We start from the raw sequence: 56,088 nt of genomic DNA on the forward strand, positions 1-56,088 counted from the left end.
TATCCAGGCGACCGCCGCAGCCCACCGCATCGACCCGCTGTTCCTGCACGCGATCATCGGCACCGAATCGACCTATCGCGCCAGCGCGCTGTCGCATGCGGGCGCGCGCGGGCTGATGCAGATCATGCCGGGCACCGGCGCGCGCTTCGGCGTCGCGCAGGACGCACTCTATGATCCGGCCACCAATATCGAAACCGGCGCGCGGCTGCTGAAATCGCTGCAGAAGCGCTATGGCAAGGATTTCGACCTGATCCTGGCGGCCTATAATGCCGGCGAAGGCGCGGTGGCCCGCTATGGCAACCAGATTCCTCCCTATCGCGAGACGCAGGATTATGTCGTCAAGGTGATGGCGCGCTATGCCGCGCTGCGCGGCGGAGCGGCGCGCTGATGGCCGCCAGCCTGCTTTCCCGCCTGCCGCGCGGCGCGGTGCGCCCGGCCGACCTGATGCTGATCGTCGCCGTCGTGGCGATCGTCGCGCTGCTGATCCTGCCGCTGCCGACGATCATGATCGACATGCTGGTGGCGACCAATATCGCCATCGGCCTGCTGCTGCTGCTTTCCACGCTGCACATCACCAAGCCGCTCGATTTCTCCACCTTTCCCACGGTGTTGCTGCTTTCCACGCTGTTTCGCCTGTCGCTGTCGATCGCGACCACGCGCATGATCCTGACGACGGCCGAGGGCGGGCACATCATCCAGCAGTTCGGCGAGATGGTCGCCGGCGGCAATCTGATCGTCGGGCTGGTCGTCTTCCTGATCATCACGGTCGTGCAGTTCATCGTCATTTCCAAGGGCGCCGAGCGCGTCGCGGAAGTGGCGGCGCGGTTCAGCCTGGACGCGATGCCCGGCAAGCAATTGTCGATCGACAGCGACCTGCGGTCCGGGCTGATCGGCAAGGACGAGGCGCGTGAGCGGCGGCGGACGCTGGAGCTGGAAAGCAAGCTGCACGGCAGCCTGGATGGCGCGATGAAGTTCGTGAAGGGCGACGCCATCGCCTCCATCGTCATCGTGCTGATCAACCTGGTCGGGGGCCTGGCCGTCGGCGTCTTTTCCCACGGGATGGAAGCGGGCGAGGCGATGCAGGTCTTTTCGATCCTGACCATCGGCGACGGGCTTGTCGCGCAGATCCCGGCGCTGTTCAGCGCCATGGCGGCGGGCCTGCTGGTCACCCGCACGACGGACGAAAGCCGCGACGGGAGCCTGGGTCCGGCGATCGTGCAGCAGATCGGCAGCAAGCCCAAGGTGCTGGCGCCCGCCGCAATCCTGTGCCTGTTGATGGCGCTGATCCCCGGATTTCCCGCTGCGGTCTTCATCGGCATCGCCTGTGCGCTGGGCAGCGCGGCGGCGTGGCAGCATCCGGTGTCGCACGCCTGGATCATGGGCAAGGCGGCGCGTTTCGACAAAGGCGAAAAGCCGCTGCCGCAAACGCTGGCGGCGCAACCCGAAGCGCCGCGCCCGGTGCGGCCGCTGGTGCTGGAGATCGCCGCGCCCGCGCTCGACGCGGCGCAGGCCGAACGGCTGCGCGCCCGTTTCGTGCTGGTGATCGAGGCCGTGCAGGCGCGGCTGGGGCTGCCGATGCCGGCGGGCGAAGTCACGACCCGGCTGCTGCCCGAGGGCGAGCGGCCGCGCTGGACGCTGAGCGCCTATGAGGCGCCGGTCGGATCGGGCGAGGTCGACGGGCCGTCCGAGGAGGCGATCGCGCCGGCGATCGAGGCGCTGCTGCGCCGCAATGCGGCCCGTTTCCTGGGGCTGCAGGAAACCACCACCATGCTCAACCGCATGGGCGCCGACTATCCCGACCTGGTCAAGGAAGTCGTGCGCGCCGTGTCATCCCCGCGCATCGCCGAAGTGTTGCGCCTGCTTGCCGAAGAGGAGGTCTGTTTGCGGAATCTGCGCGACGTGCTGGAAGCCATCGCCGAAATCGGTCAGTCGGAACGCAATGCGGTTCCCATTGCTGACCGCACCCGGGTGGCGCTGCGCCGCTATATCGCCGCGCCCCATATGGCGGACGGTCGATTCCCCGTGCTGGTCGTGGGCGGCCGGCTGGAGCGTTTCTTCCGCGACAATCTGCAGACGGTGGAAGGCGTCGCCCACCTCGCCATGCCGCCCGACCAGGCGCGCACGCTGATCGGCATGATCCGCAGCGAAACCGCCAAATGCGGCGCCCGGGCGATCGTCACCGCCTATGATCTGCGCCGGCCGCTGCGGCAGTTGACCGCCGGCGACCTCTTCGGCCTGCCAATCCTGTGCTACAATGAGCTGACGCCCGCGCTGCCGCTGGACGTGGTCGGCACGCTCGACCGGACGCCCAACGCGATCGAGGAACAGGCGCCGATGGAGGCCGCGGCATGAGGCGGATGCTGCGCCTGTCCTGTGCGCTGGCGCTGGCCTGCGCCACGCCCGCGCTGCAGGCCGCCGAGCCGCCCTTTGGCGACAATAAGGTCAACATCACCGCGCGCGACCAGCCGGCGGTCGATTTCCTGAACCAGTTCTTCGCCGCGTCAGGCCTGCGGGTCGCGGTGAACGGCACGGTGTCGGGCAAGATCAACGGCCACTTTTCGGGCATGCCCGCCGACATCTGGCGGCAGGTGGCGAGCGCGTTTAACCTGATCGCCTATTATGACGGGTCGGTCGTCACCGTCTACAGCGCCAATGACGTGCAGAGCCGCACGATGAGCGTAGCGGCCGGGCGCGCGGCCGACCTGTCGGGCGCGGTCACGCGCGGGCGGTTGAGCGACGGCAACAACCGGGTGCGCATCACATCGGCCGAAAGCGTGCTGGCGACCGGCGTGCCCCGTTTCCTGGACCAGGTGCAGCAGATCGCCAGCGCCCTGCCCCGCACCGCCGTGCGCGAGCGGCCGCCGGTCGCCGCGATCGCGCCCGGCCGCGCCCAGCCGCTGACGCCCGGCGGCATCGATCCCTATGAACTGCGCGTCTTCTACCTGCGCTACGCCCGCGCCGACGACACGACACTGCGCACGGGCGATCGCGACGTGCGCGTGCCCGGCGTCGCCACCATCGTCGCGCGCGTGATGGGCGACGGGCTGCCGATCGGCACCGTCGGCGGCAGCTATGGCGCGCAGCAGGTGCGCCAGTCGGTACCGCGCCTGATGGGCAAGGGGCTGGACAGCGTCTCCCCCGACGCGTCGCGCTCCACCCCCTATGACAATGACGAGGAGGATTATCTGGGCCTGCCCGGCCAGGAACCAATCGTGGTCCAGGCCCAGCCCGTGCCGCAGGTCGGCCCGCGCATCACCGTCGATCCTTCGCTCAACGCCGTCATCGTGCGCGACCGGCCCGAAAACATGCCCGCCTATGAAGGGCTGGTGCGGTCGCTGGACGTCGCGCCGCAGATCGTGGAGCTGGAAGCCACGATCATCGACATCAATGTCGACCGGCTGCGCGAGCTTGGCATCAACTGGCGCTTCCAGAGCGGCGACTGGAGCGCGCTGTTCGGCGGCGACATCGTCCGGCGCACGGGTAATCCGCTGACCGACGCGCTGAACACCGGCAGCGTCAATCGCGGCCTGTCGCTTTCGGGCATCATCGGCGCCAACAACGAGTTCATCGCCCGCATTAGCGCGCTGGAGGAAAAGGGCGCGGCCAAGGTGGTGTCGCGGCCGCAGCTCGTCACCCTGTCCAATGTCGAGGCGGTGTTCGACCGCACCCGCACCTTCTATGTCCGCGTCGCGGGCGACCGGCAGGTCGACCTGTTCAACGTGACCGCGGGCACGGTGCTGCGGGTCAACCCGCATGTGCTGGTCGACAATGGCCAGCCGCGCATCCGCATGGTCGTCAATGTCGAGGATGGCGCGCTGCTCGACGGCACGGTCGACCGCATCCCGGTGGTGGAGCGCGCCAGCGTCAACACCCAGGCGCTGATCGCCGAAGGCGAAAGCCTGTTGCTGGGCGGCCTGACCGTCAATTCCGACATGGACGCGGAAACCGCCATTCCGGTGCTGGGGCAGATCCCGGTGCTGGGCGAATTGTTCAAGTCGCGATCGAAGCGCCGCCAGCATGTGGAGCGGCTCTTCCTGATTTCGCCCCGCATCACCCGGCTGGACACGCCGACGATGACCGCGCCGATGCCGACCAGGTTCGGCGTCGCGCCCGCGTCCCCGCCCCCGCCCCGCCTGCAGATGGAGAGCCTGCAATGACCGCTGCAACGATCCGTGGGATCGACATGCCGCGCGGCGCCGCTGTCGCGCACCGCGTGCTCAAACTCCTGTCGGGCCGCCTGGCCGGCAAGGCCTACCCGCTCGACGGGCGCGCGCGGGTCAGCATCGGCCATGGCCTGGCCAATGACGTGGTGCTGCGCGGCGCGGGTACGCGCGACTGCGCGATCGAGCTGGAGCTCAACCCCGACACCGCGCAGCTGCGCGTGCTGCAGGGACAGGTGGAATTGCTGGGCCGTACGCTGGCGGCGGGCGAGCAGGCGGTGCTGCCGGCCTATCTGCCCTTTCGCCTGGGCGAATATCTGGTCGCGCATGGCGCGCCGGTGTCGCCGCGCTGGGAGGATGCGAGCAAGATCGCCGATACGCCCTGCGGCGTTGCGGTCGGGCCGTTGCAGGCGCCGCGCCTCATTGATCGGGTGCTGGATATGGGCCGCGCGCAGGTCGGCCGGATCGACCGCAAGATGGCGCGGCTGGCGTTGGGCGCGGGTTGCGCCGGGCTGCTGTGCGTCGCGGCGGCCGAGCCGCTGGGGACGCTGGTCGCTGGGCAAAGCGGCGACAAGGCCGCCCTGGATCGCGCCGTGCGGCAGGCGGGCTTCAGCGGCGTCACGGTCGGCGAGGCGCCGGGCGGCGCGCTCAGCATCGGCGGCGTGGTGCGCGACGAGGAGGAGCTGGCGCGGCTGCGCGCGCTCGCGACGCAGCATGGCGACGGCGTGATCGTCGATGCGCAGACCGGGCCGCAACTCGCCAGCGCGGCGACCGACATCCTGCAGGGCAAGGGCGTCGCCGCGCGCGTCAGCCCGGCCCAGCCCGGCGCGCTGGTCGTGCGTGCGGGCTATATGCCCGCCGACCGGCAGGCGCAGGTGAGGGCCGAGCTGCGCAAGGACCTGCCCGCCGTGCGGCAGGTGGGCTTCCGCGTCGACGACAGCCTGGACGCGAGCCCGCTGCAATCCTTCTTCACCCAGAGCGGCGCGGGGCTGGCGACGATCGTCGCCGATCCCGCCCATATCGTGACCGCCGACGGGTCGCACTGGTTTCCGGGCGCCACCCTGCCCACCGGACATCATCTGGTGTCCGTCGCCCCCAATGCCGTCACCTTCGAGAAGGACGGCCGAATGGAACGCATCACCCCCTGAAGACCCACATAAGGAGATTGGACATGACCGACAGCATTTCCCGCGCCGACATGGCGACCCTCGCCAGTACGCCGCTGACCGGCGCGCGCATGCGCCAGGACGACGCGCCCGGCAACTGGTTCGAAGCCTTCGCCTCCGCCTGGGGCAAGGCGCTCGACCGCCAGGCGGCGACGATCGAACAGAAATCCGACCTGATCGCCAATGAAGGCGGCGACAATCCGTCGCAGATCACCATGCTGACCGCCGAGGCGATGAAGATGAGCTTCCTGTCGAACAGCTCGCACAGTTCGATCGACAGCGTGTCCAAGGCGCTCGAAACCATGGCGCGCAAGCAATGACGGTCGATCCCGTCACCGCGCAGTCGGCGATCCCCGCCCGGCAGGTGGAGTTGGCGCCGGCCATGCCCCAGCAGGCCGGGCAGGACGCGGCGGCCGATTTCGCGGCGTCGCTCAAGGTCGCGGCGACCGAGCATATCGGCGGCACCGACATGTCGCCGGCGGTGCGCGGCATGCTGGGCACGCTGGACAAGGTGAATGGCGAAGCCAGGTCGGTCGCCGACTATGCCCGGTCGGTGGAAGGCACGGGCGGCGAACTGACGCCGGGCGAGGTCGTCCAGCTGACGATGCGCTGCCAGGAATTCATGTTCCATTGCCAGCTGACGTCCAACATCGCCAATCGCAGCTCGGAAGGCGTGCAGCAGCTGTTCCGCCAGCAGGGCTGAAGCGGAGAGGAGAGAGACGGTGATCCCCAGAATCGGACAGTCGGGCCTCGCCCTGATCGCCGCGCTGGCGCTGGCCGGGTGCGGCAGCCAGGAAATCTACGGCCAGTTGAAGGAGGATCAGGCCAATGACATGATCGCGGCGTTGCGCGACGCGCATATCGACGCCGCCAAATCAGCGGACAAGGACGGCCAGTGGGCCGTGGCCGTCAGCCCCGACGATTTTTCCACGGCGATTCAGCTGCTGCGGGCCAAGGGCCTGCCGCGCGAGGATTTCGCCAATCTGGGGTCGCTGTTCGAGAAGAAGGGGCTCGTCTCCTCACCCGTGGAGGAACGGGCGCGGCTGATCTACGGGTTGAGCCAGGAGCTGAGCCACACGGTGAGCGAGATCGACGGCGTCGTTCAGGCGCGCGTCCATCTCGCCATGCCGGAGGCCGACCCCCTGTCTGACAAGGTCAAGCCCGCATCGGCCGCCATCTTCGTCAAATATCAGCCCGGCTATGACCTGCGCAGCCAGACCGGGGCGATCAAGTCGCTGGTGACCAACAGCATCGAAGGGCTGGCCTATGACAAGGTGTCGGTGGTGATGGTGCCGAGCCAGGCTGCGCCGCCGCCCCAACAGTCGATGCTGGTGGCGAGCTTCGACAGCTGGGCGAGCCGCATCCTGCTGGCGCTGGTCGGGCTGGGCGGGCTCGCCACCCTGTTCTGGCGTCGCCGGCGCCCCGTCGCGGTGCCGGCGCGGGTCGAGAGCGAGCAGGCATGAGCAGCGGTTCGGCGGGGCGGCGCGAACTGGCGCAGGTGGCGCGTCATGGCGGCTGGCCGATGGCGCGCGGCGCGCGCCTGGGTCGCCCAGCGCGGCCGGACTTTGCGACGCTGCGCGCGTTGCCGCGATGGCCGGCGCTGGACCCGGCGCGGCAGCAACGAGTCGCGACCGTCGCGCTGCTGATCGGCGCGCAATCGGCGCTAGGACGACTGATCGACGGCGCGCGCCTGCGCGGCTACGCCATGCTGGTGGGCGCGCCGGTGCTGGAGCGGCTGTGGACGCTGGAGGATGGCGGTCGCGATCCCCTGCCCCCGGTCGAGGCGTTGCCCCATGCGGCCGACCGCCTGTTGCGCGCGGCGGCGAGCGACGCCGAAGCACGCCAGCGCATGGGCCAGGCCGAAGCGCTTCTGAAGGAACTGGACGCATGGCCTTTCACCTGATCCACGCCGATGGCCGCAGCCTGCTGGCGAGCGACAGGCCGCTGCTGCGCAACCAGGAGCGTGCGCCGATCACCGACGCCGTCGCGCTGCTGAGCGCGGTGCGCGGCTGGCATGACGGACAGGCGCAGGCGCTGGCGGAAGCGCGCGACACTGCGGCGGCGCAGGGCCGGCGCACCGGCGAAGAGGAAGGCCGCGCCGCCTTCGCCGAGGCGATCGCCACGCTGACCGCACAGGCGCAGGCCGATGCCGTCCGCCGCGACGAGGATGTCGCCGCGCTGGCCTTGGCGGCGCTGCGCCAGATGGTCGGCGCGCTGCCCGCCGAGGACAGGATGACCGGCATCGCCCGCCGCGCCGTCGAGGCGCTGGGGTCGCGAGGGCCAATTTTGATCGAAGTGTCCCCCGCGATGCAGCCGCATGTCGCGCGCGCATTCGCCGACCGGCCCTCATCGGTCGAAGTGGCGGTGCGGGCGCGCGAAGGTCTGGCCGACGACCAGTGCCGCCTGACGGCACCCGACGGTCGGATCGTCGCCGATGTGGGCGTGCAGATACAATCCTTCGCCGCGCGTTGGGAGGTGGCCGATGCGCTCTGACACGCGCCTGTCCGCCCTGTTCGACACGCTGGAGGCAGGGCCGGGCTTCGAGCAGCGCGGCAAGGTGCGCGGCGCGATCGGCACCGCTATCCGCGTGAGCGGCGTCACCGTGCGCATCGGCGACATTTGCGAGCTGGCGAGCCCGACGGGCCGCCATTCGCTGCTGGCCGAGGTGGTCGGCCTGTCGGAACATGAAGCGATCCTGTCGCCGATGGGCGACCTGCGCGGCCTGTCGGGCGAAACCGAAGTGATGGTGCGCGTGGGCGAAGACCGGGTGCCGGTGTCGAGCGCGCTGCTGGGCCGGGTGCTGGACGCGCGGCTGCAACCGCTCGACGGGCTGCCGCCGGTCGAGACGCCGGCGAGCCAGCCCCTCTATGCCGCCGCGCCCAATCCGATGGAGCGCCAGCGGATCGACAGGCAGGTGGAAACGGGCGTGCGCGCGATCGACGGGCTGCTGCCGCTGGGGCGCGGGCAGCGGATCGGCGTGTTCGCGGCTGCGGGCGGCGGCAAGAGCACCTTGCTGGGCACACTGGCGCGGCAGGCGCAGGCCGACGTCATCGTCATCGCCCTCATCGGCGAGCGGGGCCGCGAAGTGCGCGAGTTCATCGAGGACAATCTGGGCAGCGAGGGACTGGCGCGATCGGTGGTGATCGCATCGACATCCGACCGCCCGGCGCTGGAGCGTGCGCGCGCCGCCCATGCCGCCACCGCCGTCGCCGAGGGCTTTCGGGCCGAGGGCAAGCATGTCCTGCTGCTGATGGATTCGGTGACGCGCTTCGCCCGCGCGCTGCGCGAGATCGGCCTCGCGTCGGGCGAGCCGCCGGTGCGGCGTGGCTTTCCCCCTTCGGTCTTCGCCGAACTGCCGCGCCTGTTCGAACGGGGCGGGTGCGACGCGCGCGGCGCGATCACCGGCATCTACACGGTGCTGCTGGAGGATGAGGAGGATGACCCGGTCGGCGAAGAAGTGCGATCGCTGCTCGACGGCCATGTCATCCTGTCGCGCAAACTGGCGGCGCGCGGCCATTATCCCGCGATTGACATATTGGTGAGCCAGAGCCGGCTGACGGGGCAGTTGATGGAGGAAGGCGAGCGCCGCGCCGCCCTCTCCTTCCGCGCGATGCTCGCCAAGCTCGACGAGATCGAGCTGCTGCTGCAGGTCGGCGACTATAAGCCGGGGCAGGATGCGCTGGCGGACCGCGCCATCGCGCGGCGCGACGAACTGAACGGATTCCTGCGGCAATCGACTCATGAACCGGCGCCCTTGCCGATGACACGCACCATCCTGAGAGGATTTGAATGATGAGCGACCAGATCGACCAGCTCAAGACCATCGTCCGGCTGCGCAAGCGCGACCTGGAGCGGTGCGCGCACGAGGTCGCGGCCGCGCGTCAGGCGATCGCCGCCGCACAGGCGCAGGAGGAGCAGGCGGCGCGCGCCTGCGCCGACGCGCTGGCGAGCCGGGCGGCGGCGATGATGGAGCGGCTGCGCCAGCCCTGCGACCCGCTGGTCCAGCTGCATTGCCAGGCCGTCTCCGCACGGGCCGAGGCATCGCAGCTGCTGCGGACGCAGGCCGGCGCGGCGCTGGCCGAGGCGCGCGCGCTGGCCGACCGGCTGAAGCGCGAATGGCTGCGCGCGCAGGCGCGGCATGACGCGATGCTGCAGGAACTGGAACGCGCGGTGCAGAGCTGGCAGCGGCAGATTGGCCGCCGCGCCGAGGACGAGCTGCGCCCTGCCCCCGTCCCGGCGATGCTGGCATGAGCGCGGCGATCGCTCCGGCAACGCCGCAGCCGGCGGCGCTGCGCACGGGCATAGACACAGGGACAGGCTCGCGGGCGAACACGACCGCCAAGGACGCAGCCGGGCCCGAAGCGGCAGAGAGCTTTCGCAGCCTGCTGGCGCGCAAGGCCAGGAAGGGCGGCGGCGAGGGCAAGCCGATGCGCAAGGGAAAAAGCGCGGACGAGGCGGCGCCTGCGCCGGCTACCGCCGTGCCGTTGGCCTTGTCACCGCAGATCATGGGCTGGCCAAGGCATGGCTCCACGCCGGGTTCGAGCGAGGACAAGGCGGGGCAGGCGCTCGCGCCTCAACTTCAGCGGACCGGCGAGGCGCAGGTCGCGCCGGTCGCGACATCCCATGCCGGCGCGGCCGCGCAGGAGGCGGCGAGCGCGCAGATGTGGGCGCAGCGAATGGATGCCGGTCGGCCGTCGTCCCCCTCTACCCTCCTCAGCCTGCCGGGCGACCAGTGGCGCGCCGAACATGTGCGGCTCGACGCACAGCAAGGCGGCCTGTCGGTGCTGATCGACCTTGGCGCCGACGCACAGGACAGGAATGAAGCGCTCAAGGAGCTGGAAGCGCGGTTGCGCGCCCGCGGACTGGACGCGACGATCCGCGACGGCGGAGGAGCTCTGCGCTGAACAACCTTCAGGCTTCTCCCGCCACCGGCGCCGTGTCGGGCGCGCCAAGAGACGGCTCGCGCCGATCCGACCAGACGCTGTCGCGCGGGCCGGTGCGCGCCCGGTGCCGCGCCGCCTTCGCCGACCAGAGCAGGGCCACCGCCAGCAGCAGCGCGACTCCGTCGACCAGCATCAGGGCGGGCGCGTCGTACCAGGCGGCGCCGGCGATCAGGCTGGCGAGCGGCACGCACAGCATCGCCACCGCGCCCAGCACCGACAGTTCGGCACCGGCGCGCGCCGCGCCCCGGGCCAGCGCCCAGAATGTGGCCAGCAGGAACAGCGCATAGTAAATGGCGCTGTGCATGCCATAGCTGGCATGACCGCCCAGCAGCTTGGCCGCCGCCAGCGTCACCGAAATACCGGCAACGCAGCCGAGCGGCACGCCGACCGTCAACGCGCCCAATATCCGGGTGGCGCGCGTCTGGTCGACAGCGCCGCCCTTGCGCTCCTTCCTGCGGCGGGATTCCACCCAGAGAAGATTGCCGGTGTAGAACAGGAAGGCGCCGGCCAGGCCGAGCAGGAAATAGGCCCAGCGAATCGTCGCGCCGCCGAAATTGCCGAAATGGAGCGCGAAGAAGCTGGTGATCGTCGCCGACCAGCCATCCTGCATGCCGGGCATATAATCGGTCCCGGTGATCGCGCCGGTCTGCGGATCGACGCCGGCCATGCCGTAGCTGGGCGCGCGCACACCATAGCGATCGTCGCTGCCCTGCACCCGCAGCGCCGGCAGCCCGCCGCCACCGCTTCCATAGACCAGCGTTTGCGGGGTGAAGCCGGGCGCCTGTTCGCGCACGCGCGCGACGATCTGCGCCGGGGTCAGCGCGGCGGGCGGTGGCCCTTCTGCCGGCGCGGCCATGGCTGGGCGGCCGCCGCGCTCGCCGCCGCCAAAGGCCATGCCCTGCGCACCATAGAATTGGTCGTGGAAGGCGAAGACAACGGCGGTGAGCGCCATGATGATGTGGAAAGGCAGGCTGAAAAGGCCCAGCACATTATGCAGGTCGAGCCACATGCGCTTGACGTTGCGGCCGATGCGCAGCGCGAACAGATCGCTCACCAGACTGGGGAGCAGCACCACCAGGCCGGAAACGAGAGCTATCACGTACAGCAGGGCGATGCCGCCCATGATCGGCATGGAGATTTCATGATCGAAGGGCAAGCCGACCTGCTGATGCAACACGTCGATCAGCTGCGCGACCTCCGAGGGACCCTGCGTCACCACCTGCAGCGCGCCGTCGGGCGCCAGCGCGGCATAATAAGTGGTGCCGCCATGATGATCCTCCGGATCGCGCACGGTCCAGCTCATCCGGGCGGGGTGCGCGGCGTCGGTGCGAAGATGGATTTCATAGCCTTTGGCGGCTTCGGGATGGGCGGCGATCGCCTTGGCCACCAGTCCAGGCGTGCGATCGAGCGACGGCGCGGGAGCGAGCGCCGGCGGCGGCGAGGCCCAGCGCTGCAGCGGCAGCTCGAACATGGTGAGCGCCCCCGCATAAAAGGCGATGAAGAGGCACAGGCCCGAGAGGATGCCCACCCAGCCATGGACTTCCTTGTACATTTTCACGACATCGGTCGGCAGCTTCATCATCCCAGCCCTCCCATCAGCAGCACCGGCGCCCAGACCAGCAGATTGGCGGCGGCGAGCCAGAGCCAGGCGCGCAGCGACGAGCGGAACAGGAAGCAGAAGCTGAGCGTCAGCGCCCAGATCGGGCCCATGAGCCACATGGCGAACTGCCCCTTGGTCGAGAAAAAGGCGTCCTGGATGCCAGCGGCGATGCGAAACAGCCCGGCGCAGCCCAGCGCCAGGGTGAAGCCCAGGATGAAGGCGGCGGCCGTCTTGCCGAACCAGTCGCGGCTCGACAATGGGCGGCGGAGCGCTGGGGGAGCGACCGGGGCCTTCATCTTTTCCCCTCCGGCGCGCCGCGGCGCCAGGCGATGGCGATCGGCACCACCGACCAGATCGTCATCAGGATCGTCAGCAGGATGAAGATGGCGGTGGCGGGACCAGCCCAGCCCAGCAGCAGCATCGTCCCCAGCGCCAGTAACAGCGCGCCGGCCCAGCCCAGCAGCCCGGGCCGGCAGGGCAGCGCCCCCCATTTCTGGTGGGGCGCGGCCAGGTAGAGCAGCACAGCGGCGACCGCAGCGCACAGGCCGCCCAGGATCGCGCCGATCATGCCGTCCTCTCCTTGGCCCTTGGCCCGCTCATCCTCTTCATTCGTTCCCCCTCCCCAAGGCGAGAAAATGCCGGCTTACCAGCGGAACTGCAAGCGCGCGGTGAGGCTGCGCCCCTGCCCATAATAGCAGGCGGACACGGCGGTGCAGGTCGCGACATAGCGCTTGTCGGCGATGTTGCGCGCGTTGAGCGACAGGGTCGCGCCCTCCAGGGCCGGCAGGCTGCGGCCCAGATCATAGCGGACGAACAGGTCGAACAGCGTATAATCGGGAATGGCGAGGCTGTTGGCGGTGTCGCCGAAGCTCTTGCCTGTGTAGCGCGCGCCGCCGCCGAAGCCGAGGCCAGCAAGCGCCCCGGCCTCGATCGTCTGGTTGACGAACAGCGATGCCATCCATTCGGGCACCTGCGGCAGTTCGTTGCCGACCTGCCCGGCGGTGTTGCTTTTCGTCACCTTGCTGTCGCTGCGCGTCGCGGTGGCGATGACGGCCATGCCCCAAGGCAGGGTCGCTTTGCTTTCGAATTCGATGCCGCGCACCCGGCCCTCGCCAGTTTGAACGATACAGGTCGACGTGCCGCAGAGCAGGTCGGCCTCGTCCGATCCGGCCGGCAGGTCGGCCAGGGTCGCGGGCGTCGTCATATTCTGCTGCGTGATCTGGTAAGCGCCCAGCGTCACATAGATGTTGTCGCCGCTCTGATAGCGCAGGCCCACTTCATATTGCTGGCCGGTCGTCGGCTTGAACGGCTCGCCTGTCAGGCTGGTCGACGGATCGCTGACCTGCGGCAGGAAGCTTTCGGCATAGCTGGCATAGGGCGCCAGGCCATTGTCGAACAGATAGACCGCGCCCGCGCGCCAGGTAAAGGCGTCGCTCTTGGTGATGTAGCGCAGGTCCGTGACCGGATTATAGGTGTCGTCCTTGGCCCAGTCCTGCCGTCCGCCCACGGTGACCCGCAGACGGCCGATCTTGATCTGGTCCTGAAGGTACACGCCTTTCTGACTGCTGACTGTTTCAGTATAGACTTGCGGGGACAAATTGGCAGCATAGCTGCTCGATCCGCGCGGCTGCGGATCGAATATGTCGAGCAGCGGCAGCACCCGGGAGGAGGCGACGAGGTCGCGATAATGCTCCCATTCGGTGTGGAAATAATCGAATCCGGCCAGCAGCGTATGTTCGATCGGGCCGGTTGTCACCTTCGCTTCCAATTGCGTGTCGGTGGCGATGCCGTCGCTTTCGCCCACGCCCTGCACCGCGCGGCGGCCGATCGTCTGGCCGGGGATGCAGCCGGCGATCGTCGCCGGGCAAGTGGTGAGCGTATTCCCCGACAGCACGACGACGCGATAGATGGTGTCGAGATGCGTGTAGCGGCTGTTGTTGCGCAGGGTGATCGCATCATTGAACTGATGCGAGAAGAAGGAGCCGATCAGATATTGGTTGCGATCGAACGTGTTCCAGCCCGGTTCGCCCAGATTGGCGTCATTGGCGATATAGCCGCCATTGCTCTTGTAGAGCGAGCCGAGCGCGGGCAGGAACTGAAAGGTCGATCCGCCCTCGTCGCGCTGATACTGGCCCAAGATCGTCCAGCTGGTGCGGTCGGTCGGCTTCCAGCTGATGCTGGGCGAGATATAGCGCCGGCCGATCTTCACATCCTCCACCTGTGTGTCGCCATAGCGCGACAGGCCCACCAGCCGGGCCGAGAGGGTGGAGCTGATCGGGCCGCTGATGTCGGCCGCCGCCTGATAATTCCAGTTGTTAAGGTCGGTCGTGCCGATGCCCTGCAGCATGAAATCGGCCTGAAATTCGTCGGTCGGACGCTTGGTGACGATGTTGACGACGCCGCCCGGCGCGGTCTGGCCATAGAGCGCGCCAGAGGGGCCCTTGAGCACCTCAATCTGTTGCAGCGCGTAGGAATCAAAGCCCGGCCGCGTCCACTGACCGCCCGAGGGCAGGCGCAGGCCGTCGACGAAATTATTGTTGGACGAAAAGCCGCCGGCGCCAAAGCCGCGTACCGACACTTCATCGACGCGGCTGTCGATGCCGAAGGATTCGGCCTGGACGCCCGCGGTATAGGCCAGCGCATCGGCGATGCTGGGCGAAGCACGCAGTTCGATTTCCTCACGGCTGATGATCGAGATTGCCTGCGGCGATTCGATGATCGGCGTCGCGCTCTTCGTGGTGGAAATGGCGGCGGACCGACCGGTGGCGGTCACGATGATGACGTCGGAGTCCCGCTCCGCCTCGGGCGCGGTCTGGGCGTGCGCCAGCATCGAGGTGCCGGACAGAAGCATGGCGGTGAGCGTCGCGATAGTGCGCATGTGAGTCCCCTTTTCTCGTTGGGCGCTCCGCTAATGCGAATCCGTCTCAATCGCAACCTTAAAGCTGTTTCTCCTCATTGCAGCATTTTTGCGAATAGCACTGCGCTGATGCCGGTAGCGATGGCCGGTTTCCCACTAGTGGGCAAGAATTCCCAACAGTCGGTATCAATCGCGCGCGGCCATCGGGCTGTTCGCGACCAGCGCCGTGGAAAACCGCGCTTTCCGCGGTGTTGGCACAGCCCCTGCAAAGCGAATGACACGATCCACCAAGGGTCGTGACAGACATCAGGGAAGGAGATTTCGTCATGAAGAGCATCGTCATCGTTTCCGCCATCGCCCTCACCGCGCTCGCCACCCCGGCGCTGGGACAGCCCGAAGGCACGTTCGGCCGGGCCAAGGTCAGCTATGACGCCAAAACCGACAGCTATTGCTTCCGCGAAGCGCGCCCTGGATCGCTGGTGCCGCACACCGACTGCCGCAGCAAGGCGGAATGGGCCCAGGTCGGCCTGACGATCAGCCACAAGACCACCGTGCAGATGGCCCAGCGTTGAACGGCTACAAGCCCGGCGAGCGGAGAAGCCGCTCGGCCGGGCTCCGCATGCTTCCTCGCAGGGCGGCTGGCTCAGCGGCTCGTTACGACGACCTGTGCGCTTTCCAGCCCCTCCGCCTCGGCGCGCAGGACGATCCGGCCGGCTTCGCCCGGCCTGGCGCGCACGATCGCCAGCGCCAGCCCGTTGAAGGCCGCGCGCTGCGCTGACGGAAAGGCGGTGAGATCGGTCGGATCGCCATTGTCGGTCGCGACGATGTCGCCCGGCCCCTCAATCGAGAAGCGGATCTGCGGCTTGGCCGACGGGACGACGCCGCCATCCGTGTCCACCACCTTCACCGTCACGAAGGCGAGGTCGCGGCCATCATCGGCGATGATGGACCGGTCGGCGGTCAGCGACAGGCCAGCCGCGTTGCCCACCGTGCGGACCGTCTCGCTCGCCCAGGGCTGCCCGTTTTTCCAAGTGTCGACCCGCAATTCGCCCGGCGCATAGGTCACATAGTCCCAGCGGAAGCGATATTCATAGTCGCGCTTCTTGATCCTGCCCTGGGATTTGCCGTTGACGAACAGTTCGGCTTCGTCGGCGGACGAGAAGACATGGACCGGCGTCACTTGCCCCTCGCGCCCCGGCCAGGTCCAGTGAGGCAGGATATGCGCGAATTTGAGATCCGGCCGCCAGCGCGACTGGTAGAGCCAGTAGCGGTCCTTGGGAAAGCCGGCGAGATCGATGATACCCGAATAGGAACTGCGCGACGTATAATAGGGTGTCGGCTCGCCCAGATAGTCAAAGCCCGTCCAGACGAATTCGCCCGCGACATAGGGATGCTGGTCGTCCGCGGCCCAGACCCGGTCGGGCGATGATCCGAAATCGGCCGCGTGCAGTTCATAGGCGCTGACCTGGTGCGTATCGGGATTGCCGCCCGACCAGGGCCGCACCGGTCCGCTGATCGCGCCGGCGACCGGGAAGAGATATTCGCCCCGGCTGGAAAGAGTGGAGGCGGTTTCGGTGCTGAGGATCAGCTTGTCGGGAAAAGCGGCGCGGAAGGCGGGATATTGGCCGACGATGCCGCGAATGCCCGCGCCCTGATAATTGAGGCTGATGACGTCCATGACGCCGGGCAAGGGCATGTCCGCCTTCGCGTAGTTCATTGCGCTGGTGGCAGGGCGGGTCGGATCCTCCTCATGCGCGATGGCGACCAGTTCGCGGCCGATCCGGGCGCCAGCCTCGCCATCATATTGCTCGCCCACCTCATTGCCGATGCTCCACAGGATGATGGAGGGATGGTTGCGGTCGCGCCGCAGCATCGCACGCGCATCCGCCTCGTGCCAGTCGGGGAAGATCAGGTGGAAGTCGTGCGGCGTCTTCTTCTTTTCCCAGCTGTCGAACACCTCGTCCATGACCAGGAAACCCATGCGGTCGGTCAGCTCCAGCAGCTCGGGCGCGGGCGGGTTATGGCTCATGCGGATGGCGTTGGCGCCCATGTCGCGCAGGATTTCGAGCTGGCGCTCGGCCGCGCGAACATTGAAGGCAGCGCCGAGCGCGCCCAGGTCATGATGATTGTTGACGCCGCGCAGGGGAACAGGCGCGCCATTGACGATGACGCCCTTGTCCGGATCGAACCGCACGTCGCGGATGCCGAAGCGCGTTTCATAGCTGTCGACGACGCGGCCGCCCTGCGTCACGGTGGAAACGGCGACATAGCGGTTGGGCGCTTGCGTAGGTGGCGGACCCCACAGGCGGGGATTGGACAGGATCGTGCTGCCCTGAAGCACCGCCTTGCCGCCCGGCGCGATGCTGGCCGATTGCCGCGCGATGCTGGCGACCGCGCGCCCGGTGCGCTTGCCGGCCGCGTCGAGCGCGTAGAGGCTGGTCGCGACCTCCACCTGCGCCGCGCGATCGCCGTCATTGTCGATCGTCAGGCTGACGTCGATGCTTGCCCTCTCCTTGCTGACCTGGGACGTGCGCACAATGCTGCCCCACTGGCCGACATGGACCTTGTTCGTGGTGGTGAGGAAAATGTCGCGATACAGGCCGCCGCCCGGATACCAGCGCGCCGAAGCCTGCGGATTGTCGAGGCGGATGGCGAGCTGGTTGCGGCCGCCGGGCACCGCATAGGGCGTCAGGTCCAGGCGGAAACTGTTATAGCCATAGGGCCAGCCGCCGACCAGTTGCCCGTTGAGCCACACGGTCGCGTAGGACATCGCGCCTTCGACATCGAGGAAGATCGACTTGCCCCGATCGCTGGCGGGGATGTCCAGGCTCCTGCGATACCAGCCGATGCCCCAGCTGGGCAGGCGGCCCATGCCGCCATAGGGACCGTCCTTGATGAAGGGGCCGGCGATCGCCCAGTCATGCGGCAGGTCGACTTTCTGCCAAGCGCTGTCGTCGAAGCCCGCCTGCACATAGGCGACCGACCCGCCTGGATTGCCGGCCGGGCGGACATGATGGCGCGCGGGATCCTTGATGAAGGGGTTGGCGCTGGGAAGGATCCAGGGCTTGAGCACGCGGGCGCCCGCATCGTCCACCGCGACCGCAGCGTCGGGACGGGCGTCGGCGAGCTTGCCGTCATCGGCATCCTCGATGGGCGGGCGCACATCGTAGCGCAGATCTTCCTGCAGGTCTACCGGATCCCCCTTGGTGAAGCGCCAGTCGCGGCTGATCGAGACGTTCTCGCGCGCGTGAGCGGCCGGAGCGGCCAGAACGAGCGCGGCGAGCAGGATCGCGCCGCCTTGCCGAGCCGCCGGGTTCCAAGACGACAGCGAAGCCGACAGATGCACGATGATCCCTCTCCTTATATGGTAGCGTTATCATCCTTGTGCCGCATCTTCGCCGCACACGCAACCCCGCGCGCCTTGAGCGCGTCGCGCCAGGCTCAGTGCGTCTCGCGCTTCAGCCGCTCGGCCAGCGCTTCGATCTCCTCGGGCTCCAGCAGCCAGGTGCGGGTCTTGCGCCCTTCGCGATGGACGGGCTGGGTCAGCAATACGCGGGCTTGGGCGCGGGCATGGGGCTTGTAGAGGCCGAAATGCACCGCGCAGTCGCGGATCGTGCCGATCAGCGGCGGCTTGCCGTCCAGGTCGATCATGGTCGCGGGCTGATCCCAGGGGATGGACGCGACGCCGGGAAATTTCTGTTCCATGCGTCTGCGTCACCATGGCCCGGCGACGAAATCAAGACCTAACCGAGCAGGGCGATCAACACCGGATCGCCGGTCGCGCGGGGATCGCGACGGATTTCCGCTTCTTCCCGCCCGATCGCGCGGAAAATGGCGTCGCCGATCTGGTTCGACAGATTGTCGGCGAGCGCCGCATAGTCGCGCCCGCCACTGGCGGACAAGGCGGCCGAGAGCATTTCGAACATGTCCGACCGCAGCGCGCGCGATGCGCCGGGAAGCAGCGCATCTACCACCGATCCCCGCGCTTCGCGGGCGAGCAGGTCGGTCGCCGCGGTGGGGCCGCCGCGCAGCACCGAGACAGCATCGGCCAGCGTCATGCGCTGCACCGCATCCATGACGATCGGCGCGGCATTGTCGGCCAGATCGACCGCGACATCGTTGAGCGCCATCGCCACCCGGTTGCGCACGGCATTGGTGCGCAGCAGCGCGGACAGGACGGCGCCGCCGTTTCCGCCGCCCAGGTCCGGCGGGGTGATGCGCGTCAACTGGTCGTCGTAGAAGCCGCCGGGTTCGGTCAGCCGCGCGAAGGCGCGCTCGCTCGACAATTGCAGCAGCCGGCGCACGGCCTGTTCGACGGTATAGCGGCCCATCGGCGTCGCGCAGGCAGCGAGCGGCAGCAGCGCCAGCGTCGCGATCAGGGTGCGCCGGTCGGAAAGAGCGTGGGTCGGCGGCATGGCGTGTCTCCCTTCATTGTCCGGCCGGGGCGATGAACCTGGCCGCTTTGACGCAAGCTGAACGCGCCATCGGCCAATGCGTGCCGGCTATGTGCACCAACCGGGCGGTTGCCAAATCGGCAGGCGCGATCTACTCGGACAATATGAGGCAGCAGGACTTCATCGCCGTCGACTGGGGCACGACCAACCGGCGCGCCTATCGCATCCGCGCGGGCGCGGTGATCGACAGCGTGCAGGACGCGCTGGGCGTGACCGCGGTGCCGGCCGGCGGCTTCGAACAGGAAGTGGCGCGGCTGCGCGCAGCGCTGGGCGACGCGTCGATGCTGCTGGCGGGCATGGTCGGGTCCAATCGCGGCTGGGTGGATGCGGGCTATGTGCCGACCCCCGCCACGCTGGAGCAGCTGTCCGCCGCCATGGTCGCGCCTATGGAGGGCGTGCGCATCATTCCGGGCGTGCGCCACGTCGCCGAAGGGCGCGGCGACGTGATGCGGGGCGAGGAAGTGCAATTGCTGGGCGCCATTTCCGCGGGGCTGGCGCCGCCCGACGCGCTGCTGTGCCAGCCGGGCACGCATTGCAAGTGGGCGTGGATGCGCGATGGCGCGATCGCGCGCTTCGTCACCGCCATGACCGGCGAGATGTTCGCGCTGCTCAGGAAACATGCGCTGATCGGGCAGGAAATGACGGGCGAGGTCGTGCCGGGCGACGCCTTTGCCGACGGCGTGCGCGACGGCGCGCGCGGCGACCTGCTGGCGTCGCTGTTCGGCGTGCGCCCCGCCAGCCTGCTGGGCCTGCGCGCGCAGGCCGACGCCGCCGCCTATGTCAGCGGCCTGCTGATCGGCGCAGATTGCGCCGCCCATGCGGGCAAGGACATCGTGCATCTGCTCGCCGATCCGGCGCTTGGCGCGCTTTATGCCTGCGCGATCGAGCAGCTGGGCGGGCGGGCGGTGCGGATCGACAGCCATGCCGCCTTCATCGCCGGCGCAACCCGCCTCTGGGAGAATCTGACATGAGCCTCGATTTCGCAACCGCCTTCGCGCGCTGTCCGCTGGTCGCGATCCTGCGCGGCGTGCGCCCGCACGAGGTCGAGCCGATCGGCGACGCGCTGGTGGCCGCGGGCTTCACCCTGATCGAAGTGCCGATGAATTCGCCCGATCCGCTCGACAGCATCCGCCGGCTGGCGCGGCGGCTGGAGGGACAGGCGCTGGTCGGCGCGGGCACCGTGCTAACGCCCGATCAGGTGCGCGCGGTGCAGCAGGTGGGCGGGCGGCTCATCATCTCGCCCAACAGCGACCTGTCGGTAATCGCGCAAAGCGCGCAGGCGGGGCTCGTCTCCATGCCCGGCTATTTCACGCCGACCGAAGCCTTCGCCGCGGTGCAGGCCGGGGCGAGCGCGCTCAAGCTCTTCCCCGCCGAGGCCGCGACCCCCGCCGTGCTGAAGGCGCAGCGCGCGGTTTTGCCCAAGGATCTGCCGATCCTGGTCGTGGGCGGCATCAATCCCGACAATATGGCGCCCTGGGTCGCGGCGGGCGCGAACGGCTTTGGCCTGGGCTCGGCGCTCTACAAGCCCGGCGCGACGGCGGCGCAGGTGGGCGAGGCCGCGCAGGCGTTCCTGGACGGCTGGAACGCCACCCAAGGCTGACGCGCCGGCGCGGATGATGACAAAGCGGTGTCCTTTTCGTGAAGGGCGCCGACGCTGAACTTTCATCGGCCTGCCACCTGCCTTTCGCCATCCTGACCCACAGCCGCTCTAAGGCCGGCGCTGGGGGTTAGGGTCATGCTGAAGTCGCTGCGCATCATCTTGTTTGCGAGCCTGACGGTCATGGTGGCGACCGGGACGACCGGCAGCCGACCGCTCAGCCTTGCGCGCTTTCAGGATATGGGCGTCGTCGCGCCTTCGGCCGACGATCCGCTCAGCGTCATGACCTATAATGTGCGCGGCCTGCCCTGGCCGATCGCCTGGGGCCGGGCCGACGCGCTGGCGCAGATCGGCGACCGGCTGGCGGCGCTGCGCCGCGCGGGGCGACAGCCGCATATCCTGCTGCTGCAGGAAGCCTTCACGCCCGAAGCCAGGGCCATCGCGGCGCGCGCGGGCTATGCCCATGTCGTCGCCGGGCCGGACAGGCGCATGCGCGGCCCCGCGCCCGTCAATGCGCAGGATCGCGCCTATCTGGCGCGCGTACGCTGGGACCGGGGCGAAGCGGCGGACAAGCAATTTGGCAGCGGCCTGCTGATCCTGTCCGACTATCCGATCCTGAGCGCCGCGCGCCTGGCCTTTCCGGCCCATGCCTGCGCCGGTTTCGACTGCCTCGCCAACAAGGGCGCGCTAGTGGCGCGGCTGGCGGTGCCGGGCATGGCGCAGCCGGTGCATGTGGTGAACACGCATCTCAACGCGCGCAAGGCGGCGGGCGTGCCGATCGCCCGGTCGCAACGCGCCTTCGAACGGCAGGTCGATCTGCTGACGCGCTTCGTGCGGGCGCAGGTGCCCGAAGATGCGCCGCTGATCCTGGGCGGCGACATGAATATCGGCCGCGATCCGGCGCGGCAGCGCGCCTTTTTCGGACGCTGGGCGGACGCGGGCATGGGCTTCGTCGCGCCGCAACTGGGCGGCGCGCTGCGCGCGCAGGCCCCGTTGCCGCAGGAGCAGGCGGCGCTGGCGGCGACGGCCGAGCGCGGCAAGGACTGGCTGTTCGCCCGCGACGGCGCGGGCCGGCCAATGACGGTCGCGCAGGCGCGGGTGCCGTTCGGCGCAGCGCCCGACACCGCGCTGTCGGACCATGTCGGCTATATGCTGCGCTACGCGCCGGGAGCCGACCGAGTGGCGCTGGCGGGCCTCGCGACGGAGGCGCGGCCATGATCGGGCGGATCGCCGGCGCGGCGCTGCTGGCCGGGTTCTGTCCCGCCGCGCAGGCGCAGATCCATTCGATCGACCAGACTGCCCGCTTCTCGCTGAAGCCGCCGGTGCGCATGACGCTGCTGCGGCCGGACGATCGCGCCGCCGCCCGGCCGGCCGGGCTGGACCTGCGCCAGACCCCGCCCCCGCGCGAGGAGGCCTCGGTCGATGTGCGCGTGGTGCGGCAGACGCTGCAATTTTCGCAGCAGCGCGCGAGCGGAACGCCTTCGACCGGGCCGATCGCGCCGCATCTGTCGCGCACCCGCGTGCGCACCATACAGGTCGAAGGACTGCTGCCGATCGACGAACGCGCGCGCCTGCGGCTGGGCTGGACCGGCGCCAAATATAGCAACCGCAACGCCAATGTGACCGCCGCCTACAGCAACGCCAATCTGCGCGCCAAGGACTGGTTCCAGCCCCATGCCGCGCTGCTGTGGTCGGCGCGCGCCGACCTGGCGCTGCAGGCCGGCTATGATGAGGCGCTGCTGGGCTATGCCGATGTCGGTATGAGTGGGCCGCTGGCGCTGACGCGCGAGGATTTCCGTCGGGTGCAGGCCATGTTGCGACCCGAGCGGCACCGGCGGATGCGGGTCGGCGCACACTGGACGGCGGCGCCGGGGACGAGCATCGGCATCGACCTGTATGGCGGGCGGCTGGACGACCGGCTGCTGTTCGGCGCGGGTGGCGCGCTGCCCGTCAATCACGGATCGGCCGATGTGCAGGGCGGCGTCATCAGCGCAAGCCGGCAGCTTGGCCCGACGATCCGCTGCGCGCTGCGCTATGCCCTGGCGCGGGTCGACCGGCTGGGCGGCAGCGCGGGGCAGGAAGCGCAGCTTGCGGCCGAGGGCCAGTGGCAGGCGGGGCCATGGCGCGCCAGCCTGCGCGCCGCGCGATCGAGCGCGCCTGCGCTGCTGACCGGCGCCGATGCGGACGATCGGGCGCTGCGCCTGTCGGCGGCGATCGCCTACCAGCCGCCGCGCGCGCCCGGCATGACGCTGGCCCTGCGTCTGGCCGATCCGGACCGGCTGGCGAGCAGCAGCTTCATGGGGGAAGGGACGCCGCTTGGCCTGCGCGCGCAGGACCAGGCGCGCAGCCTGCTGCTGTCGGCGAAGCTGGCGCTGTGAACGCGCAAGCCCCTGCCATTTTTCTGTAGCCTTGGGCCCCTATCGCTCACCGCTTCATGACGGGAGCAGCAGCATGGCGGGTCGCCTGACGTCCATCCTCATCCTTTGCGCGGGCCTGACCGGCAGCGCCATGGCGGCCGCCCAGCAGGGGTCCGACGCCCCGTCCCCGCCGCCTGCGCCCGTGGTCGCACGCCTCCCCGCGCCCGAAGCGCATCAGGGCGTCGCGTCCGACGGCGTTCATCTCTACGCGATCGACAATGACCGGATCGGCAAATATCGCCTGCGCGACGGCCAGCGCGTCGCCAGCTGGCAGGGCGAGCGACGGCTGTTCCCGCACATGAACAGTTGCACCGTGGCGGGCCGCGAACTGGTCTGCGCCGCGTCCAACTATCCCGCCGTGCCGCAGACCAGCGCGGTCGAGTTTTTCGATCTTGCCACGCTGCGCCATCTGCGCACCGTCAGCCTGGGCCTGGGACCCGGATCGCTGACCGTCATGGACCGGCATGACGGCAAATGGTGGGCGGTGTTCGCCAATTATGAGGGCAAGGGCGGGGAGCCAGGGCGCGACTATCGCCATACGCTGCTGGTGCGGATGGACGACCAGTTCCGGCAGGAGGCCGCCTGGGTCTTTCCCGCGGAGGTGCTGGCGCGGTTCGCGCCCAAAAGCTGTTCAGGCATGAGCTGGAGCAAGGACGGGCGGCTCTATGTCACGGGTCATGACCGGCCGGAAATCTACGAACTGGCGCTGCCGGAGGCGGGATCGACGCTGGAGCTGCGCCGCACCATCGGCTTCGCCTCGCCCGGCCAGGCGATCGACTGGGATCCGATAAAGCCCGGGCTGCTCTGGTCGATCGACCGGGCGCGCAACGACATGATCGGCAGCCGGATCGACGCCGGGCGCTGAAGCAGCCTCTCAACCTGCTAATGCGATTGACTCGCATGTCCTGATTGGCCTATCGAGCGCGCGGATCGATCGCTCGAAGGAACCCGCATGTACCGTCACCCGCGCCTCCTGCCAGGCTCGACCAGCCTGTCGGCGGCGCTGCGCCAGAGCGGAGGGGCGTGACGATGACCGTCAAGCGGCGGCAGGAGGGTTGGCGCTATCGCGGCAATGTGGCGCTGCGCGTGCTGGCCGGGTCGGTCGGGGCCTATCTGGTCATGGCGCTGACGGCGGCGCTGCTAGCCCGGACACTGCCGATGAGCCGGGTCGAGGCCGTCACCACCGCCACCATGATCGCCTATCTGGCGGCGCCCGCCGTCACCATCTGGGCCTTTCTGGCGCGCGGCCCTTGGCGCGCGCTGGCCGGCATCGCGCTGGTCGCGGGACTGCTGGCGCTGGGCGCCTGGGCCGCGGGGCAGCCGGCATGAGCGCCCTGCCATCGGCGGCGGTGCGCGAAGGGATGCGCCAATGCATGGCCTGGCTGCATGGCTGGACCGGGCTGTTGCTGGGCCATGTGCTGTTCCTCATGTGCCTGACGGGCACGCTCACCGTGTTCAAGGCCGAGATCAGCCGCTGGATGCGGCCGGAAACGACCGCCTCCGCCGCGCCCGCCGACGCCATGGTCGCGGCGACCCGCTGGCTGGAGCGCAACAGCAGCGGATCGACCGGCTGGTTCCTGACCGCGCCCGATGACCATCAGAACGCCGTCCAGGCGACCTATGACGGCGCTGGCGGCTATGTGACGCGCGCGCTCGATCCGGTCAGCGGCGCGCCGGTCGCGCGCGAGACGCTGGGCGGCGAATTCTTCTACCGCTTCCATTTCGAACTGGAACTGCCCTATCCCTGGGGGCGGCTGCTGGCGTCGCTGGCGGGGATGATGATGCTGACCGCGCTGGTCACGGGGATCATCGCGCACAAGCGCATCTTCAAGGACATCTTCACCTTCCGCCCGACCAAGGGGCAACGCAGCTGGCTCGACGGTCATAATGCGCTGGGCGTGCTCGCGCTGCCCTTCCACATCATGATCACCTTCACCGGCGTGCTGACGCTGGCGTCGCTCAACCTGCCCTGGGGGATGGCGGCAGGCTATGGCGCGGACGTCGCGACCCTCTACAGCGACCTGACGCCCGGATCGGTGACGCGCCCGGCGCTGGGTGAAAAGGCGCCGCTGGCCCCAATCGCGCCGATGCTGGCACACGCGCAGCGCCATTTTGGCGGCGCGCCGATCGGCCGCGTCTATGTCTTCAACCCCGGCGACAAGCGAGCGGTGGTCGTCGTCTATCCATCAGACCAGACGGCGATCGGCTATATGCCGGGCGAAATCAGCTTCGACGGCGCGACCGGCGCGGTGCTGAAGGCCTGGACCGAAAACCGGCCGGCGGTGCGCGCCTATCAGACCGTCTATGGCCTGCACATGGCGCGCTTCGCGCCGGAGCTGACTCGCTGGCTCTATTTCCTGGGCGGCGCAATGCTGACCATGGCGATCGCCATCGGGATGGTGCTGTGGATCGTCAAGCGCCGCGAGCGCGCGCCGCTGTCGATCGGCAACCGCATCCTGGAACGGCTGAACGTGGGCCTGCTGACCGGAGCGCCGATCGGAGCGGCCGCGTTCCTGATCGCCAACCGGCTGTTGCCGCTGGGCCTGGCGGATCGCGCGCAGGCGGAGGTGTCTGGCGCGCTGTGGAGCGCGGGCGCGGTCGTGGTAGTCGGACTGGCGCTACGGCCCACTATTGGTTGGCCGGTGCTGCTGGGCGCGCTGGCGGTGGCCTGCGCCTGCGCCGCGCTGCTGGGCCCGATCTGGGCGGGGGGCCCCGTGATGGTGACGATCAACCTCATGCTGCTGGGCGTCGCTCTGGCGCTGACGCCTGTGATCCTGCGCCAAACCAGGCGGCTGAGCGCGCCGATGCCGCTGCGCCGGCGGATGGCGCCGGCATGATCGCGGCGGCGGGCCTTCTCTATCTTGGCCTGTTCGCGATCGCCGCGAGCATGAGCCGGCACCGCCGGGCGCTCGCGGGGCCCTGGCACCAGCCAGCGACCGCGCCGTTGCTGGCGCCGGTCGGCTGGTGCCTGATCCTGGGATCGCTGCTGGCGATACTGCCGCACTGGCAGGGGGGCGTCGGGCTGGTCAGCTGGATCGGGCTGCTGCCACTGATCGGCGGGACGTTGCTGCTGGGGCTGAGCTATCGGCCGCGCTGGCTGGTCCATGGCGCGGCGGCGGCGGTGCTGCTCAGCCTGGCCGGCGCGCTCAAGGGCGCCTGAGCGCTCAACTCTTCATCTCGATGGTCGCGATGACGCCGCCTTCGGGCGCGTTGCGCAGTCGCACCGACGCTTCGAAGCTCATCGCGAGCGATCGCGCGATGGTGAGGCCGATGCCGGTGCCATGACGCCCCCCGGGCTGGCTGCTCGGCCCGCGGGTGAAGGGCTCGAACATCTGGTCGATCTGGTCGGCCGGAATGCCGGGGCCGGAATCCCGCACATGGATCATCAGCCGCCCGCTCGAGCGCGCGCAGCTGATGTCCGCGCCGCCGCCATATTTGACGGCATTGTCGACCAGATTGGCGATGCAGCGAGTAAGCGCGTTGGGCTTCACCCGCACCGTGCCGCCGCAGCCGCTGACAAAACGCACCGGCGCGCCCAGATCCTCGGCATCCTCGGCCATGCTGGCGAGCAGGGAATCGATGTCGATCACCGACCATTCCTCGCGCGATTCAGTGCTGCTGGCGAGATCCAGCCCTTCGCGCACCAGCGTCTGCATCGCCTGATGATCGGCCAGCAAGCGCTCGCGCAGCTCGCCATTCTCGACCAGTTCCAGCCGCAGCCGCATGCGCGTGAGCGGGGTCTGGAGATCATGGCTGATCGCCGCCAGCAGCTGCGTGCGCTCGGCAAAGCCCGCCCGCGCCCGCCGCTGCATGAGGTTGAAGGTGGAGAGGGCGGCGCGCACTTCCTCCGGTCCCCGCTCGGGTATCTCCTCGGGATCGAGCGAGAGGGAAAAGGCCTCCGCCGCGCGCTCCAGCCGCCGCAGCGGCTTTGCCACCGACCGCGCGACCAGAATGGCGAGCCCTGCCGAGGCGACGATGATGACGAGCAGGTAGAGGGGGTTGAAGATGGTGCTGGGCGGCTTGGCGAGGCGCGGGAAGCTCAACGCCATGGCCCGCCGCGCACCATGCCGGTCGGTGAAGCGCACCACCCAACAGTCCGGGCGGGGCGCGTCGATGATGCCGGCGGCGCGTTCCTTGTCGCCGCGGCTGGGGAAGCAGAGCCCGGCGGGCACCTGCCCCGCTTCGGGCTGTGACGATGCGCCGAGCCGCTCCGACAGAATGGATTCCAGCTCGCCGTCGGTATCGCTCAGCGCGACGCCCGCCGGCGCCATCGCCGCCCCGACGATGCGATGATTGGCCATCATCGCTTCCACCCGCGCGGGATCGCGCTGCAGCCGGTCGGCAATGTCGACCGCGCTCGCCACCACGCGGGCGCGGCGGATGCGTTCGAAATCATGATGCCGCGCCTGTTCGGCAGCCAGCAGCGCGATGATCGCCGCGACCGACATGCCAAGGGTCAGGATGAGGAAGATCTGCCCCGCCATCGTCCCGAAAAAGGCGCGGATGCGCGCCAGCGGTTGCAGCCGCGTCATAGATGCTCGACCCCGCTGGCGAGCACATAGCCTTCGCCCCGCACGGTCAGGATCAACTCGTCGCCGCCCTCGATGGTGGCGAGCTTCTGGCGCAGCCGGCTGACCTGCAGGTCGATCGAGCGATCGAAGGCGGCGGTGGCGCGGCGTTCGGGCACCAGCGTCTCGCGCGAGAGAACGACATTGGGCTCCTCGATGAAGCGGGAGAGGAGGCGAAATTCGGCCGACGACAACATCACCAGGCTGTCATCGGGCGCGACAAGACGCCGCTGCTGCAGGTCCAGCCGCCAGGGACCGAAGCGCGCGAAGCGCGCCGCCGCCGGACGCGCGGCGGGATCGCTGCGCCCGCGCCGCAGCAGGTTGCGGATGCGCACCAGCAGTTCGCGCGGCTCGAACGGCTTGGTCAGATAGTCGTCGGCACCCAGTTCCAAGCCCAGCACCCGGTCGATGGCGCTGCCGCGCGCCGTAACCATGATGATCTGCACCTCCGCCCCGTCGGCGCGCAGTTCGCGGCACAGCATCAGCCCATCGCCATCGGGCAGGTTGAGGTCGAGGACGATGAGGTCCACCGCCTCCTCGCGCAGGATGCGGCGCAGGTCGGCCAGACTGGAAGCGGCGAGCAGGCGATAATTTTCCTGATGCAACTGGCCGATGATGAGGTCGCGAATGTCCGCATCATCATCGACCACCAGCACGGTGGCCGGTCGGGCAGGGGATGAATCCAGCATGGCGCCCCTCCTACCGCGTCGCACGCCCAAAGTCTGCGCTTCTTCGCACGCGATACAGGCTGATACAAAGCGATACGCGGCAGCGCGGCGACGCAACAGATGGAGCGCAAGCGAAAACAAGTCCCACTATGACGTGACGCGCAAAATATCGAAGAGAGCGCGGTCGGCCATCCCCCTGATGCCGACGCAAAGCGGAGCTCCTGCGATGACCCTTCCCGCCATGATGGCCGGAAAGCCCCGACAGACAGGCCTGATCGCCTGCGCGCGCCCCCTCCCCCTCCCCTGCGTGCGCCCGAGCATCCCCCTGTCGCTGACGGGCGGCATCGCAGGAGCCCGTAACGCCGACGCCAAGGACTGATCGCCGACCCATGCCGACCTCCGCACGTTCCCATGGCCTTCGGGTCGCACCCATAGCCCTGCTGATGCTGCTCGCAGCCTGCAGTCAGGAAAAGGCCCCCCAAAAGGGACCGGTGGAGGTCGGCGTGGTCACGCTGAGCGCGCAGAATGTGACGGTGGCGAGCGAATTGCCCGGCCGCACCGTGTCCACATCCATGTCGGAAGTGCGGCCGCAGGTATCGGGGATCATCCAGAAAAGGCTGTTCACCGAAGGATCGATGGTGCGCGCAGGCCAGCCGCTCTACCAGATCGACCAGCGCCTGTATCGCGCGTCGCGGGACGAGGCGCTCGCGACCCTCGCCAGCGCGCAGGCGACGGCAGCCGCCGCCCAGGCCAAGGCGCAGCGCTATCGCAGCCTGGGCGATACCGAGGCGGTGAGCGCGCAGGACCGCGACGACGTCATCGCCACCGCGCGGCAGGCGCAGGCGGCGGTGCAGCAGGCGCGCGCCACCCTGCAGACGAGCAACGTCAACCTGGAATTCACGCTGGTGCGCGCGCCGATCAGCGGCCGCATCGGGCGCACGCTGTTCACGCCGGGCGCGCTGGTCACGGCCAGCCAGGCCGACCCGCTGACCACGATCCAGCAACTGGACCCCATCTATGTGGACGTCACTCAGTCCAGCGCGCAATTGCTGGCGCTGCGCCGGTCGCTGGCGTCGGGCAAAACGCTGCCGGCCAGCGCGACCATCCGCCTGAAGCTGGAGGATGGCAGCGACTATCCGCTGGAGGGCCGGATCGAGTTCGCCGAACCGATCGTCGATCCCGACAGCGGCACCGTGACGCTGCGCGCCCACTTCCCCAATCCCGACGGGCTGTTGCTGCCCGGCATGTTCGTGCGGGTGGTCGCGCCCCAGTCTGTGGTGCCCAACGCCATCCTGGCGCCGCAACAGGGGATCGCGCGCGATCCCAAGGGCAACGCCACGGCGCTGGTCGTGACCAAGGCCAACAAGGTCGAGCAGCGCACCGTCACTGCGGCCCAGGCGATCGGCGACAAATGGCTGATCACCGCCGGGCTGAAAGCGGGCGACCGGCTGATCGTGGAGGGCACGGACAAGGTGCAGCCCGACGCCACCGTCAAGCCCGTCCCCGTCGCCAGCGCGCAATAAGGTCCGACCATGCTCAGCCGCTATTTCATCGACCGGCCGATCTTCGCCTGGGTCATCGCCATCGGGATCATGCTGGCGGGCATCGGCGCGATGCTGTCGCTGCCTATCGCTCAATATCCCGACATCGCGCCGCCCGGCGTCGGCATCAGCGCGACCTATCCCGGCGCCAATGCCGAGACGGTGGAAACCAGCGTCACGCAAGTCATCGAGCAGCAGCTGACCGGCATCGACGGGCTCATGTATTTCTCATCCTCCTCCTCGGCCAACGGGCAGGCGCGGATCACCGTCACCTTCGAGAAGGGCACCGATCCCGACACCGCACAGGTGCAGGTGCAGAACAAGGTGCAGCAGGCGCTCAGCCGCCTGCCCAATGCGGTGCAGCAGCAGGGGCTGACTGTCACCAAGCAGCAGACCGACTTTCTGATGCTGGTCGGTCTCTATGACGAGACCGACAAGGCCAACCAGGCGGACATCGCCGACTACCTAGTCAATAATTTCCAAGACCCGATCGCACGCATCGACGGCATCGGCGCGACTCAGATCTTCGGATCGCAATATGCGATGCGCATCTGGCTGGACCCCTATAAGCTCGCCACCGTCAAGCTGATGCCGTCCGACGTGGAAAGCGCCATCTCGGCGCAGAATGTCGAAGTGTCGGCGGGCCAGATCGGCGCCGACCCCGCGCCCGAGGGGCAGCAACTCAACGCCACGGTGCGCGCGCGGTCGCGCCTGCAGACGCCCGAGCAGTTCCGCAACATCATCGTCAAGACGCAGACCGACGGGTCGGTCGTGCATCTGTCCGACGTGGCGCGGGTGGAGCTGGGCAATGAAAGCTACACGACGTCGGCGCGGCTGAACGGTCACCCGGCATCGGGCATGGCGCTGCAGCTGGCGCCGGGCGCGGACGCGCTCAAGACCGCCGAGCTGGTCAAGGCCAAGGTGGAGGAACTCGCGTCCGGCCTGCCCCATGGCTACAAGATCGTCTATCCGCGCGACACCACGCCCTTCATCAAGCTGTCGGTCGAGGAAGTGGTCCACACGCTGATCGAGGCGGTGGTGCTGGTCGTGATCGTGATGTTCGTGTTCCTGCAGAGCTGGCGCGCGACGCTGGTGCCTGCGATCGCGGTGCCGGTGGTGCTGCTCGGCACGTTCGGCATCCTCGCGCTGTTCGGCTATTCCATCAACACCCTGACCCTGTTCGGCATGGTGCTCTCCATCGGCCTGCTGGTCGACGACGCCATCGTGGTCGTGGAAAATGTCGAGCGGCTGATGGAGGAGGAAGGGCTGTCACCCCGCGACGCGACGATCAAGTCGATGGGGGAGATTGGCGGCGCGCTGGTCGGCATCGCGCTGGTGCTGTCGGCGGTGCTGTTACCCATGGCCTTTTTCGGCGGATCGACCGGCGTCATCTATCGGCAATTTTCCATCACCATCGTGTCGTCGATGCTACTGTCGGTGCTGGTCGCGCTGATCCTGTCGCCGGCGCTGTGCGCCACCTTGCTCAAATCCTCGGCGCAGGAACAGCGGCATCGCGGCTGGGCCGGGCGCTTCAACCGCTGGTTCGACCGCGTCACCCATGGCTATGTCCGCCGCACCGAACAGGTGCTGGGCAAACGCCTGCTTTTCTGGGGCGCCTATGTCGTGATCCTCGCCGTGCTGGCGCTGCTGTTCACGCGCCTGCCGACCAGCTTCCTGCCGGTCGAAGACCAGGGCCAGGTGATGGCGCAGGTGACGTTGCCCGCCGGCGCCAAGTCCAGCCGCACCGCCGCGGCGGCCGAGCAGGTGCAGCAATATTTCCTGAATGATGAAAAGGACAATGTCGCCTTCGCCTTCATCATGACCGGCTTCAGCTTCCAGGGTCAGGGCGAAAATGTGGCGCAGGGCTTCATCAACCTGGCGCCGTGGGAGGATCGCAAGGGCAGCGACAATGCGGCGGGCGCCATTGCCCAGCGGGCCAACAAGCAACTGGGCGCGATCCGCGACGCGAAAGTGCTGGCGATGACCCCGCCCGCGATCCGGGGTCTGGGCCAATCCAACGGCTTCACCTTCGAACTGCTCAACAGCGGCGGATTGAGCCGCGACCGCTTCCTGGAACTGCGCAACCAGCTGATCGCTGCCGCGGCGCAGGACCCCCTGCTCTCGGGGGTGCGGGCGGCATCATTGGAAGACACGCCGCAGCTGCAGGTCGACATCGATTCCGAAAAGCTGGCCGTGCTGGGCCTGACCCAGGCCGATGTGGACGATGTGCTGTCATCCGCCTGGGGCAGCACCTATATCAACGACTTCGTCGATCGCGGCCGGGTGAAGCGCGTCTATATGCAGGCCGACGCGCCCTATCGCGCGCTGCCGACCGACCTCGACAAATGGATGGTCCGACAGGCGACGACTGGTGAGATGGTGCCCTTCTCCGCCTTCGCCACCACGCGCTGGGTCATGGGTCCGACCACCGTGTCGCGCTTCAACGGCCTGTCCTCGTTCGAAATCCAGGGGCAGGCGGCGTCCGGCGCCAGTTCGGGCGAGGCGATGGACCGGATCGTCGCTCTGCAAAAGCAACTGCCCGCGGGCACCAGCTACGCCTGGAGCGGCCTGTCCTATCAGGAACAGCTGTCGGGCGGGCAGGCGCCGCTGCTCTATGGCCTGTCGGTGCTGGTTGTCTTCCTCTGCCTCGCCGCGCTCTATGAAAGCTGGTCGATCCCGCTCGCTGTGCTGCTGGTCATTCCGCTCGGCCTGGTCGGCGCGGTGATCGCGGTCTGGGCGCGCGGGCTGGAGAATAATATCTTCTTCCAGGTCGGCCTGCTCACCACCATGGGCCTAGCCGCCAAGAACGCCATCCTGATCGTCGAATTCGCCGAACTGGCGCATCATGAGGGCAAGAATGCCTGGGATGCGGCGCTGGAGGCGGCGCGGCTGCGGTTCCGGCCGATCCTGATGACCAGCCTGGCCTTCATCGCGGGCGTGGTGCCGCTGGCGATCGCGACCGGCGCGGGCGCGCAAAGCCGGGTGGCCATCGGCACGGCGGTGATCGGCGGCATGACGACCGCGACGCTGCTGGCGATCTTCCTCGTACCACTCTTCTTCGTGTCGATCCTGCGGCTGTTCGGCAAGGACAAGCCCGCCGGCCCCGGCGCTGCGAAGGAGGCCCTGGCATGACCCGCGCGCTGATCGGCGCCAGCGCCCTGCTGCTGGCCGGATGTTCGATGACCCCGGCCTATGAACGGCCAGTGCCGCCCGTGCCCGCGACGCTGCCGCACGGCGAGGCCTATGCCGCGCCGGCCGCCGGCGAGACGGCGGGGCTGGCCTGGACAGAGCTGGTGCAGGATGCGCGGTTGCGGACCGTGATCGAGCGCGCGCTCGCCAATAATCGCGACCTGCGCGCGGTGATCGCCAATGTCCAGTCGGCGCGCGCACAATATCGCGTGCAGCGCGCGGCGCAGCTGCCGACGGTGACGGCCGACGCGGGCGCCAGCCTGACGCGGCAGAATGACGCGCGACAGAATAGCTACAGCGCCGACATCGGCTTCAGCGCGTTCGAGATCGACCTGTTCGGGCGCGTGCGCAGCCTGACCGAGGCAGCGCTGGAAACCTATCTGGCGACCGAGGAAGGCGCGCGGTCGACCCGCATCGCGCTGATCGCCGAGACGGCGAGCGCCTATGCGACGCTGGCGGCGGACCAGGAATTGCTGGCCTTGGCGCGCCAGACCCAAGCGAGCGCGCAGCGGACGCTGGACCTCACCCGCTCGCTCAATGCGGCGGGGCTGGCGGGCAAGCTGGACGTGCATCAGGCCGAAACCACGGTCGAACAAGCGGCATCGGATGTCGCCGCCACGGTGACGCAGGTGGCGCAGGACCGCAATGCGCTGAACCTGCTGGCCGGCGCGCCGATCGAGGACGCTTTGCTACCGCTGTCGCTCGACAGCCTGATCGCCGGCATTTCGCGCGTGCCCGCGGGCCTGTCGTCCGACATATTGCTCCGGCGGCCCGACGTGTTGCAGGCCGAACATCAGCTCAAGGCCGCCAACGCCGATGTCGGCGCGGCGCGCGCGGCGATGTTCCCGACGATCAGCCTGACGTCGGCGATCGGCGTGGCAAGCTCCGCCCTCTCCTCGCTGTTCAGCGGCGGCGGCTTCGCCTGGTCGGTCAGCCCGTCGGCCAGCCTGCCGATCTTCGGCGGCGCCAATCGCGGCAATCTGGATTATAGCAAGGCGCAACGCGACCTCTATCTCGCCCAATATGAACAGGCGATCCAGACCGCCTTCCAGGAAGTCGCCGATGGCCTGGCCCGCGCCGGGACGATCGATGCGCAACAGGCGGCGCAGCGACGGCTGGTGACGGCGAATGCGCGCGCCTATGATTTGGCGGAGCAGCGCTACCGCGCGGGCGTCGACACCTTCCTGACGGCGCTGACCAGCCAGCGCAGCCTCTACAGCGCGCGCCAGTCGGCAATCGCCACCGACCTGGCGCTGGTGAGCAACCGGATCCTGCTCTACCGCGTCATCGGCGCCGACCAGTGAGGGCTAATCCTGCGCCAGCCACTCGGCCATGTCGCGGCGCGCATGGAGCACGCGCCAGACATCGACATGGTCGGGCTGCTCGACATAGAAAATGAGATGGGGAAAGCGGCCGACCGCGCGGCTGCGCAGGCCCGGCAGGCCCAGTTCGTGGGCGAAGCGCGGCGACCCCGCGCCCGGGCGAGCCGCGATCGCGCCATAAGCGACCTCCAGCGCGGCGACGAAACGCAACGCCACGTCCGCGCCGGCTTCGCGCAGATAATGATCGACGATATTCTCCACGTCCGTCCGCGCACGCGCGCGGGGCGTCACGGGCTTGCCCATCAGCGGGCGGCGGCGATGCGATCGCGCAGCTGGTCGAAATAACCCTGATCGACCGGAGCGCCGGGTGCGCTCGCCGCGCCGTCCAGCAGCATAGCCCGCAGCGCCTGGCGATCCCGGTCCCTGCGGATCAGTTCGCGGACATATTCGCTGCTGGTGCCATAGCCGCGACCGGCCACTTGGTCGTCGACGAACGCCTTGAGCGTTTCGGGCAGAGAGATGTTCATCGTGCTCATCTCCCTTAATCTAGGCTCTTGGCAAAATTTGACAAGATAACTCGACAGCCTCAGGGAGCGGTCGATGCATTGCAATCACGGAAATCCGTACCGAAGCGTATCATTTGCATCGCCCCCGCTTCGCCTCTTCCCGACGAACAGGCTTGTGCTATCATCCTTTCCACAAGACATAATGGAGAGGATCATGTCGTTTCTGGCACGATTTCTGGATTGGCTGTGTGGAGCCTTCGCGTCCGGCGCACAGGATGCGGTGCGGCTCAATCAACTGATCTGCCCGCTGTCGCGGCGCCTGGATCAGTCCGACGGATCGGGACGGCGCTAAGCCAACGCTGGCGCGACCGCGTGGCTGGCTCACTAAGCTAAACCAATGGCAGCGGACGAAAAAAACGGGCCGATCCGAAGACCAGCCCGTGAAAGTTTTTAGGAGAGGATGCCTGAAAGGCAGGGTCCTTTTCACCTGGATCCCGCTTTGCTGCAAGTGCGAAAGTCCATTTTGCGATTGCAAAAACTGCATCCGTATCGGGATGCAACCTTTCCGTAGCGTCAGCCGGACATGCCTAATGCCGAGAAGCTCATCCCCAAATCCGCGACTCAGTTCGTCCTGATTCGCAGCGACGCGGCGGCCGCGACCAGCAGCGTGACGGCTGCGAACGCCATGGTCCAGATCGGTTCGCCGGGGAAGAAGGCCTTCATGATGGAGCCCATCACGGTCGCCACCAGCAATTGCGGCAGCACGACGAAGATGTTGAACAATCCCATATAGATGCCGATCTTGGCCGGCGGCAGGCTGGACGCAAGCATGGCATAGGGCATGGCCAGGATCGACGCCCAGGCGATGCCGATGCCCACTTCGCTGAGCAGCAGCCAGGCGGGATCGCGCAGCAGCAGGAAGCTGGCGAAGCCCGCCGCGCCGGCGGCAAGGCACAGGGCATGGGCGCGCGCCTGACCGATGCGCCGCGCCACCCAGGGCAGCAGCGACAGCGCCGCCACCGCCGCCACGCCATTATAGACTGAAAACAGCACGCCCACCCAGTTGCCGCCCGCCTGATATTCGGCGCTCGCCGGATCGGCCGATCCGAACATATATTGCGCAACCACGGGCGTCGTGTGAATCCACATGATGAACAGGGCGGACCAGCTGAAGAACTGGATCACCGCCAGCCGGCGCATGATCGGCGGCATTGCGCCCACGTCTCCGACGATGTGGGCGAGCATCGTGTCGCGCCGCCCCGCCCGCGCCAGGGCGATCGCGGCCATGCTGGCAAGGCCATAGCCCGCCAGCAGCGCGGCGAGCAGATAGACTTCCTTTTCCATCTGCCAGAGGCTCACCAGCGCGGCGACCACCAGCCCGGCCCCGATCCAGCCCCAGCAGGGCGCGATCGACCGGCCCGCCAGATCCGGCGCCGCGGGCGCATCACCGCCGCCGGCAAAGCCGCGCATCTGGTCGGGCGTATATTCGCTGGTCGTCAGCACGGTCCACAGCACCGCGCCGAACAGCGCGGCGCCGCCTGCCCAGAAACTGTAGCGCACCGTGTCGGGCACCTGCCCCGCCGCCGCGACATTCGAGACACCCAGAAAATCGAGCGCATAGGGAAACAGCGATCCCACCACTGCGCCCGCGCCGATGAAGGCGGTCTGCACCGCGTAGCCCGCGACATGCTGGTCCTTGCGCAGCATGTCGCCGACAAAGGCGCGGAACGGCTCCATCGAAATATTGAGGCTGGCGTCCAGCATCCATAACAGCAGCGCGGCCATGAGCAGGCCGGCGCTCTGCGGCATCGCCAGCAGCGCGATCGCCGCCAGGATCGCCCCGGCCAGGAAATAGGGCCGTCGCCGGCCGAGCCGCCCCAGCCAGGTGCGATCCGACAAATGGCCGATCACCGGCTGCACCAGCAGCCCCGTCAAAGGCGCGGCGACCCAGAGGGCGGACAGATCATCGATGCTGGAGCCCAGCGACTGGAAGACGCGGCTCATATTCGCATTCTGCAGCGCAAAGCCGATCTGGATGCCGAAGAAACCGAAGCTGATGTTCCACAGCCCGGCAAAGCCCTGGCGAGGCTTGTGCATGCCTTTTCCTTCCCGTCCCGTCGCGGCCGGCCTTTCGCCGCCTGCGCCAAAGCGCAGCGCTGGCATGGCGCGTCCTCGCGGGCAAGGGGATGCATACGAATACGTGATTGTCTCCGGCCAATGCCGGGTCCCAAGGAAGCATGGAATCGCCTTGCCCGGCAGGAGCCAACGCGGCGACCAGTCGTTGAACCGGTATGGCGCATCGATCGAGGCTGGCGGACAGGATCAAAATACCCATCAGGAGGCAGGTGATCCGCCTGTTCAACGATGTGGATCGGGGCGAAGCATCGGTGCAGCGCAGCGACCATGCGCTGTTTCGCCCGGGTTCCGTCATCTGGCGCGTCCATGGCGACGTGGGGTCGATGATGGTCGGCGGGGTCGCCAGCCTGCTGATGCAGATGCTGCATCCCGCCGTGCTGGCCGGGGTCTGGGATCACTCAAATTTCCGCGCGGACATGCATGGCCGGCTTCGGCGCACGGCGCGCTTCATCGCCAAGACGACCTATGCCGACCGCGCCATCGCGCAGGCAGCTATCGATCAAGTCCGGGCGATCCATGGGCGAGTGACGGGGCGCCTGCCCGAAGGCACACCCTATCGCGCCGACGATCCCGCCTTGCTGGCCTGGGTCCATGTGACCGAAACAACCAGCTTCCTCGCCGCCTGGGTGCGCTACGGCGAACCGTTGATGTCGGCGGCCGACAAGGATCGCTATGTCGCCGAGATGGCGGTCATCGGCGAAGCAATGGGCGCCGACCCCCTGCCGCGGACGCTGGCGCAGGCGCGCGCGATCATCCGGGCCATGCGGCCCGCGCTTCGTGCCGACGCGCGCACGATCGAGGTGGCGAGGCTGGTCCTTGGCCGGCCGAGCCTGCGCACCCGGGATCTACCGCAAAGGCTCGCCATGGAAGCAGCCATCGACCTGCTGCCCGACTGGGCGCAGCGGATGCACGGGCTTTCGACCTCAGCGATCGAGCGGCCGCTGGTGCGCGCGGGAACCTTCGGCGTCGCGCAAACCTTGCGCTGGGCGTTCCGCTGATCCCGTTGTCCCGCACACACAGCATGGATGAACGCACGCCCTGTTTCAGGACTGGTTTGGGGCGATATCCGCCATCGCCGCCTTGCGCGCCTCGGCCGCGGGCAGGAGCCGCCATGCCAGCAGCGCCACCAGCACCGCGACGGGCACCGTCACGAGCAGGCACAAAATGCCGGTAGCGAGGCTTCCTGACAGCGACGAGATGCGGCCGGCCATATAGGGCCCGATCGCCAGGCCCAGCAACGTCGTGCCGACGAAGAAGATGGCGGTGGCGCTGCCGCGCATGCGGGGCAGCACCAGATCCTGCGTCGTGGCCGCCGCCGCGCCGAGCGCGCTGCTGCCGCTGGCGATGGTGAGCACGTTGAAGAGGAAGAACAGGCCGGCCGACGACGTGGTGAAGGCCGCGCCGATGAAGAAGGCGGGCGCGATCGCGCCGAACAGGATGACGGCGATCCGCCCCGACACATGCCGGCGGCGCAGCGCGTCCGCGATCCGGCCGCCCATGGTCACCCCGATGAAGCCGGCTATCGCCGCGGGCAGGCCGACCCACAGGCCGACCTCATCGGCGGACAGCCCGAAGCTGCGCCGCGCATAGCTGGGCGCGAAGGCGGCCATCGAATAGCCGACAAGGGCGTTGAGCCCATAAGCGACCACCACGGCAACGAAGGCGCGACTGCCGAAGGTCAGGGCGAAGGTCGCGCTGTCGCGGCTCCGCAGCGCGTCGGCCCAGGAAAAGACGGCATAGACGCCAATCCCCACCGCGGCCCATTGCGCCGGCGGCTCCCCCGCCAGCAGCACCAGCATCGCGACGACGCAAGCCACCAGCAGCAGGACCAGCACATTGCGGACCAGCGCATGCGTGCCGCGCCGCGCAGCGCCGATCAATGACAGCGGCGGGATGACGGTCAGCAATTCCGTGACGAAGCCGGCGGTAGACGGCGGCGGACCGGCCGTGGCGCCGCCTTCCGACTGGCCCCGGATCGGTTCGCGCAACGTCGCGACCAGGATGGCGAGGATCAGCCCCGGCACGCCCACGGCCAGGAAGGCGGCCTGCCACCCGGCAAGGCCCATCGGGCCGCTATGATCGGGATAGGCCCGGTCCCATCGCTCGACGATCAGCCCGCCGATGAACAGCGACAGGCCGCCGCCGATATAGATGCCCGACGAATAGATGGCGAGCGCCGTTGCTCGCAGCCGCGGCGGGAACCAGTCGGAAATCAGGGAATAGGCGGCCGGGCTGGCGGTCGCCTCGCCGATCCCGACGCCGATCCGCGCGCCCGACAAAGTAAGGCCCGACCGCGCGAAGCCGGACAGAGCGGTCATCGCCGACCAGAGCGCCAGCCCGATGCTCATCAATCGCACACGATGCCAGCTGTCGGCCAGCCGGCCCAGCGGAATGCCGAACAGCGCGTAGAAGACGCCGAACGCCGTGCCGAACAGGAAGCCGATGTCGGCATCGGTCAGATCGAGGTCGCGCTTGATGTCCTCGGCCAGGATGGCGAGGATTTGGCGGTCGATGAAATTAAGGACATAGACCAGGAAGAGGATCGCCAGCACATACCAGGCATAGGGGCTGACGCCCTCGTGCCTGATGGGCTGCGGGGCCGCCGCATCTTTGGCGCGCATGCCTGTCATGGGATCTCCCTTGGCATGATGATGGCGGGGCTGTGCCACATGCTGCGGCGCTATCCGTTACCGGCGACGGCGCGAACCGGATCGGAGCGAGGCTCCGCGATCCGGCGACCCCAGACTTCCCGATGATCGCGCCGCTCAACCCGGATCGGCCGGGGGATCGTCAGCAATTCGCCAAGCCCGTGCCGGTCGAGCTCAGTCGCGACTCGCTCGCGCGCGTCGGCATCCAGGGCATCGACGCTGTCGGTGATCTTCTGCCACAGGTAGAAGAGATAGGGCTGAACCCCGCTGTCATGCGGGACGCCGCGGAAGCGGGTGCGGATGGTCGTGAGGATGCGCTGGTGCGGCCTGTCGGTGACGGGCGTGTCTTCGGTCGGATCATGGTCGGCGACCTGGAGCGCCAGCGCCGCCGCCATGTCATGCAGCCCCGGAAACAGGTCAAGGGCCATGTGCCTCAGCAGCGGCGCCAGGCTGTCCGCCACGGCGTCATCGGGCAGAAAGTCCGGAGCATGATCGGGAAATTCGGGCATGTCTGCGTCGGGCGCCTGCATCCGCTCCGTCCAGCGGAAAAGCGAGGGCGCGCGGTTCTTCATGATCTGCGATGGCACCGGGTCGCGACCCAGATGCGCGAAGAGCGGCCCGAACAGGGCATAATCGCCAATCGAGGGCGCCCCGCCCAGCAGATAGGGATGGCGGGCGAAATGGCCCTCCAGCGCGTCGAGCAGGTCGTGATAGGAGCCTTCGATCGCCGGCGCCGTTTCCGCCGTCACGCCCAGCATCGGCAGATAGCCGGCCATGCGCGCCATCACCGCCTGCGCGTGCTGCTCGTCGCCACCGGCGCGAAAGGCGTGAGTGAGAAAGACGGACTGTTCGTCGAAGCAGGACCAGCGATAATGCATGGCGTGACGCGTCAGGCCAGCGACGGCGTAGAGCTGGACCACAAGCGCGATAACGCGCTGCAGCGCAGCTTTCGGCAGAGCCCCCGGCCGCGGCGCGTCGCGGTCGAGATGGTCGATAATGTCGGCGCTGTCCTGCACATAGACGCCGTCGGGCAGTTGCAGCACCGGATTGATCGCGCGGCCGATGCGCGGCACGACCTCGGCGCGAAAATCGGGATGCGCCGGCGATCGTTCGACATAAGCCAGGCCGCGCTTGCGCAGATAGGCCCGCACTTTGCCCGTGTAGAGTGAATGCGGCACACCGTAGAGGATGAGCATGGCACCTGCCCCCGTCCTCATCCGAACACGCCGGTCGGCGGCACGTCCTTCAGCCAGGCGCGGACCTGCGCGCGCGGATCGGCCTCGACCCGCGTCTTATCGTCCAGCACCAATGTCAGCCGGCGCTGGCTGTCATAGGGGTCCCATCGCGGCAGGCGGTCATTATTGGGATCGCCGGTCGCCGCGAAACTGGCCCAGACCGACGCCATCCGATCGGCCATCCGCCGGCTGCCGGCGTCGGTGCCTGTCAGCGCTCCGCGCACATTGTGCAGGCTGGGCGCGACATCGACCCCGTGCACCGCGCCATAGCGGCCATTGGTCGCCGGGCTGGGCCAGGTCCACAAATAGGTCCATACCGGCGCGCCGCCGGCCGCCGCCTTGCGCTCCGCCTGGGCGAAGGCGCCGCGCCGGAAACCCAGATCCGTGTCGATCCGCGCCTTCTGGATGAAGGGCGATATGCCCGGCGTTTCCTGAGCATAATAGTCGAGCAGCGCGTCCGCGTTGGCGCCGACACGCTGCCGGGCATAGGCGCGTACATCGGCTTGGCTGACATCGAAATCGACCATGCGAAACGTCCATTCGTCGAGCACGGTAGACACGATCATCGGCACGTCGTGCGACACGGCCGGCGCGCCGGGATCGAAGGGATGCGCAGGGATGGCAGAGCCGCCGACCACGGGCGCCAGCGCCATCGGCGGCAGGCCCTTGGCGCGATCATCCGCCTCCACCAGCGCCTGCGCCTGCAATATCTGGGTATAGGGCAGTTGCTGCAGACCGCGCAGGTCGCCCGGCGCAAGGTCCAGCGCCTTGAGCACGCGCATCGCCGCCCGGTCCGCCGCCTCCCGCTCCATCGCGCGGAGCAGCGATCCGCTCATCACCCCGGCGCGATGGAACAGCCCCTTGGCCGATGGCATGCCCAGCGCCATGCTGGTCTTTGCGCCGCCCCCCGACTGGCCGAACAGCAGCACGCGGCCCGGATCGCCGCCGAACTGCGCGATATTGTCCTGCACCCACCGCAGCGCCGCGACGATGTCCAGCATGCCCACGGCGCCGGACTCGGCGAAATCATCGCTGCCCCCCGCCGCGCCGCTCAGGTGCAGATAGCCGAACGCGCCCAGCCGGTGCGTCACCGACACCACCACCGTGTCGGCAAAGCGCGCCATCATCTCGCCGTCCATGCCGGTCGAATTGCCCGAACCGGCATAGAAGCCCCCGCCATGGAGCACGACGATGACCGGCTTGCGGTCCTGCGGGTCGACCGTGGGCGTCCACACGTTAACGCGCAGGCAATCCTCGCCCGGACCGCTGGGCTGCAAGTCCATGGAGATGAGGTCGGCATAGTCATGCCGCCGGTCGGCGGGCAGCTGCGGACAGACTTCGCCATAGGCGAGCGCGTCCTGCACCCCGGACCAGCGCGGCGGCGGCGCGGGCGGCATGAAGCGGTTCGCGCCCGCGGTCGATGCGCCATAGCGAATGCCCTTGAACACGGCGACGCCGCCCGACAGCAGCCCGCGCACCTTGCCTTGTGCGGTTTCGACGATCGGGAACATCGGCGGCGCGGCCAGCGCGCGGCCCGCCATCGCCAGGCCAGCGCCGGCCAGACCCGCGCCAATCGCATGTCGACGCGTCACGCGCCCATCCTCATCCGTCATCAGGCTTTCCTCCATGATCGGCCGGCCTCAGCGCACTGGGCCGCCGGCGAAATTATCGGCTTCGCGCGCACGCGCCTCGGCCAGGCGCGCCTTCAAAATTTCGACATTGCGCTCATGATGGGCGCGCGTGATGGGATAGAAGAGCAGGATCACGCAGCCCAGCAGCCACAGGCCGAACGACGCGAACAGATAATGGATGACGAGACTGTCCATCATCGCGTCCGTCACCTGATCGGCGCTGACCTTCGCGGGAAAGGCCGACCAAGTGAGGATCAGGCCATTGGCGACCAGCCCGAGCGCGGTCGAGCATTGCTGCATGAAGCTGGCTGCGGCGAAGAAGGTGCCGGCTTCGTGCCGGCCCGTGCGGACCGCGCTGTCCTCCACCACGTCGGCGAGCATGGACGAGGTGTTGATCAGCGAAACCGCGACCATCGCCCCGTAAATGGCGCCGATCACGAACAGGGTTGGCAGCAGCCGCGGATCGCCGGGCAGGAAGAAGAGGTCGAGATAGGAAAGCAGCAAGGGGGACAGCCCGAGCGATACGCCCACGATCGCGAATAGCAGGGAACTGGTCCGTTTTCCCAGCCAATGGGACATGAGCGGCGCCAACGGCGCGGCGATCGTCGCCGCGACCACGCTGTCGATGGTGAGCATCGCGATCTGCGCCGCGCTCAGCCCGAATAGATAGGTGTTGAAGTAGAGCGCGCTCGCCGCATAGAGGCCGATCGCGGTGAATTTGAAGACGCCAAAGCCGAAGATCGCCAGGAAGGCGCGGTTGCGGAACGCGCCCGCCATCTCGCGAAAATGCCGGGCCATGCCGCCGCCCTGCCCCCGCGGATCGGCCTGGCGCAAATAGGGGATGCGGTCATGGGTGCCGAGCCCGCAGCCCAGGATCGACAGGAAGATCATCGCCGATCCCAGCAGCGCGAAGCCGGTATAGCTGTCGGGATTGAGCTGCCCGCGCGGATAGTCCGGCGTCGGCGCGAAGAAGATCAGCAACGATAGGGCGCTGAAGCCATATTGGCCGAGATAGAGAAACCAGTAGCGCAACGAAAAGAGCCGCGTCCGCTCCCGATAATCCTCGGTCAATTCGGGCGTCATCGCCTGGGTCGCGATCTCGAAGGCGCTGATCGAGATGCGCGTGAAGACGGCCGTCGCAAATACCCAGAACCCCGTCTGCGCATGGCTGAGCGTCGCGGGCGGCAGCCATACCAGAAGGAAGAAGAGCGGCGTCGGCACCAGCGCGGCATAGATGAACGGATGGCGCCGCCCCCAGCGCGTGCGCGCCACATCGGACCAGCGGCCCAGAAAGGGGTCGATCAGCGCGTCGATCAGCAATGTCGCCGCCAGCGCTGCGGACACGATGGCGGCGGGCACGCCCACCACCTGATTGTAGAAGAACATCAGATAGGCGGAGAAGGAGACATTCTTGACGCCATTGGCGATCGCGCCCGACGCATAGCCATAGCGCGTCTTGAGCGACAATGGCGGAAGCGTGGGGGATGCGCCCTCCCCCACAAGTCCCGCCGGCTTCGCGCCGCTCCCGGGCGCTTCCTCGTCCATGCAGTGCGAAGCCATGAAGCGTCCCTTTCCCATGTGAAGCGGTTCGGCCTTGATAGCCCGGCCCGCTCCGGCCCGCAGCGGCGCGCGCCCTATCCGCCGAACCTCGCCCGATCAGAAATCCTTGGTCAGGCTGATCCCGAAGGTGCGCGGTTCCAGCAGATAAAGGCGGCGCGTCAGGCCCAGCGACGCGCTGTTGACGCCGACCGCCGTGATCGCATCCTCGTTGAACAGATTCTTGGCCCACGCCTGGACCGACAGGCCCTTCCCCGGATTGGCCAGCGTCAGCGTTGCGTTGACATTGGACCAGCCCTTCGCCTTGTTGTCCGGATTATTATAGACGTCGCCCCAGACCGAGCTTTGGTAGTGATAGTCGACGCGCGGGGTCAGCCGCCAGTCGGTCGACACGTCCCAATCATATTGCGCGCCAAGCGACACCGTCCATTTGGGCGAAGTCGGCAGTTCGTTGCCGGTGATGTCGGTGGGCACGCCAAAGCTGGTCGGCAGGCCGAAACTGGTGGCGAAGGCGCCATTGGGGGCCGTCGCGGTCGGGCAGGCGGCCAGCAGTGCCGACGCTGGCACCAGCCCTGCATTGATGGCGGAAACCAGCCGGGCCACGCCGCTGGCTGGGCCGACGCACGCGATGGACGTGTTCTTGAGCGCCACCAGGCTGTCGTCACCGCCGGTGATGTTATAGGGATCGACAGACAGGTTGTTGGGACCGGCGTTGATCTTGGTCTTCAGATAACCGGCATTGAAATGCACCGAAAATTCCGGCGTCGGCCGCACGATCGATTCCAGTTCCAGACCGTAGATGGTGGTGTCGATATTGCGCGTGACCGTGGTCAGCCCTTCCGACACGGAATATTGATAGTCGTTATAGCGATAATAGAAGCCGGTCAGGTTGAGCGTCAGCCGGCGATCGAGGAAGCTGTTCTTGGTGCCGATTTCGAACGCATCGACGGTTTCGGGCGCGAAGAAGGCATTGGGATTGCCTTCCGCTGGCGGGTTGAAGCCGCCGCCCTTATAGCCGCGCGAATAGCTGGCATAGACCATATTGTTCGGCGTCGGGTTCCATTCGGCAATGGCGCGGCCCGTCCATTCCTTGAACGATGCGCGCTGCAGGACGCCCGTGCGTAGCCCCCTGCCCGGCGTCAACAGCACCAGCGATGTTTGCGGCTGTTTCTTCACGTCATGCGTGTAGCGCGCGCCCAGCGTGATCTGGATCGTGTCGGTCGGCCGGATATAAAGTTCGCCGAAGGCCGCCTTCGATTTCAGCCGATATTGGGAGTGGCTGAGATAATAATTATGGCCAGTCTCGTCCGGGATCGGGTTGGGATCGACATAGGCGCTCGGCACAGCCGTCTGGACATAAAGAGTTTGACCATTGGCGAAGAAGTAGATGTCGTTGTGCCGATAGGCAGTGTAATAGAAAGCGCCCAGATTGAAGTCGAACAGCCCGCCAAAGTCCGATTGCAGCCGCAGTTCCTGGCTCCATTGGCGTTGGCGCAGCACATTGTAATTATTGACCTGCAGGAATTGCGACGCACCGATTTGCGGGTCAGTGAAGACACCGCCCGGCGTCAGCGGGCCTGCGTTGAAGGGCGTGGTCGCTGCGGGCATCGCGCCGCTCTGGATCGTGCGGTCCAGATTGCGGTTGGTGATCGATGACAGGGTGAGGTCATCGGTCGGGTCCCATTCCAGCGTCAGCTGGTAATTGTTGCTGACCACTTTGTTCGTGGGGTCAACGCTGAGGCTGGTGCGCCGCAGGTCGTTGGGCAGGACAATGCCGGCATTGACGTCGCCAGTGATGCCGCCGATCAGATTGGCAAGCTGGCCCGACAGCGTCGAGGCGGCGTTGTTATGGCCCTGCAAGGCGCCCGGAGCGTAGATGCTGGCCTGCTGGCAGCCTTCGCTCAAATAAGCGCGCGCGACGGCGTTGTTGACCGGCACGCCCGCCACCGACGCCGGCCCCGGATCATTGATGCATGCCTGGCGCACGCCATAGCGGCTGTCATCTTCCTCGAAATGTTCCCAGATGCCCGTCACCCGGAACCGATCGGACGGCTGTGCCTTGACCGAGGCGCGAAAGCTCCAGAGCGACCGGCTGTCGATGTCGTTGCCGGTATAGACATTGTCCATGATGCCCTGGCGGTCGAGATAGAAGCCCGCCACACGCACCCCGAATTCCTCGCTGGGGGACAGGTTCAGGAAGCCCTTGAGCCGGACCATGTCGTAATTGCCATATTCGCCGGTCATGCTTGCGCTGTTTTCGCCCAGCTGCGGCTTGTTGGTGAGGATGTTGATGACGCCGCCGGTGGCGTTGCGCCCGTAAAGCGTGCCCTGCGGCCCGCGCAGCACCTCGACCCGCTCGACATCGTAAAATTCCGCGTCGGTGATGCGCGCGCGATCGATCGGCGCATAATTTTCAGCGACGCCGACGCCCTGGTCGCCAGCCGTCGTAACCAGCGAATAGCCGATACCGCGAATCTGAAAATTGCTCGACCCGTAGAGCTGCTGGCTGTAATTCAGGTTGGGCACCTGCAGCGCGAGGTTGGCGGCGCTGTCGAGACGGCTGGATTTCAACGCCTCCTGCGAGAAGGCGGACACCGCGATCGGAACATCCTGCAAGGCTTCGGAGCGACGCTGAGCAGTCACGATGATGTCAGCCGCGCCGGCGGGTCGCGCCGCTACGCTTTGTGGCGCCTGGGCCGCCTCCTGCGCTGCCGCGACGCCACTTGTCGCGAGACAGGTTGATACCATCCAGAAGCGCACGCACTTGCGGACCATGATCCCCTCCTTTTGTCGCGCAAGGTCGACTCCCGGCGCTTTCCCGCACAATGCCATCGGGAACGAGGAAGTCAACTTTCACATACCGCTTATTCAAATTATTTTTTCGCGGCCAGCTTCTGCTCTCGCCCGCAGCGTCAACTGGCAGCCGCAAAAGACAAGGAAGCCCGCCAATGGCGGGCTTCCGGCGGGCAGGCAGATTGTCGCAAAAGATGCGATGCCGTGCTGCGGCTATTCGGCCGCGACCGCGATCGCCTCCGAACTGCGATACATCATGTGATCATAATTGGTGCGGTAGAACATGTCCTTGACCGGCTCGTCGACACCTTCCAGCGACGCCTCGAACAGGCCGATCGGATCGCGCGTTCCTTCCGGATGCGGATAGTCGCTGGAAAACATGAACAATTCCGGCCCGGCATCGCGGATCATTCGGCCCACATCTTCCTTGGGGAAGGGCGTGAAGCGCACCGCGCGCCGGATCTGGTCCGACGGCTTCATGCCCATCGCCTGCAGATAGACGTCGCTTTTCGAAAAGGACGCATAGCCATAATCCAGCATCCGCAGGAATTCGGGCACCCATCCAGCGCCACATTCGATCACGCCGCCGCGCAGATTGGGGAAGCGTTCGAATACGCCGTCATAGACCATCGCGGTCAGGAATTCCTGCGGCGCATACCAGAGCGTCATGAAATCGGGGAAGCGCAGATTTTCCCCACCGCCGTGAATGTCCGCCGCGCGCGCTCGGCCATTGTTCATATAGGCCTCGGGCGGCTTGCGCGTGCCGGGGCCGATATGCAGCATGAAGGGCAGGCGATTATCCTCCAGATATTGCCAGAAGGGATCATGATCGGGGTGGCCCGGCGACCGCCCGCCGGCCGGCGACGCGGAGAACATCACCGATCCCGCACCCTTGGCATGAGCGAAGCGCACTTCCTGCAGCGCGCGTTCAGGCTCGTCGAGCGGCGTGTAGGCGACCGCAACCATGCGGCTGTCGGCACTGCAGAAATCGATCTGCGCCAGGTTCAGCGCGCGCGCCGCGGCATAGGCCTGATCCGTCGACTGCGCCCGGCCGATCGCGGCGAGACCAAAGGTCGGGAAAATGAGTTGGCTCTGAAAGCCCAGCCAGTCCAGCGCCTCCACGCGCTCATCCTTGTCGAAGCCGCCATAGCCCAGCCAGCCCTTGTCGCCGTCGATGATATGCGCCGCCGCCTTCGCCCGCGCATCCGGATCATGCTTCCGCGCCATGGCGGCGTCGATCATCTTGGTGATGCGCTCGCCACCCTCGCGCTTGGAATAAACGCCGGTATATTTTTCCTTATATTCCCCCTCCAAATAGGGGGCGAGCCAATCCTGCGTCTCCATCGTGTGGGCATCGGCATCGTTGATGATTCTGCCATTTGCGTACGTCATATCGCTCTCCTCGGGCTGAGACTCTTCCTAGTCACTTTGCGTAAAGTTTCATCTATTGGTTTTGCTGTCAATTCGAATCTGATAGGGCGTCTGCGGCGACCGCGGCGCCCTCCCGCTCGATAGGGAGAAGGCGCCGCGGCGAGAGCGACAGGAGGAGGGGCGGCATGGCGCGCGCAGCGGCAATCGAGAAGAGGATCACGGAAGAGGCAGCGAGCGCGCAGGCGGCGGACCATTTCGTGGCGGAGAATTTCCGCCGCAACTATCGCGCCAATCTTTATTATGGGATGTTCGGGCAGACCGGTTTCCGCCTGATCTACGCTCCCACCTTCATCCCCGCCTATATCCACCAGCTGACCGGGTCGGACGCGCTGGTGGGCAGCGGCGCGGCGCTGCTGCAACTGGGCATGATCTTCTCACCGATCTTCAGCGCGTCGCGACTAGACCATGCGCCGCGAATCCTGCCCCATGCCATGCGCACGGGCGCGGCGATGCGGGCCGTCATCCTGGCGCTGGCGCTGGCCGGATGGTTCCTGCGCGGCTGGGCGGAACTGGCCCTGACGCTCGCCTGCCTCTTCCTGCTCGGCCTGTTCACCGGCGCGCAGCGCGTCGCCTTCCAACTGCTGATGGCCAAAGTGATCCCGGTCGATCGGCGGGGCCGGCTGCAGGCGTGGCGCAACTTCACCGGCGGCATCATCGCCGCCGTCCTGTCCTATGGCGCGGGCATCTGGCTGATCGATCGCAATGCGCTGGGCAATGGCTATGCCACCACCTTCTTCCTCACCTTCCTGCTCACCAGCATCGGACTGCTGATCCTGGTGCGGCTGCTGCGCGAACCAGAGGCGCCCACGCCGCACCGGCGCGTCGGCTTCGTCGACCGGCTGAAACAGCTGCCGCAGCTTCTGAGCGACCGCGACTATCGCCATTTCCTGGTGGCGCAGGGCTTCTGCGTCCTCGCCCGGATCGCCTCGCCCTTCTTCATCCTCTATGCCGGCGCGCGCATCGGCACGGACGGCCGAGTCATCGGCCTGCTCGCCTTCTGCTATCTGGGCGCCGACACGCTCGCCAATCTGCTCTGGGGTCATATGGGCGACCGCATCGGCTATCGTGCGACATTGATCGCCTCCCTTGCGATCTGGATCGGATCGATCATCCTGTTGCTGTCCGTCGATGCGGCCTGGGCGGCCTATCTCTGTTTTTGCGGGCTTGGCGCCGCGTCTGCCGGCTATCTGATGAGCCAGCAGACCATGGTGCTGGAATTTGGCGAGCGCGGACAGGCCGGGATGCGGCTGGGCCTGTCCACCACGCTGGAGGGGGCCGTCGCCGCCGCCGGTCCGCTGGTCGGCGGCATCGTTGCGGCGCTGGCAGGCTATGTGCCGCTGTTCGGGACGGCGCTCGCCTGTCTGCTCATATCGCTGGTGGTCCTGCTGCTGGGCGTGCGCGAGCCGCGCCTGCGCCGGGCGGAGGTCATCGCCCGCACCCGGGCGGCGGATGACTGGGCCGATCCGCCCGTGCTGCGATAGGCGCGGGCGCCGCCCCGCGCGACGATCAGGCGAAAGGCGGCTCGTCCGCCCAAGGGAAGAAGTCGGGCATGTCGCGCGACACCCGGTCGGGGAAGCGGGCGGGCCGCTTTTCCAGGAAAGCGCCAATGCCTTCCTTCACATCGGCGCTGCGCCCGCGCGCCTGCAACGCCCGGCTGTCGATCCGGTGCGCGTCCATGGGATGGGGCGCTCCCAGATTTTGCCAGACCAGCTGCCGGCTGAGCGCGACCGACACGGGCGAGGAATATTCCGTCATCATCCGCGCATGGACGAAGGCCGCGTCCAGCAAGGCTTCGGGCGGATGCACCGCCTGGACCAAGCCAGCGGCCAGCGCTTCCTCGGCGTGGAAGACGCGGCCGCTATACAACCATTCCAGCGCTTTTGGCACGCCCACCAACTTGGGCAGGAACCAGCTGGAGCAGGCTTCGGGCGTGATGCCCCGGCGGCTGAAGACGAAGCCGAAGCGCGCGTCGGTGGATGCGATCCGCGCGTCCATCGGCAATTGCATGGTGGCCCCGATTCCCACCGCCGCGCCGTTGACGGCCGCGATCACGGGCTTGAGGCTGCGGAATATACGCAGCGTCACGCGCCCGCCGCCATCCCGCCGCACGCCGTCCACGTCAATGTCGCCGGGCCGACCGCCCGGCTTGTAATGGAACGTCTCGCCCCCTTGGCCCAGATCCGCGCCGGCGCAGAAGGCGCGGCCCGATCCGGTCAGGATCACCGCGCGGACTGCATCGTCGCCATCGGTCAGGTCGAACAGCTCGAGCAGATCCTGCATCATCGCCAGGCCGAACGTGTTCATCTTGTCCGGGCGGGAGAAGGTGGCGATGGCGATGCCGCCATCGACCCGATAATCGAGCGTCTGAAATTCAGGCATGGGGGGCGCTTTCATAAAGGCTTTCATGATCCGCCGCATAGGAGGCGTAGGACGCCTTGAGGCTGGCGGTGTTGAGCAGCATGGTCGCGATCGGCCGGTCGCCGCCGGGGTGAAACAGCCGCGTGCGCACCCACATGCTCTCGGTCTTGCGGCTGCCGCTCAGCGCCACCACTTCCCGGTCCAGCTCATAGGGCGCGCCGACCCGGATTGGCCCGTCGATCAGGCGAATTTCCTGGTCCGCAAACAGCCCGACGCATGGGCCGCGCGCGGGGAAAGGCTGTTCGCGCGCCACATGGTTGAGCAGCACGCTCACCATTTCCAGCGGCACGATGTCGGCATAGCGGGGCGAAGACTCCGTAATGCGGCGCAGCTTGTCGGCCAGGCTGAAGGGGTAAAGATCGCCCATCGGCTGGTCCGGCGCCATCGAAACGGGCATGCGCCCGGTCCGCATGCCCAGCTGCACATCCTTCAGGATGACGGGCTGCGCCAGCGGCGCGAGCGTTCGCATCCGCGCGGTCAGCGCGCTTTCGGGCGCGTCAGGGCCGATCGCGGCCGTGCCGGTCAGCACTTCGGTTCCGTCCCGCTTTTCCATGCGGATTTGCGCGAAATCCGCGCCATTCGGCAACACCGACGCGCGCACCTCCTCCCCTTCGAACACGGGGCTGCGATAATGGGCGGAAATGCAGCCCATGGCGAACCACGCCTCGCCCCACAGCGCATAGGCGAGCGGATCGAACTGGCTGAAATGAGTCGGCCCCTCGATCGTCCCGCCCCGGAACCCCAGCTTGCGGGCCGTGTCGTCATCATGGATCGACGCGTGCCCGTCATAGCTTTGCGCGTCCAGCATCTGCCGCGGCGCACGCCATGGTCCCCATAGCGCGCCCTGCGCGTCCCGCTCGATCGACGTCGCGAATGCTGCGGTCATGCCGCTACCTCCGCCGCGTCGGCGAACAGCCCATCGAGCCGCCCGCGCATTATGTCCCGCGCCTCACGCACGATCCGGCCTACCAGATCGGCGACAGCGGGAATATCGTGGATCAGCCCCTGCGCCTGCCCCGCCCAATAAAGACCCGCAGACAGGTCGCCGTCCTCCATCACCGCCTTGCCCTTCTGGCCCGCCACCAGATGCGCGACATCCTCGAACCGCGCCTCCGGTCGGGACAATATCTCCACCACCGCGTCCGACACGACGTTCCTGCCGACCCGCGCCGTGTTGCGCAGATTGCGGAAGATGAGGTTGGTGTCGCGTTCGTCACTGGCCAATATCTTCTGCTTCACATTGTCGTGGATCGCGCATTCGCGCGTCGCCAGAAAGCGCGTCCCCATATTGATGCCTTCCGCCCCCAGCGCGAGCGCCGCGACCAGGCCGCGCCCATCGGCAAAGCCGCCGCTCGCGATGATCGGGATTGTCAGCCTGTCCGCGGCCGCCGGGATCAGGATCAGGCCCGGCACATCATCCTCGCCCGGATGGCCGGCGCATTCGAAGCCGTCGATCGAAATCACGTCCACGCCCATGCGTTCGGCCGCCAGCGCATGGCGCACGGCGGTGCATTTGTGGATGACGCGGACGCCAGCCTGCTTGAAATCCTCGACATGCTCCTGCGGCCGATGACCCGCCGTTTCCACGATGGTCACGCCCGATTCGATGATCGCGCGCCGATATTCCGCATAGGGCGGCGGGCGCATGGTGGGGAGGATCGTCAGATTGACGCCGAAAGGCTTGTCAGTGCGGTCGCGGACCCGGCCGATCTCCCGGACCAGTTCCTCCGGCGATGGCTGCGTCAGCGCGGTCAGAAATCCCAGCGCGCCGGCATTGGCGACCGCGGCGACCAGCGGTGCCCGGCCGACCCACTGCATGCCGCCCATGGCGATGGGATGCTCGATCCCGAACATCCGCGTGAAGGCCGTGCTGAGCGCCATCATCCTCTCCCGTTGGTTTGCCGTGGACACGCCGGCGCCGTTTCCCCCTTCCTGCACAAAACATACCTTCTATTCAACAGATATGTGGTTTTACCCGCTTTATCGAGGTTGGATGACATACCAATAATGCATTCAACCGGTGCGCAAGGCTGATCTTGCGCCTTTGAAAGCCTTGCGACACAAGGGACCGATGCCCGCCGCCCCGCCATCGTGCCTCACCCGCCGCCAACTGATGGATCGCGTCTGGCGCGCGCCGCTGGGCCCGATCGCGGCCGAACTGGGGATGACCGCCAACGGTCTGGCGAAACTGTGCGACCGACTCGCCATTCCCCGCCCGGCGCGGACCTACTGGCATCTTCCCCACGCCGATCGCACCGCCCTGCGCCCAGAATTGCCGCCGGCCCCGTCCGACGCGGGGGAAACAATCCAGTTGCGCATCCCGCGCCAGTCCCGGCGCACCCGCACCCGGCTCAACCCGGACGAGCGGCGGGAACAATTGCTGGATGCCGCAAGCGTCATCGCGACGGCGGAAGGCGTGCAGGACATCAGCCTCAACCGGGTCGCCCGCGCCGTCGGCATTTCAGAGGCGCAGGCGCATAATTGTTTCGGACGGCGGATCGACCTGTTGGTGGCGCTGGCGCGCCGCGAACTGGCGGCGATCGAACAGACCCGCCGCGACGTGATTTCGCGGGGAGACGATGCCGTCACATCGGTCGTGCTTTCGACCATCTTCTATCTTGAGGAATCGGAACGACGCGGATCGCTGTTGCAGGCCCTGCTGCGCATGCCGGAGATCAAGCAGATATTGCGCGCGGAACGCGAGGAGCTGCGGCGCCAGGCGCGCGCGCCCGTGCTGGCGTCGATGCAGGCGCGCTATGGCATGTCGGCGGCGGAGGCCGAGGGCGCCAATGCGATATTGTCCGCGATCGTGCGGCGCGGCGGATCGCTGCTGGCGGACGGACGAATAGAGCATGACATCGCCATGCGCCTTTGCCTGTCGATCGTGCTGGCCGGCATGCGCAGCAATGCGGGTGGCGCGGCGGCGACTCCGCCTAGCGCGGCGCCTGCGCAGCGATCGCCGCCGCCATCAGCCGGTCGCTGAGCGCCTGCGCCTGCCCGACGGTCAATATGCCCATCCGCACCTGCCGCGCCGCTTCCTCGGGAATGACCACCAGCATGTGGATCAGCGCCATCGCTTCCGCGCCGGGCATCTTCAGCGCCTCCCGCACGCTTCGGCCCAGCGCGCGATACACGCGCCCGCGCAGGCGCGACGCTGCGCCGTCCAGCTGTCGCGCCACAGCGGCGTCGCGCAGCACCAGCGCCAGTGCCTCGCCATGCGCCGCGACATGGCGCAGGTAGATGGCCGCCACCGCGCAGGCGCGTTCGGTCACGGAGCCCCGCGCCGCCGCCGCCATGATCCCGGCGTCTGCCAGCAGGTCCACCTGCCTTTCCAACAGTGCATCGAGCAGACCGATCCGGTCGGGAAAATAGGCATAGGCCAGCGCCCGGCTGGCGCCCGCTTTGTCGGCGACTTCCCGCATGGACAGATCGGCGGACCGGTCACGGTTGACGATGTGATCGGCCGCATCGACCATCTGCCGCTTGCGCTCGGCTGCGCTCAGCCGGGTACGGCCCTTCTCCTTCGCCACTGCCATAGCGCCCTTGCCTAGCATAAGGCGCGGCGCATGCAATCAGGCGCCTGGGCGCAAGTCCACCACTACCTTGCCCACCGCCTTGCGGTCGGAAAGCCAGGCGATCGCCTCACCGGCCCGTTCCAGCGGCCAGCTGCGATCGATGCGCGGCCGGATCTTGCCATCCTCCCACCAGCGGAAAAGCTGCGCGACATGGGCGCGGTTGCGATCGGGATAGCGGGCGGCGAACCCGCCCCAGAACACGCCGCGCACGTCGCAGCTCTTGAGCAAGGTCAGGTTGAGAGGGAGATGCGGGATGCCCGCGGGAAAGCCGACCACCAGATAGCGCCCTTCCCAGGCGATGGCGCGCAGCGCGGGATCGCAATAGTCGCCCCCCACCGGATCATAGATCATATGCGCGCCGTCAGGCCCCACCTTATCCTTGAACGCCTGCGCCAGCGCCTTCGACTGCGCCTTGTCGAACGGCGCGCGGCCGTAGATCAGCACATCGTCCGCGCCCGCGTCGCGCGCCGCCTGCGCCTTCTCCTCCGACGACACGGCGGCCACGACGCGCGCGCCCATCGCCTTGCCGATCTCGATCGCGGCCAGGCCGACGCCCCCTGCCGCGCCCAGCACCAGCAACGTCTCCCCCGCCGCCAGCGCGCCGCGATCGACCAGCGCATGGATGGTCGTGGCATAGGTCATCAGCAGCGCCGCCCCCTCCATCGGATCGCGTCCGTGCGGCAGGGCGAACGCCTTGGCGGCGGGCAGCAGCATATAGTCCGACAGGCCGCCATGGCCCGTCACCGCGATCAGCCGATCACCGGGCGCCCACCCCTCGACACCCTCGCCGACCGCAGCAACTTCGGCGCAGATTTCGCTCCCCGGCGCGAACGGGCGCTCGGGCTTGAACTGATATTTATCCTCGATGATCAGCACGTCGGGATAGTTGATCGCGCAGACCAGCACCTTGACGAGCAATTCGCCCCGACCGGCGGTCGGCACCGGCCGGTCCGCCAGCACCAGCGTCTCCGGCCCGCCTGCAGCTTGCGACAATAATGCCTTCATAGTCTCTCCCCTTCCCTGTTTTCCAGCAAGTTCGCTCGCAGCCGCGCGATCACTGGCGCGGTCACGCCGATGCTGTCCAGATAGGGCGCCATTCCGCCCCAGTCGCGATCGATCGCATCCAGCGCCGACAGGATGAAGTCCGACCGCGCGTCGGTCATCACCGCCAGCGCGTCGGCGGGATAGCGGGTGCGGAACCGCGCGACGGATTCGTCGCGCACCACGCTGCGCACCATCGCGCCCTCGATCCTGCGGGCGTGGGCGGAGGCGACATAATCCGCCACAATGACCTCGCGGCCGCATCCCAGCGCCGCCAGCAGCAACGCCACGGCCATGCCGGTGCGATCCTTGCCGGCCGAACAATGGATGATGCAGGGAAAGGCCCCCTGGCTGATGCGCACCAACAGCTCGCCAAAGACATGCGCCATGGTGCGCGGCAGGTCGGCATAGAAGTCCCGCATCAGCGCTTCCGCCCCGGCCGGCGTGGCGGGATAATCCTGCGCCATGTCGACCAGCCGGCGCTTGTGGCCGGGCCGAAACACATGGGTTTCGACCCCATGTCCCTGCCAGATGGTTGGATCCGCTTCCCGCTCCCGTCGAGCGCGAAGGTCGAAGATAGAAATAATGCCAAGTTCATCCAATAGTCTGAGGTCATTCTCGACCAGATCAGACAA

General features: G+C 67.8%; 52 protein-coding genes (2 of these 52 running past the window's edge). 28 read left to right on the forward strand and 24 right to left on the reverse strand.

The annotated features are described in order from the left end of the window. The 12 genes in view from ACGGKE_RS15640 to ACGGKE_RS15695 are tightly spaced (at most 23 nt apart) and all read left to right on the forward strand, a layout consistent with a single transcriptional unit that may run on beyond the window. A protein-coding gene (locus tag ACGGKE_RS15640) for a lytic transglycosylase domain-containing protein (protein ID WP_394442851.1) crosses the window boundary here: on the forward strand, positions 1–388 show its 3' portion. Its footprint begins 401 nt before the window's first position; the window shows 388 of its 789 coding nt (coding positions 402–789); its start codon lies beyond the left edge, outside the window; its stop codon occupies positions 386–388. After that, positions 388–2,352, forward strand: coding sequence for an FHIPEP family type III secretion protein (locus ACGGKE_RS15645; protein WP_394442854.1), 1,965 nt, complete (start codon positions 388–390; stop codon positions 2,350–2,352). The genes ACGGKE_RS15640 and ACGGKE_RS15645 overlap by 1 nt, the downstream gene beginning before the upstream one ends. After that, on the forward strand, positions 2,349–4,157 hold the full coding sequence (sctC, locus tag ACGGKE_RS15650; protein WP_394442857.1) for a type III secretion system outer membrane ring subunit SctC: 1,809 nt from the start codon (positions 2,349–2,351) through the stop codon (positions 4,155–4,157). Before ACGGKE_RS15645 ends, sctC begins: the two co-directional genes overlap by 4 nt. Continuing rightward, on the forward strand, positions 4,154–5,308 hold the full coding sequence (locus ACGGKE_RS15655; protein WP_394442860.1) for a hypothetical protein: 1,155 nt from the start codon (positions 4,154–4,156) through the stop codon (positions 5,306–5,308). Before sctC ends, ACGGKE_RS15655 begins: the two co-directional genes overlap by 4 nt. 23 nt (positions 5,309–5,331) lie before the next feature. Next, a complete protein-coding gene (locus ACGGKE_RS15660; protein WP_228165277.1) occupies positions 5,332–5,646 on the forward strand; it encodes a hypothetical protein in 315 nt (104 codons plus the stop codon). After that, positions 5,643–6,029, forward strand: a complete 387-nt coding sequence (locus ACGGKE_RS15665; RefSeq protein WP_394442863.1) for a hypothetical protein — start codon at positions 5,643–5,645, stop codon at positions 6,027–6,029. The genes ACGGKE_RS15660 and ACGGKE_RS15665 overlap by 4 nt, the downstream gene beginning before the upstream one ends. Before the next feature lie 19 nt (positions 6,030–6,048). Beyond that, positions 6,049–6,789 carry a type III secretion system inner membrane ring lipoprotein SctJ gene (gene sctJ / locus ACGGKE_RS15670; protein WP_394442866.1) on the forward strand — a complete coding sequence of 247 codons (741 nt, stop codon included), beginning with the start codon at positions 6,049–6,051 and terminating at the stop codon, positions 6,787–6,789. Further along, a complete protein-coding gene (locus ACGGKE_RS15675; protein ID WP_394442869.1) occupies positions 6,786–7,229 on the forward strand; it encodes a hypothetical protein in 444 nt (147 codons plus the stop codon). Before sctJ ends, ACGGKE_RS15675 begins: the two co-directional genes overlap by 4 nt. Then, a complete protein-coding gene (locus tag ACGGKE_RS15680) occupies positions 7,214–7,819 on the forward strand; it encodes a hypothetical protein (RefSeq protein WP_394442872.1) in 606 nt (201 codons plus the stop codon). Before ACGGKE_RS15675 ends, ACGGKE_RS15680 begins: the two co-directional genes overlap by 16 nt. Continuing rightward, complete coding sequence (locus tag ACGGKE_RS15685) at positions 7,809–9,119, forward strand: FliI/YscN family ATPase (protein WP_394442875.1); 1,311 nt, start codon at positions 7,809–7,811, stop codon at positions 9,117–9,119. Before ACGGKE_RS15680 ends, ACGGKE_RS15685 begins: the two co-directional genes overlap by 11 nt. Then, a complete protein-coding gene (locus tag ACGGKE_RS15690) occupies positions 9,116–9,577 on the forward strand; it encodes a hypothetical protein (protein WP_394442878.1) in 462 nt (153 codons plus the stop codon). The genes ACGGKE_RS15685 and ACGGKE_RS15690 overlap by 4 nt, the downstream gene beginning before the upstream one ends. After that, positions 9,574–10,230 (forward strand): hypothetical protein, encoded by a 657-nt coding sequence (locus tag ACGGKE_RS15695; RefSeq protein ID WP_394442881.1) that lies wholly within the window; start codon positions 9,574–9,576, stop codon positions 10,228–10,230. Before ACGGKE_RS15690 ends, ACGGKE_RS15695 begins: the two co-directional genes overlap by 4 nt. Positions 10,231–10,237: 7 nt before the next feature. Here ACGGKE_RS15695 and ACGGKE_RS15700 read toward each other — a convergent pair whose 3' ends face one another. From ACGGKE_RS15700 to ACGGKE_RS15715, 4 genes are all read right to left on the reverse strand, one after another. Further along, entirely contained in the window at positions 10,238–11,851 is a 1,614-nt protein-coding gene (locus tag ACGGKE_RS15700) for a PepSY-associated TM helix domain-containing protein (RefSeq protein WP_394442884.1), read from the reverse strand. Further along, positions 11,848–12,165, reverse strand: a complete 318-nt coding sequence (locus ACGGKE_RS15705) for a hypothetical protein (protein ID WP_394442887.1) — start codon at positions 12,163–12,165, stop codon at positions 11,848–11,850. Before ACGGKE_RS15705 ends, ACGGKE_RS15700 begins: the two co-directional genes overlap by 4 nt. After that, positions 12,162–12,437 (reverse strand): hypothetical protein, encoded by a 276-nt coding sequence (locus ACGGKE_RS15710; RefSeq protein ID WP_394442890.1) that lies wholly within the window; start codon positions 12,435–12,437, stop codon positions 12,162–12,164. Before ACGGKE_RS15710 ends, ACGGKE_RS15705 begins: the two co-directional genes overlap by 4 nt. 75 nt (positions 12,438–12,512) lie before the next feature. After that, the gene (locus tag ACGGKE_RS15715; RefSeq protein ID WP_394443126.1) at positions 12,513–14,699 is read right to left on the reverse strand and encodes a TonB-dependent siderophore receptor; all 2,187 of its coding nucleotides are present in this window, start codon (positions 14,697–14,699) and stop codon (positions 12,513–12,515) included. A 353-nt stretch (positions 14,700–15,052) separates the two neighbouring features. On the opposite strand from ACGGKE_RS15715, the gene ACGGKE_RS15720 reads away from it, so the two are divergent. After that, positions 15,053–15,298: a hypothetical protein gene (locus ACGGKE_RS15720; protein WP_394442892.1), complete on the forward strand. Its 246-nt coding sequence runs from the start codon at positions 15,053–15,055 to the stop codon at positions 15,296–15,298. A 71-nt stretch (positions 15,299–15,369) separates the two neighbouring features. Here the strand turns inward: ACGGKE_RS15720 and galB are convergent, their stop codons facing one another. From galB to ACGGKE_RS15735, 3 genes are all read right to left on the reverse strand, one after another. After that, positions 15,370–18,012 carry a beta-galactosidase GalB gene (gene galB, locus ACGGKE_RS15725; protein ID WP_394443128.1) on the reverse strand — a complete coding sequence of 881 codons (2,643 nt, stop codon included), beginning with the start codon at positions 18,010–18,012 and terminating at the stop codon, positions 15,370–15,372. Between the two features lie 155 nt (positions 18,013–18,167). Further along, positions 18,168–18,431, reverse strand: coding sequence for a hypothetical protein (locus tag ACGGKE_RS15730; RefSeq protein WP_228165290.1), 264 nt, complete (start codon positions 18,429–18,431; stop codon positions 18,168–18,170). Between the two features lie 38 nt (positions 18,432–18,469). Then, on the reverse strand, positions 18,470–19,141 hold the full coding sequence (locus ACGGKE_RS15735) for a DUF4197 domain-containing protein (RefSeq protein ID WP_394442895.1): 672 nt from the start codon (positions 19,139–19,141) through the stop codon (positions 18,470–18,472). A gap of 143 nt (positions 19,142–19,284) precedes the next feature. Between ACGGKE_RS15735 and ACGGKE_RS15740 the strand changes: the two genes are divergently transcribed. The 8 genes from ACGGKE_RS15740 to ACGGKE_RS15775 all read left to right on the forward strand — a co-directional run bounded on the left by ACGGKE_RS15740 (position 19,285) and on the right by ACGGKE_RS15775 (position 26,354). Then, positions 19,285–20,151, forward strand: coding sequence for a 2-dehydro-3-deoxygalactonokinase (locus ACGGKE_RS15740; RefSeq protein ID WP_394442898.1), 867 nt, complete (start codon positions 19,285–19,287; stop codon positions 20,149–20,151). Beyond that, positions 20,148–20,780 (forward strand): 2-dehydro-3-deoxy-6-phosphogalactonate aldolase, encoded by a 633-nt coding sequence (locus ACGGKE_RS15745; protein ID WP_394442900.1) that lies wholly within the window; start codon positions 20,148–20,150, stop codon positions 20,778–20,780. Before ACGGKE_RS15740 ends, ACGGKE_RS15745 begins: the two co-directional genes overlap by 4 nt. Before the next feature lie 135 nt (positions 20,781–20,915). Then, positions 20,916–21,995, forward strand: a complete 1,080-nt coding sequence (locus ACGGKE_RS15750) for a sphingomyelin phosphodiesterase (protein ID WP_394442902.1) — start codon at positions 20,916–20,918, stop codon at positions 21,993–21,995. Continuing rightward, positions 21,992–23,155 (forward strand): hypothetical protein, encoded by a 1,164-nt coding sequence (locus ACGGKE_RS15755; RefSeq protein ID WP_394442903.1) that lies wholly within the window; start codon positions 21,992–21,994, stop codon positions 23,153–23,155. The genes ACGGKE_RS15750 and ACGGKE_RS15755 overlap by 4 nt, the downstream gene beginning before the upstream one ends. A gap of 73 nt (positions 23,156–23,228) precedes the next feature. Further along, a complete protein-coding gene (locus ACGGKE_RS15760) occupies positions 23,229–24,059 on the forward strand; it encodes a hypothetical protein (RefSeq protein WP_394442905.1) in 831 nt (276 codons plus the stop codon). A 164-nt stretch (positions 24,060–24,223) separates the two neighbouring features. Then, a complete protein-coding gene (locus ACGGKE_RS15765) occupies positions 24,224–24,523 on the forward strand; it encodes a ketohydroxyglutarate aldolase (RefSeq protein ID WP_394442906.1) in 300 nt (99 codons plus the stop codon). Beyond that, positions 24,520–26,031: a PepSY-associated TM helix domain-containing protein gene (locus ACGGKE_RS15770; RefSeq protein WP_394442908.1), complete on the forward strand. Its 1,512-nt coding sequence runs from the start codon at positions 24,520–24,522 to the stop codon at positions 26,029–26,031. Before ACGGKE_RS15765 ends, ACGGKE_RS15770 begins: the two co-directional genes overlap by 4 nt. Then, positions 26,028–26,354 carry a DUF3325 family protein gene (locus ACGGKE_RS15775; RefSeq protein WP_394442910.1) on the forward strand — a complete coding sequence of 109 codons (327 nt, stop codon included), beginning with the start codon at positions 26,028–26,030 and terminating at the stop codon, positions 26,352–26,354. The genes ACGGKE_RS15770 and ACGGKE_RS15775 overlap by 4 nt, the downstream gene beginning before the upstream one ends. Positions 26,355–26,358: 4 nt before the next feature. Here the strand turns inward: ACGGKE_RS15775 and ACGGKE_RS15780 are convergent, their stop codons facing one another. Beyond that, positions 26,359–27,726 (reverse strand): ATP-binding protein, encoded by a 1,368-nt coding sequence (locus ACGGKE_RS15780; protein ID WP_394442912.1) that lies wholly within the window; start codon positions 27,724–27,726, stop codon positions 26,359–26,361. After that, positions 27,723–28,451: a response regulator transcription factor gene (locus ACGGKE_RS15785; RefSeq protein ID WP_394442914.1), complete on the reverse strand. Its 729-nt coding sequence runs from the start codon at positions 28,449–28,451 to the stop codon at positions 27,723–27,725. The genes ACGGKE_RS15780 and ACGGKE_RS15785 overlap by 4 nt, the downstream gene beginning before the upstream one ends. Before the next feature lie 205 nt (positions 28,452–28,656). Here ACGGKE_RS15785 and ACGGKE_RS15790 point away from each other — a divergent pair, with 205 nt between their 5' ends. The 4 genes from ACGGKE_RS15790 to ACGGKE_RS15805 all read left to right on the forward strand — a co-directional run bounded on the left by ACGGKE_RS15790 (position 28,657) and on the right by ACGGKE_RS15805 (position 34,464). Then, a complete protein-coding gene (locus ACGGKE_RS15790; protein ID WP_394442916.1) occupies positions 28,657–28,809 on the forward strand; it encodes a hypothetical protein in 153 nt (50 codons plus the stop codon). A gap of 64 nt (positions 28,810–28,873) precedes the next feature. Further along, positions 28,874–29,953 carry an efflux RND transporter periplasmic adaptor subunit gene (locus tag ACGGKE_RS15795; RefSeq protein WP_394442918.1) on the forward strand — a complete coding sequence of 360 codons (1,080 nt, stop codon included), beginning with the start codon at positions 28,874–28,876 and terminating at the stop codon, positions 29,951–29,953. A gap of 9 nt (positions 29,954–29,962) precedes the next feature. Continuing rightward, positions 29,963–33,103, forward strand: coding sequence for an efflux RND transporter permease subunit (locus ACGGKE_RS15800; protein WP_394442920.1), 3,141 nt, complete (start codon positions 29,963–29,965; stop codon positions 33,101–33,103). Then, positions 33,100–34,464, forward strand: a complete 1,365-nt coding sequence (locus tag ACGGKE_RS15805) for an efflux transporter outer membrane subunit (RefSeq protein ID WP_394442922.1) — start codon at positions 33,100–33,102, stop codon at positions 34,462–34,464. The genes ACGGKE_RS15800 and ACGGKE_RS15805 overlap by 4 nt, the downstream gene beginning before the upstream one ends. Positions 34,465–34,467: 3 nt before the next feature. Here ACGGKE_RS15805 and ACGGKE_RS15810 read toward each other — a convergent pair whose 3' ends face one another. The 3 genes from ACGGKE_RS15810 to ACGGKE_RS15820 all read right to left on the reverse strand — a co-directional run bounded on the left by ACGGKE_RS15810 (position 34,468) and on the right by ACGGKE_RS15820 (position 37,085). Next, positions 34,468–34,785 carry a type II toxin-antitoxin system RelE/ParE family toxin gene (locus ACGGKE_RS15810; RefSeq protein ID WP_394442924.1) on the reverse strand — a complete coding sequence of 106 codons (318 nt, stop codon included), beginning with the start codon at positions 34,783–34,785 and terminating at the stop codon, positions 34,468–34,470. After that, positions 34,785–35,018: a type II toxin-antitoxin system ParD family antitoxin gene (locus tag ACGGKE_RS15815; protein ID WP_394442926.1), complete on the reverse strand. Its 234-nt coding sequence runs from the start codon at positions 35,016–35,018 to the stop codon at positions 34,785–34,787. Before ACGGKE_RS15815 ends, ACGGKE_RS15810 begins: the two co-directional genes overlap by 1 nt. 591 nt (positions 35,019–35,609) lie before the next feature. After that, on the reverse strand, positions 35,610–37,085 hold the full coding sequence (locus tag ACGGKE_RS15820) for an MFS transporter (RefSeq protein WP_394442928.1): 1,476 nt from the start codon (positions 37,083–37,085) through the stop codon (positions 35,610–35,612). Positions 37,086–37,279: 194 nt separating this feature from the next. Here ACGGKE_RS15820 and ACGGKE_RS15825 point away from each other — a divergent pair, with 194 nt between their 5' ends. Beyond that, positions 37,280–38,122, forward strand: a complete 843-nt coding sequence (locus tag ACGGKE_RS15825) for an oxygenase MpaB family protein (RefSeq protein WP_394442930.1) — start codon at positions 37,280–37,282, stop codon at positions 38,120–38,122. A 45-nt stretch (positions 38,123–38,167) separates the two neighbouring features. Here the strand turns inward: ACGGKE_RS15825 and ACGGKE_RS15830 are convergent, their stop codons facing one another. From ACGGKE_RS15830 to ACGGKE_RS15855, 6 genes are all read right to left on the reverse strand, one after another. Beyond that, the gene (locus ACGGKE_RS15830) at positions 38,168–39,745 is read right to left on the reverse strand and encodes a spinster family MFS transporter (RefSeq protein WP_394443130.1); all 1,578 of its coding nucleotides are present in this window, start codon (positions 39,743–39,745) and stop codon (positions 38,168–38,170) included. Between the two features lie 59 nt (positions 39,746–39,804). After that, positions 39,805–40,968: a glutathione S-transferase family protein gene (locus ACGGKE_RS15835; protein ID WP_394442932.1), complete on the reverse strand. Its 1,164-nt coding sequence runs from the start codon at positions 40,966–40,968 to the stop codon at positions 39,805–39,807. Between the two features lie 17 nt (positions 40,969–40,985). Then, positions 40,986–42,620 (reverse strand): carboxylesterase/lipase family protein, encoded by a 1,635-nt coding sequence (locus ACGGKE_RS15840; protein WP_394442934.1) that lies wholly within the window; start codon positions 42,618–42,620, stop codon positions 40,986–40,988. A 27-nt stretch (positions 42,621–42,647) separates the two neighbouring features. Next, positions 42,648–44,198 (reverse strand): MFS transporter, encoded by a 1,551-nt coding sequence (locus ACGGKE_RS15845; RefSeq protein ID WP_394442936.1) that lies wholly within the window; start codon positions 44,196–44,198, stop codon positions 42,648–42,650. A gap of 96 nt (positions 44,199–44,294) precedes the next feature. Next, positions 44,295–46,970, reverse strand: coding sequence for a TonB-dependent receptor (locus ACGGKE_RS15850; RefSeq protein WP_394442938.1), 2,676 nt, complete (start codon positions 46,968–46,970; stop codon positions 44,295–44,297). A gap of 231 nt (positions 46,971–47,201) precedes the next feature. Further along, positions 47,202–48,380, reverse strand: a complete 1,179-nt coding sequence (locus tag ACGGKE_RS15855; protein ID WP_394442940.1) for an amidohydrolase family protein — start codon at positions 48,378–48,380, stop codon at positions 47,202–47,204. A 164-nt stretch (positions 48,381–48,544) separates the two neighbouring features. Here ACGGKE_RS15855 and ACGGKE_RS15860 point away from each other — a divergent pair, with 164 nt between their 5' ends. Next, positions 48,545–49,900, forward strand: coding sequence for an MFS transporter (locus ACGGKE_RS15860; protein WP_394442942.1), 1,356 nt, complete (start codon positions 48,545–48,547; stop codon positions 49,898–49,900). 25 nt (positions 49,901–49,925) lie between these two features. On the opposite strand, the gene ACGGKE_RS15865 is transcribed toward ACGGKE_RS15860, so the two are convergent. From ACGGKE_RS15865 to ACGGKE_RS15875, 3 genes are read right to left on the reverse strand one after another with little or no spacing between them, the layout of a single operon-like run. Then, a complete protein-coding gene (locus tag ACGGKE_RS15865; RefSeq protein WP_394442944.1) occupies positions 49,926–50,798 on the reverse strand; it encodes a crotonase/enoyl-CoA hydratase family protein in 873 nt (290 codons plus the stop codon). After that, positions 50,791–51,723, reverse strand: a complete 933-nt coding sequence (locus tag ACGGKE_RS15870; protein WP_394442946.1) for a hypothetical protein — start codon at positions 51,721–51,723, stop codon at positions 50,791–50,793. The genes ACGGKE_RS15865 and ACGGKE_RS15870 overlap by 8 nt, the downstream gene beginning before the upstream one ends. Then, entirely contained in the window at positions 51,720–52,718 is a 999-nt protein-coding gene (locus ACGGKE_RS15875) for an NAD(P)H-dependent flavin oxidoreductase (protein ID WP_394443132.1), read from the reverse strand. Before ACGGKE_RS15875 ends, ACGGKE_RS15870 begins: the two co-directional genes overlap by 4 nt. Before the next feature lie 232 nt (positions 52,719–52,950). On the opposite strand from ACGGKE_RS15875, the gene ACGGKE_RS15880 reads away from it, so the two are divergent. Then, entirely contained in the window at positions 52,951–53,820 is an 870-nt protein-coding gene (locus ACGGKE_RS15880) for a TetR/AcrR family transcriptional regulator (protein ID WP_394442949.1), read from the forward strand. Here ACGGKE_RS15880 and ACGGKE_RS15885 read toward each other — a convergent pair. The 3 genes in view from ACGGKE_RS15885 to ACGGKE_RS15895 are tightly spaced (at most 36 nt apart) and all read right to left on the reverse strand, a layout consistent with a single transcriptional unit that may run on beyond the window. Next, positions 53,771–54,373, reverse strand: a complete 603-nt coding sequence (locus tag ACGGKE_RS15885) for a TetR/AcrR family transcriptional regulator (protein ID WP_394442951.1) — start codon at positions 54,371–54,373, stop codon at positions 53,771–53,773. The genes ACGGKE_RS15880 and ACGGKE_RS15885 overlap by 50 nt on opposite strands. Positions 54,374–54,409: 36 nt before the next feature. Continuing rightward, complete coding sequence (locus tag ACGGKE_RS15890) at positions 54,410–55,417, reverse strand: NADPH:quinone oxidoreductase family protein (RefSeq protein ID WP_394442953.1); 1,008 nt, start codon at positions 55,415–55,417, stop codon at positions 54,410–54,412. After that, on the reverse strand, positions 55,414–56,088 hold the 3' portion of the coding sequence (locus ACGGKE_RS15895; protein ID WP_394442956.1) for a tyrosine-protein phosphatase. Its footprint extends 138 nt past the window's final position; only the last 675 of its 813 coding nucleotides appear in the window; its start codon lies off the right edge, out of view; it ends in the stop codon at positions 55,414–55,416. Before ACGGKE_RS15895 ends, ACGGKE_RS15890 begins: the two co-directional genes overlap by 4 nt.

Source organism: Sphingobium naphthae, from assembly GCF_043589935.1.
Lineage (GTDB): Bacteria > Pseudomonadota > Alphaproteobacteria > Sphingomonadales > Sphingomonadaceae > Sphingobium > Sphingobium naphthae_A.

Coding starts and splice junctions, on each gene's coding strand:
- ACGGKE_RS15645 (WP_394442854.1), top strand. CDS start 388: ATGGCCGCCAGCCTGCTTTCCCGCCTGCCGCGCGGCGCGGTGCGCCCG.
- sctC (WP_394442857.1), top strand. CDS start 2,349: ATGAGGCGGATGCTGCGCCTGTCCTGTGCGCTGGCGCTGGCCTGCGCC.
- ACGGKE_RS15655 (WP_394442860.1), top strand. CDS start 4,154: ATGACCGCTGCAACGATCCGTGGGATCGACATGCCGCGCGGCGCCGCT.
- ACGGKE_RS15660 (WP_228165277.1), top strand. CDS start 5,332: ATGACCGACAGCATTTCCCGCGCCGACATGGCGACCCTCGCCAGTACG.
- ACGGKE_RS15665 (WP_394442863.1), top strand. CDS start 5,643: ATGACGGTCGATCCCGTCACCGCGCAGTCGGCGATCCCCGCCCGGCAG.
- ACGGKE_RS15675 (WP_394442869.1), top strand. CDS start 6,786: ATGAGCAGCGGTTCGGCGGGGCGGCGCGAACTGGCGCAGGTGGCGCGT.
- ACGGKE_RS15680 (WP_394442872.1), top strand. CDS start 7,214: ATGGCCTTTCACCTGATCCACGCCGATGGCCGCAGCCTGCTGGCGAGC.
- ACGGKE_RS15685 (WP_394442875.1), top strand. CDS start 7,809: ATGCGCTCTGACACGCGCCTGTCCGCCCTGTTCGACACGCTGGAGGCA.
- ACGGKE_RS15690 (WP_394442878.1), top strand. CDS start 9,116: ATGATGAGCGACCAGATCGACCAGCTCAAGACCATCGTCCGGCTGCGC.
- ACGGKE_RS15695 (WP_394442881.1), top strand. CDS start 9,574: ATGAGCGCGGCGATCGCTCCGGCAACGCCGCAGCCGGCGGCGCTGCGC.
- ACGGKE_RS15700 (WP_394442884.1), bottom strand. CDS start 11,851: ATGATGAAGCTGCCGACCGATGTCGTGAAAATGTACAAGGAAGTCCAT.
- ACGGKE_RS15705 (WP_394442887.1), bottom strand. CDS start 12,165: ATGAAGGCCCCGGTCGCTCCCCCAGCGCTCCGCCGCCCATTGTCGAGC.
- ACGGKE_RS15710 (WP_394442890.1), bottom strand. CDS start 12,437: ATGATCGGCGCGATCCTGGGCGGCCTGTGCGCTGCGGTCGCCGCTGTG.
- ACGGKE_RS15715 (WP_394443126.1), bottom strand. CDS start 14,699: ATGCTGGCGCACGCCCAGACCGCGCCCGAGGCGGAGCGGGACTCCGAC.
- ACGGKE_RS15720 (WP_394442892.1), top strand. CDS start 15,053: ATGAAGAGCATCGTCATCGTTTCCGCCATCGCCCTCACCGCGCTCGCC.
- ACGGKE_RS15730 (WP_228165290.1), bottom strand. CDS start 18,431: ATGGAACAGAAATTTCCCGGCGTCGCGTCCATCCCCTGGGATCAGCCC.
- ACGGKE_RS15735 (WP_394442895.1), bottom strand. CDS start 19,141: ATGCCGCCGACCCACGCTCTTTCCGACCGGCGCACCCTGATCGCGACG.
- ACGGKE_RS15740 (WP_394442898.1), top strand. CDS start 19,285: ATGAGGCAGCAGGACTTCATCGCCGTCGACTGGGGCACGACCAACCGG.
- ACGGKE_RS15745 (WP_394442900.1), top strand. CDS start 20,148: ATGAGCCTCGATTTCGCAACCGCCTTCGCGCGCTGTCCGCTGGTCGCG.
- ACGGKE_RS15750 (WP_394442902.1), top strand. CDS start 20,916: ATGCTGAAGTCGCTGCGCATCATCTTGTTTGCGAGCCTGACGGTCATG.
- ACGGKE_RS15755 (WP_394442903.1), top strand. CDS start 21,992: ATGATCGGGCGGATCGCCGGCGCGGCGCTGCTGGCCGGGTTCTGTCCC.
- ACGGKE_RS15760 (WP_394442905.1), top strand. CDS start 23,229: ATGGCGGGTCGCCTGACGTCCATCCTCATCCTTTGCGCGGGCCTGACC.
- ACGGKE_RS15765 (WP_394442906.1), top strand. CDS start 24,224: ATGACCGTCAAGCGGCGGCAGGAGGGTTGGCGCTATCGCGGCAATGTG.
- ACGGKE_RS15770 (WP_394442908.1), top strand. CDS start 24,520: ATGAGCGCCCTGCCATCGGCGGCGGTGCGCGAAGGGATGCGCCAATGC.
- ACGGKE_RS15775 (WP_394442910.1), top strand. CDS start 26,028: ATGATCGCGGCGGCGGGCCTTCTCTATCTTGGCCTGTTCGCGATCGCC.
- ACGGKE_RS15780 (WP_394442912.1), bottom strand. CDS start 27,726: ATGACGCGGCTGCAACCGCTGGCGCGCATCCGCGCCTTTTTCGGGACG.
- ACGGKE_RS15785 (WP_394442914.1), bottom strand. CDS start 28,451: ATGCTGGATTCATCCCCTGCCCGACCGGCCACCGTGCTGGTGGTCGAT.
- ACGGKE_RS15790 (WP_394442916.1), top strand. CDS start 28,657: ATGACCCTTCCCGCCATGATGGCCGGAAAGCCCCGACAGACAGGCCTG.
- ACGGKE_RS15795 (WP_394442918.1), top strand. CDS start 28,874: ATGCTGCTCGCAGCCTGCAGTCAGGAAAAGGCCCCCCAAAAGGGACCG.
- ACGGKE_RS15800 (WP_394442920.1), top strand. CDS start 29,963: ATGCTCAGCCGCTATTTCATCGACCGGCCGATCTTCGCCTGGGTCATC.
- ACGGKE_RS15805 (WP_394442922.1), top strand. CDS start 33,100: ATGACCCGCGCGCTGATCGGCGCCAGCGCCCTGCTGCTGGCCGGATGT.
- ACGGKE_RS15810 (WP_394442924.1), bottom strand. CDS start 34,785: ATGGGCAAGCCCGTGACGCCCCGCGCGCGTGCGCGGACGGACGTGGAG.
- ACGGKE_RS15815 (WP_394442926.1), bottom strand. CDS start 35,018: ATGAGCACGATGAACATCTCTCTGCCCGAAACGCTCAAGGCGTTCGTC.
- ACGGKE_RS15820 (WP_394442928.1), bottom strand. CDS start 37,085: ATGCACAAGCCTCGCCAGGGCTTTGCCGGGCTGTGGAACATCAGCTTC.
- ACGGKE_RS15825 (WP_394442930.1), top strand. CDS start 37,280: ATGGCGCATCGATCGAGGCTGGCGGACAGGATCAAAATACCCATCAGG.
- ACGGKE_RS15830 (WP_394443130.1), bottom strand. CDS start 39,745: ATGCGCGCCAAAGATGCGGCGGCCCCGCAGCCCATCAGGCACGAGGGC.
- ACGGKE_RS15835 (WP_394442932.1), bottom strand. CDS start 40,968: ATGCTCATCCTCTACGGTGTGCCGCATTCACTCTACACGGGCAAAGTG.
- ACGGKE_RS15840 (WP_394442934.1), bottom strand. CDS start 42,620: ATGACGGATGAGGATGGGCGCGTGACGCGTCGACATGCGATTGGCGCG.
- ACGGKE_RS15845 (WP_394442936.1), bottom strand. CDS start 44,198: ATGGCTTCGCACTGCATGGACGAGGAAGCGCCCGGGAGCGGCGCGAAG.
- ACGGKE_RS15850 (WP_394442938.1), bottom strand. CDS start 46,970: ATGGTCCGCAAGTGCGTGCGCTTCTGGATGGTATCAACCTGTCTCGCG.
- ACGGKE_RS15855 (WP_394442940.1), bottom strand. CDS start 48,380: ATGACGTACGCAAATGGCAGAATCATCAACGATGCCGATGCCCACACG.
- ACGGKE_RS15860 (WP_394442942.1), top strand. CDS start 48,545: ATGGCGCGCGCAGCGGCAATCGAGAAGAGGATCACGGAAGAGGCAGCG.
- ACGGKE_RS15865 (WP_394442944.1), bottom strand. CDS start 50,798: ATGCCTGAATTTCAGACGCTCGATTATCGGGTCGATGGCGGCATCGCC.
- ACGGKE_RS15870 (WP_394442946.1), bottom strand. CDS start 51,723: ATGACCGCAGCATTCGCGACGTCGATCGAGCGGGACGCGCAGGGCGCG.
- ACGGKE_RS15875 (WP_394443132.1), bottom strand. CDS start 52,718: ATGGCGCTCAGCACGGCCTTCACGCGGATGTTCGGGATCGAGCATCCC.
- ACGGKE_RS15880 (WP_394442949.1), top strand. CDS start 52,951: ATGGATCGCGTCTGGCGCGCGCCGCTGGGCCCGATCGCGGCCGAACTG.
- ACGGKE_RS15885 (WP_394442951.1), bottom strand. CDS start 54,373: ATGGCAGTGGCGAAGGAGAAGGGCCGTACCCGGCTGAGCGCAGCCGAG.
- ACGGKE_RS15890 (WP_394442953.1), bottom strand. CDS start 55,417: ATGAAGGCATTATTGTCGCAAGCTGCAGGCGGGCCGGAGACGCTGGTG.